Origin of the sequence: Rhizobium sp. J15, from assembly GCF_002531825.1 — a bacterium.
GTDB lineage: Bacteria > Pseudomonadota > Alphaproteobacteria > Rhizobiales > Rhizobiaceae > Rhizobium.
In genome coordinates, this window is sequence record NZ_NWSX01000018.1 from 1 (window position 1) to 55,055 (window position 55,055).

General features: G+C 62.1%; 59 protein-coding genes. 23 read left to right on the plus strand and 36 right to left on the minus strand.

The window, feature by feature from the left end; genetic code table 11:
• The 9 genes from CO670_RS17035 to CO670_RS17080 all read right to left on the minus strand — a co-directional run.
• Positions 1-364 (minus strand): hypothetical protein (locus tag CO670_RS17035; protein WP_141502326.1); only part of this gene is annotated, 364 nt, incomplete at its 3' end.
• Positions 365-605: 241 nt separating this feature from the next.
• Positions 606-860 (minus strand): hypothetical protein, encoded by a 255-nt coding sequence (locus CO670_RS17045; RefSeq protein ID WP_097591321.1) that lies wholly within the window; start codon positions 858-860, stop codon positions 606-608.
• A gap of 291 nt (positions 861-1,151) precedes the next feature.
• The gene (locus CO670_RS17050) at positions 1,152-2,771 is read right to left on the minus strand and encodes a hypothetical protein (RefSeq protein ID WP_097591322.1); all 1,620 of its coding nucleotides are present in this window, start codon (positions 2,769-2,771) and stop codon (positions 1,152-1,154) included.
• A gap of 136 nt (positions 2,772-2,907) precedes the next feature.
• Entirely contained in the window at positions 2,908-5,211 is a 2,304-nt protein-coding gene (locus CO670_RS17055) for a hypothetical protein (protein ID WP_097591323.1), read from the minus strand.
• 219 nt (positions 5,212-5,430) lie between these two features.
• Entirely contained in the window at positions 5,431-7,752 is a 2,322-nt protein-coding gene (locus tag CO670_RS17060; protein ID WP_097591324.1) for a hypothetical protein, read from the minus strand.
• A 9-nt stretch (positions 7,753-7,761) separates the two neighbouring features.
• On the minus strand, positions 7,762-8,289 hold the full coding sequence (locus CO670_RS17065; protein WP_097591325.1) for a hypothetical protein: 528 nt from the start codon (positions 8,287-8,289) through the stop codon (positions 7,762-7,764).
• Entirely contained in the window at positions 8,282-8,749 is a 468-nt protein-coding gene (locus tag CO670_RS17070) for a hypothetical protein (RefSeq protein WP_097591326.1), read from the minus strand. Before CO670_RS17070 ends, CO670_RS17065 begins: the two co-directional genes overlap by 8 nt.
• Complete coding sequence (locus tag CO670_RS17075) at positions 8,739-10,820, minus strand: hypothetical protein (protein ID WP_097591327.1); 2,082 nt, start codon at positions 10,818-10,820, stop codon at positions 8,739-8,741. Before CO670_RS17075 ends, CO670_RS17070 begins: the two co-directional genes overlap by 11 nt.
• The gene (locus CO670_RS17080) at positions 10,813-11,439 is read right to left on the minus strand and encodes a hypothetical protein (protein ID WP_097591328.1); all 627 of its coding nucleotides are present in this window, start codon (positions 11,437-11,439) and stop codon (positions 10,813-10,815) included. The genes CO670_RS17075 and CO670_RS17080 overlap by 8 nt, the downstream gene beginning before the upstream one ends.
• Positions 11,440-11,793: 354 nt before the next feature.
• Between CO670_RS17080 and CO670_RS17085 the strand changes: the two genes are divergently transcribed.
• The 6 genes from CO670_RS17085 (at position 11,794) to CO670_RS17110 (ending at position 15,549) form a co-directional block, all read left to right on the plus strand.
• On the plus strand, positions 11,794-12,630 hold the full coding sequence (locus CO670_RS17085) for an alpha/beta hydrolase (protein ID WP_097591329.1): 837 nt from the start codon (positions 11,794-11,796) through the stop codon (positions 12,628-12,630).
• 322 nt (positions 12,631-12,952) lie between these two features.
• On the plus strand, positions 12,953-13,975 hold the full coding sequence (locus CO670_RS32570; RefSeq protein WP_141502320.1) for an ATP-binding protein: 1,023 nt from the start codon (positions 12,953-12,955) through the stop codon (positions 13,973-13,975).
• A complete protein-coding gene (locus CO670_RS17095; RefSeq protein ID WP_210202687.1) occupies positions 13,972-14,325 on the plus strand; it encodes an STAS-like domain-containing protein in 354 nt (117 codons plus the stop codon). The genes CO670_RS32570 and CO670_RS17095 overlap by 4 nt, the downstream gene beginning before the upstream one ends.
• Positions 14,312-14,797, plus strand: a complete 486-nt coding sequence (locus CO670_RS17100; protein ID WP_097591331.1) for a hypothetical protein — start codon at positions 14,312-14,314, stop codon at positions 14,795-14,797. The genes CO670_RS17095 and CO670_RS17100 overlap by 14 nt, the downstream gene beginning before the upstream one ends.
• 59 nt (positions 14,798-14,856) lie before the next feature.
• Positions 14,857-15,147, plus strand: a complete 291-nt coding sequence (locus CO670_RS17105) for a hypothetical protein (RefSeq protein ID WP_097591332.1) — start codon at positions 14,857-14,859, stop codon at positions 15,145-15,147.
• Between the two features lie 186 nt (positions 15,148-15,333).
• Positions 15,334-15,549, plus strand: coding sequence for a hypothetical protein (locus CO670_RS17110; RefSeq protein WP_088673560.1), 216 nt, complete (start codon positions 15,334-15,336; stop codon positions 15,547-15,549).
• A 78-nt stretch (positions 15,550-15,627) separates the two neighbouring features.
• Here the strand turns inward: CO670_RS17110 and CO670_RS17115 are convergent, their stop codons facing one another.
• The 8 genes from CO670_RS17115 to CO670_RS17150 form a co-directional block, all read right to left on the minus strand.
• A complete protein-coding gene (locus tag CO670_RS17115) occupies positions 15,628-17,247 on the minus strand; it encodes a hypothetical protein (RefSeq protein ID WP_097591415.1) in 1,620 nt (539 codons plus the stop codon).
• Positions 17,248-17,809: 562 nt separating this feature from the next.
• Positions 17,810-18,238 carry a hypothetical protein gene (locus CO670_RS17120; RefSeq protein ID WP_097591333.1) on the minus strand — a complete coding sequence of 143 codons (429 nt, stop codon included), beginning with the start codon at positions 18,236-18,238 and terminating at the stop codon, positions 17,810-17,812.
• A 6-nt stretch (positions 18,239-18,244) separates the two neighbouring features.
• Positions 18,245-18,649, minus strand: coding sequence for a Bbp16 family capsid cement protein (locus CO670_RS17125; RefSeq protein WP_097591334.1), 405 nt, complete (start codon positions 18,647-18,649; stop codon positions 18,245-18,247).
• Between the two features lie 81 nt (positions 18,650-18,730).
• Positions 18,731-19,750 (minus strand): major capsid protein, encoded by a 1,020-nt coding sequence (locus tag CO670_RS17130; RefSeq protein WP_097591335.1) that lies wholly within the window; start codon positions 19,748-19,750, stop codon positions 18,731-18,733.
• Between the two features lie 6 nt (positions 19,751-19,756).
• A complete protein-coding gene (locus CO670_RS17135) occupies positions 19,757-20,473 on the minus strand; it encodes a hypothetical protein (protein WP_245425851.1) in 717 nt (238 codons plus the stop codon).
• Positions 20,457-20,798 (minus strand): hypothetical protein, encoded by a 342-nt coding sequence (locus tag CO670_RS17140; protein ID WP_097591337.1) that lies wholly within the window; start codon positions 20,796-20,798, stop codon positions 20,457-20,459. Before CO670_RS17140 ends, CO670_RS17135 begins: the two co-directional genes overlap by 17 nt.
• Positions 20,798-22,486: a portal protein gene (locus CO670_RS17145; RefSeq protein WP_097591338.1), complete on the minus strand. Its 1,689-nt coding sequence runs from the start codon at positions 22,484-22,486 to the stop codon at positions 20,798-20,800. Before CO670_RS17145 ends, CO670_RS17140 begins: the two co-directional genes overlap by 1 nt.
• 296 nt (positions 22,487-22,782) lie before the next feature.
• The gene (locus tag CO670_RS17150; protein WP_088687745.1) at positions 22,783-22,995 is read right to left on the minus strand and encodes a hypothetical protein; all 213 of its coding nucleotides are present in this window, start codon (positions 22,993-22,995) and stop codon (positions 22,783-22,785) included.
• Between the two features lie 693 nt (positions 22,996-23,688).
• Here CO670_RS17150 and CO670_RS17155 point away from each other — a divergent pair.
• Positions 23,689-23,958, plus strand: coding sequence for a hypothetical protein (locus CO670_RS17155; RefSeq protein ID WP_097591339.1), 270 nt, complete (start codon positions 23,689-23,691; stop codon positions 23,956-23,958).
• Between the two features lie 258 nt (positions 23,959-24,216).
• On the opposite strand, the gene CO670_RS17160 is transcribed toward CO670_RS17155, so the two are convergent.
• The 4 genes from CO670_RS17160 to CO670_RS17180 all read right to left on the minus strand — a co-directional run bounded on the left by CO670_RS17160 (position 24,217) and on the right by CO670_RS17180 (position 28,955).
• Positions 24,217-26,049, minus strand: a complete 1,833-nt coding sequence (locus tag CO670_RS17160) for an AAA family ATPase (RefSeq protein ID WP_097591340.1) — start codon at positions 26,047-26,049, stop codon at positions 24,217-24,219.
• Positions 26,050-26,173: 124 nt separating this feature from the next.
• Positions 26,174-26,431, minus strand: a complete 258-nt coding sequence (locus tag CO670_RS17165; RefSeq protein WP_097591341.1) for a hypothetical protein — start codon at positions 26,429-26,431, stop codon at positions 26,174-26,176.
• Positions 26,432-26,929: 498 nt separating this feature from the next.
• Positions 26,930-28,420 (minus strand): terminase, encoded by a 1,491-nt coding sequence (locus CO670_RS32980; protein ID WP_245425854.1) that lies wholly within the window; start codon positions 28,418-28,420, stop codon positions 26,930-26,932.
• A gap of 1 nt (position 28,421) precedes the next feature.
• Entirely contained in the window at positions 28,422-28,955 is a 534-nt protein-coding gene (locus CO670_RS17180) for a terminase small subunit (protein WP_097591343.1), read from the minus strand.
• Between the two features lie 173 nt (positions 28,956-29,128).
• On the opposite strand from CO670_RS17180, the gene CO670_RS17185 reads away from it, so the two are divergent.
• Positions 29,129-30,262, plus strand: coding sequence for an acyltransferase (locus CO670_RS17185; RefSeq protein WP_097591344.1), 1,134 nt, complete (start codon positions 29,129-29,131; stop codon positions 30,260-30,262).
• A 213-nt stretch (positions 30,263-30,475) separates the two neighbouring features.
• Positions 30,476-31,504: an acyltransferase gene (locus CO670_RS17190; protein ID WP_097591345.1), complete on the plus strand. Its 1,029-nt coding sequence runs from the start codon at positions 30,476-30,478 to the stop codon at positions 31,502-31,504.
• Positions 31,505-31,599: 95 nt separating this feature from the next.
• Here CO670_RS17190 and CO670_RS32985 read toward each other — a convergent pair whose 3' ends face one another.
• Positions 31,600-32,580, minus strand: a complete 981-nt coding sequence (locus tag CO670_RS32985) for a hypothetical protein (RefSeq protein WP_176538960.1) — start codon at positions 32,578-32,580, stop codon at positions 31,600-31,602.
• A 205-nt stretch (positions 32,581-32,785) separates the two neighbouring features.
• Here CO670_RS32985 and CO670_RS17205 point away from each other — a divergent pair, with 205 nt between their 5' ends.
• The gene (locus CO670_RS17205; protein WP_097591347.1) at positions 32,786-33,283 is read left to right on the plus strand and encodes a BA14K family protein; all 498 of its coding nucleotides are present in this window, start codon (positions 32,786-32,788) and stop codon (positions 33,281-33,283) included.
• 143 nt (positions 33,284-33,426) lie between these two features.
• Here the strand turns inward: CO670_RS17205 and CO670_RS17210 are convergent, their stop codons facing one another.
• The 4 genes from CO670_RS17210 to CO670_RS17225 form a co-directional block, all read right to left on the minus strand.
• Positions 33,427-34,356, minus strand: coding sequence for a DUF3313 domain-containing protein (locus CO670_RS17210; protein WP_245425856.1), 930 nt, complete (start codon positions 34,354-34,356; stop codon positions 33,427-33,429).
• Between the two features lie 42 nt (positions 34,357-34,398).
• On the minus strand, positions 34,399-35,745 hold the full coding sequence (locus tag CO670_RS17215; protein ID WP_176538968.1) for a HAMP domain-containing sensor histidine kinase: 1,347 nt from the start codon (positions 35,743-35,745) through the stop codon (positions 34,399-34,401).
• Positions 35,745-36,416: a response regulator transcription factor gene (locus CO670_RS17220; RefSeq protein WP_097591349.1), complete on the minus strand. Its 672-nt coding sequence runs from the start codon at positions 36,414-36,416 to the stop codon at positions 35,745-35,747. Before CO670_RS17220 ends, CO670_RS17215 begins: the two co-directional genes overlap by 1 nt.
• 541 nt (positions 36,417-36,957) lie before the next feature.
• The gene (locus tag CO670_RS17225) at positions 36,958-37,479 is read right to left on the minus strand and encodes a helix-turn-helix domain-containing protein (protein ID WP_097591350.1); all 522 of its coding nucleotides are present in this window, start codon (positions 37,477-37,479) and stop codon (positions 36,958-36,960) included.
• Positions 37,480-37,568: 89 nt separating this feature from the next.
• On the opposite strand from CO670_RS17225, the gene CO670_RS17230 reads away from it, so the two are divergent.
• From CO670_RS17230 to CO670_RS17240, 3 genes are all read left to right on the plus strand, one after another.
• Complete coding sequence (locus CO670_RS17230; protein ID WP_097591417.1) at positions 37,569-38,210, plus strand: dihydrofolate reductase family protein; 642 nt, start codon at positions 37,569-37,571, stop codon at positions 38,208-38,210.
• Positions 38,211-38,397: 187 nt separating this feature from the next.
• Positions 38,398-38,601 carry a hypothetical protein gene (locus CO670_RS17235; RefSeq protein WP_097591418.1) on the plus strand — a complete coding sequence of 68 codons (204 nt, stop codon included), beginning with the start codon at positions 38,398-38,400 and terminating at the stop codon, positions 38,599-38,601.
• 271 nt (positions 38,602-38,872) lie between these two features.
• Complete coding sequence (locus tag CO670_RS17240; RefSeq protein WP_097591351.1) at positions 38,873-39,685, plus strand: hypothetical protein; 813 nt, start codon at positions 38,873-38,875, stop codon at positions 39,683-39,685.
• A 36-nt stretch (positions 39,686-39,721) separates the two neighbouring features.
• Here CO670_RS17240 and CO670_RS17245 read toward each other — a convergent pair whose 3' ends face one another.
• Entirely contained in the window at positions 39,722-40,054 is a 333-nt protein-coding gene (locus tag CO670_RS17245; RefSeq protein ID WP_176538962.1) for a helix-turn-helix domain-containing protein, read from the minus strand.
• A 91-nt stretch (positions 40,055-40,145) separates the two neighbouring features.
• Here CO670_RS17245 and CO670_RS17250 point away from each other — a divergent pair, with 91 nt between their 5' ends.
• Positions 40,146-41,006, plus strand: a complete 861-nt coding sequence (locus CO670_RS17250; RefSeq protein WP_097591352.1) for an NAD(P)H-binding protein — start codon at positions 40,146-40,148, stop codon at positions 41,004-41,006.
• 95 nt (positions 41,007-41,101) lie between these two features.
• Here CO670_RS17250 and CO670_RS17255 read toward each other — a convergent pair whose 3' ends face one another.
• Positions 41,102-41,479: a helix-turn-helix domain-containing protein gene (locus tag CO670_RS17255; RefSeq protein WP_097591353.1), complete on the minus strand. Its 378-nt coding sequence runs from the start codon at positions 41,477-41,479 to the stop codon at positions 41,102-41,104.
• Positions 41,480-41,634: 155 nt separating this feature from the next.
• Between CO670_RS17255 and CO670_RS17260 the strand changes: the two genes are divergently transcribed.
• A complete protein-coding gene (locus CO670_RS17260; protein WP_097591354.1) occupies positions 41,635-42,474 on the plus strand; it encodes an SDR family oxidoreductase in 840 nt (279 codons plus the stop codon).
• Positions 42,475-42,676: 202 nt separating this feature from the next.
• Here the strand turns inward: CO670_RS17260 and CO670_RS17265 are convergent, their stop codons facing one another.
• The gene (locus tag CO670_RS17265) at positions 42,677-42,928 is read right to left on the minus strand and encodes a hypothetical protein (RefSeq protein WP_097591355.1); all 252 of its coding nucleotides are present in this window, start codon (positions 42,926-42,928) and stop codon (positions 42,677-42,679) included.
• A gap of 171 nt (positions 42,929-43,099) precedes the next feature.
• Here CO670_RS17265 and CO670_RS17270 point away from each other — a divergent pair, with 171 nt between their 5' ends.
• Positions 43,100-43,633 carry an AAA family ATPase gene (locus CO670_RS17270; RefSeq protein ID WP_097591356.1) on the plus strand — a complete coding sequence of 178 codons (534 nt, stop codon included), beginning with the start codon at positions 43,100-43,102 and terminating at the stop codon, positions 43,631-43,633.
• Positions 43,634-43,928: 295 nt separating this feature from the next.
• Here CO670_RS17270 and CO670_RS17275 read toward each other — a convergent pair whose 3' ends face one another.
• Positions 43,929-44,396: an Lrp/AsnC family transcriptional regulator gene (locus CO670_RS17275; RefSeq protein WP_097591357.1), complete on the minus strand. Its 468-nt coding sequence runs from the start codon at positions 44,394-44,396 to the stop codon at positions 43,929-43,931.
• Between the two features lie 124 nt (positions 44,397-44,520).
• Between CO670_RS17275 and CO670_RS17280 the strand changes: the two genes are divergently transcribed.
• Positions 44,521-45,735: an argininosuccinate synthase gene (locus CO670_RS17280; RefSeq protein ID WP_097591358.1), complete on the plus strand. Its 1,215-nt coding sequence runs from the start codon at positions 44,521-44,523 to the stop codon at positions 45,733-45,735.
• Between the two features lie 202 nt (positions 45,736-45,937).
• On the opposite strand, the gene CO670_RS17285 is transcribed toward CO670_RS17280, so the two are convergent.
• Positions 45,938-46,465 carry an alpha/beta hydrolase gene (locus tag CO670_RS17285; RefSeq protein WP_097591359.1) on the minus strand — a complete coding sequence of 176 codons (528 nt, stop codon included), beginning with the start codon at positions 46,463-46,465 and terminating at the stop codon, positions 45,938-45,940.
• Positions 46,466-46,569: 104 nt separating this feature from the next.
• On the opposite strand from CO670_RS17285, the gene CO670_RS17290 reads away from it, so the two are divergent.
• Complete coding sequence (locus CO670_RS17290) at positions 46,570-47,055, plus strand: Lrp/AsnC family transcriptional regulator (RefSeq protein ID WP_097591360.1); 486 nt, start codon at positions 46,570-46,572, stop codon at positions 47,053-47,055.
• 253 nt (positions 47,056-47,308) lie between these two features.
• Positions 47,309-47,482: a hypothetical protein gene (locus tag CO670_RS32990; RefSeq protein ID WP_176538963.1), complete on the plus strand. Its 174-nt coding sequence runs from the start codon at positions 47,309-47,311 to the stop codon at positions 47,480-47,482.
• A gap of 81 nt (positions 47,483-47,563) precedes the next feature.
• On the opposite strand, the gene CO670_RS17295 is transcribed toward CO670_RS32990, so the two are convergent.
• The gene (locus tag CO670_RS17295) at positions 47,564-48,940 is read right to left on the minus strand and encodes a TIGR02594 family protein (protein WP_097591361.1); all 1,377 of its coding nucleotides are present in this window, start codon (positions 48,938-48,940) and stop codon (positions 47,564-47,566) included.
• A 245-nt stretch (positions 48,941-49,185) separates the two neighbouring features.
• Positions 49,186-49,782: a hypothetical protein gene (locus CO670_RS17300; RefSeq protein WP_097591362.1), complete on the minus strand. Its 597-nt coding sequence runs from the start codon at positions 49,780-49,782 to the stop codon at positions 49,186-49,188.
• Between the two features lie 272 nt (positions 49,783-50,054).
• On the opposite strand from CO670_RS17300, the gene CO670_RS17305 reads away from it, so the two are divergent.
• Positions 50,055-51,230, plus strand: coding sequence for an MFS transporter (locus CO670_RS17305; RefSeq protein ID WP_097591363.1), 1,176 nt, complete (start codon positions 50,055-50,057; stop codon positions 51,228-51,230).
• A gap of 17 nt (positions 51,231-51,247) precedes the next feature.
• On the opposite strand, the gene CO670_RS17310 is transcribed toward CO670_RS17305, so the two are convergent.
• Complete coding sequence (locus CO670_RS17310) at positions 51,248-51,631, minus strand: VOC family protein (protein WP_097591364.1); 384 nt, start codon at positions 51,629-51,631, stop codon at positions 51,248-51,250.
• 349 nt (positions 51,632-51,980) lie between these two features.
• On the opposite strand from CO670_RS17310, the gene CO670_RS17315 reads away from it, so the two are divergent.
• On the plus strand, positions 51,981-52,751 hold the full coding sequence (locus CO670_RS17315; protein WP_097591365.1) for a phosphodiester glycosidase family protein: 771 nt from the start codon (positions 51,981-51,983) through the stop codon (positions 52,749-52,751).
• Between the two features lie 239 nt (positions 52,752-52,990).
• A complete protein-coding gene (locus tag CO670_RS17320; RefSeq protein ID WP_097591366.1) occupies positions 52,991-53,536 on the plus strand; it encodes a DUF2087 domain-containing protein in 546 nt (181 codons plus the stop codon).
• 12 nt (positions 53,537-53,548) lie between these two features.
• On the opposite strand, the gene CO670_RS32995 is transcribed toward CO670_RS17320, so the two are convergent.
• Positions 53,549-53,707 carry a hypothetical protein gene (locus CO670_RS32995; protein WP_176538964.1) on the minus strand — a complete coding sequence of 53 codons (159 nt, stop codon included), beginning with the start codon at positions 53,705-53,707 and terminating at the stop codon, positions 53,549-53,551.
• 136 nt (positions 53,708-53,843) lie between these two features.
• On the opposite strand from CO670_RS32995, the gene CO670_RS17325 reads away from it, so the two are divergent.
• Complete coding sequence (locus tag CO670_RS17325) at positions 53,844-54,227, plus strand: VOC family protein (RefSeq protein WP_097591367.1); 384 nt, start codon at positions 53,844-53,846, stop codon at positions 54,225-54,227.
• Positions 54,228-54,237: 10 nt separating this feature from the next.
• Here the strand turns inward: CO670_RS17325 and CO670_RS17330 are convergent, their stop codons facing one another.
• Positions 54,238-54,768, minus strand: a complete 531-nt coding sequence (locus CO670_RS17330; protein WP_097591368.1) for a dihydrofolate reductase family protein — start codon at positions 54,766-54,768, stop codon at positions 54,238-54,240.
• Between the last annotated feature and the right edge of the window lie 287 nt (positions 54,769-55,055).

A 55,055-nucleotide genomic window follows, 5' to 3' on the forward strand; every position in this document is an offset into this window, starting at 1 on the left:
GCCGGATGCGCTGCAAATTAATCGCCCGACGCTCTAGCGCCATGCTGTGAATGTCAGGTGGAACGTCGACTACAACGAGATGAAGCCCAAACCACGGATTGACGATCTGAACGAGATAGATCGACGCCCACCAGATGCCAAAGGGAACGACGATCAGCCAGCGGCCGACCCGTGTCGCGCTCCAGCGGTCGGCAGCCTCGGCAACAGCGATATCGCGCGCCGCCTCGATGCCTTTTATCGCCTGCTCGGCTGCAAGGCGCTTCTCATCTGTCTCGGCATCGAGCTTCGCCTTCCAGGCGGACAACAGCGGCGCTGTAAAGGCCTCCATGACGCCACCAAAAAGAAATTTGGCCAACCAATTCATCGCGCCCACCCGAACCGGTTGGCAAGGTAATACCAAACTTCGGCAGAAAGACCGATAAAAGCGCCGGCGGAGATTTCGACCATCATCGCAAAATCTGGGTCGCTCGAAATCAGGCCGCCGACCTCCGGCGAGAGGATACCCTTCACCACCAACACAGCAGCGAAATAACGCAGGGCAATGCGAATGATGACGCTTGTGATGTCAAATGCCTCCTTGGAGCCGGCAAGAATTGAAGTCCGAATTACGGAGCGAGGTGTGCGGAAGCACCCGATACGACGATCTTGAAGGTGGCGCCAACTGCCAGCACGATGACTGGGGTAAGAACAGCCCAAATGGCTTTTCCGATCCTGTTCGTCAGCTTCTCGACACTACCCTCGATCCGCACCAAGGCGGCATTGATGTGGGGCTGTTGCGCCTCCAGATTGACGACGCGCTCCTTCAACCCACTCACCCTTTCCTGGAGCTTTTCGATCTCCGCTCTAACTTGCTCATCCATGAATTTTACTCGGCCTGATTTTGCTCTATGTCGATATAGAGGCCTATGATTACGCGAAGAGGCGCTTGGGATCCGACGACCTAGATCGGCCCCGTCTTGTTTCTGATGGCGCCTCTTTTCCGCGGAGCTCTTCAGCCGAAGTGGAGATGGGCTCCATGACCTCGACCTCCTGGGGTGATTGCAGCTTTAAAGTTCCATTTATACAGAGTGAGAAGCGACTGCAGGGGGTAGATTTGGACGTCGAGATGCTCATCGAGAACCTGTAGTAGACTCCCACAATGTGGGTTGTAGTCATCCACCAGCCCTAGGTACAATATAGTCATGCCACCCCTCAGTAGTCAGAGCGCAATCCCCGGTGCCGACAGCAATATCAAAACGCACCCATAACAAGCCGGCGGCTGTTGTTCGCACTCCCCCTCCAATCTGGAGCCTGGTGTTGCTTATGACATTGATATAGAGGTTAGCGTTACCATTTGCGCCCAGAGACTCCTCGGTATCACAACGGAGGCTAACGGCTGAGCCGTTGCTCGCCTGCGCTTGCAAGAACACACGAGCATCTACGGAAACGCCATCGGGAAGGCCAACCGCGTTGTAGGTAGGGAGGTTGAACACCGAGGATGAGCTAACCTCAGCGACGACCGCTAGGAACTTCACCCGGCTCCCATACTGCTTGAACCCAACAATCTGCGAACTGGCATTCGTCAAAAAAGACCCAATCCGGCTATTCGGCAGAATCTCCCAGCCCGCTGGCACCGTCACGCCCGACGAAACATTCGAAAGCGACGCGATGAAGTCGCCCACCGTGATGTTGGTAAGCTTGCGCAGCACATAGATATGATAGGTCTTGCTTGCCGCGGCCGCGCCAGTGTCGAGGAAGCCGCCGTTCGAACCTTCGGACCAGGCGGCGTTCAGCCTCTTGGTCAGGATCCCGGCAAAGGAGATGTATTTCCCGCCGAAGCGCGCATCGCCGACGCTGATATCGAGGCTGGTGAGCGGCACGCCGGCATTCGGGTTCGGAACCAGCCCGCGAACGAAATCGGGCATGACGAGCTTGGCTGCGATGGCGTCCTTGTCGGCCTGCAGATCGGAGATCTTCGCGGCCGTCACGGTCCCGTCGGTCGGCACCCAGCCGGCGCCGCCATAGACGCGCATGGCCTGGTCCGCGCTGTTGAAATAGAGATCGCCCACCTGCAGCGCCGATCCGTCAGCCCTGAGAATGGGGTTGACCGCGGAAGCGCCGAGATAGACATCCGCGAAATTTCTGACGTCGTCGATATTGGCCGCAACGGTCTCGACATCCCCCGCAACGCCGGCAACCGCGACGGTCTGCGCCGAGATTGCGGCAACGGCGGCCACCTCGGCCGCAACCGTCGCAACGGTCGCGATCTCAGCCGCGACATCGGCCGCCGGCGGGATGCTCTGCGCCACACCCGCCAGTTCCGTCACCGCCTCGATGATCGAGGCCAGCCGCAACACGCCGTTGATCAGCTCGGCGATCTCCGTCGGCGTCGAGGTCGGGGAGACGACGATCGCCCGGTCCAGCCGCTCGCTCAGCTGCAGGTCGCGCTGTGCGGCGACATCGAGCGCGGTTTCGATCGTCTTTGCCGAAAACGGCCCCTGGTTCTCAAGTTCCGTTTCCTGGGTAAAGGGCACGTTGAGCAGCAGGGTGATCGTTTCTGCGGCAGTCGGAGCGCCGCCCGCCGCGGTATCGATCGAGCCGCCCTCGGGATTGCCGACGCCGGAGACGCTGTAATCCGCGTCGAGCGTCAGTATCTCCTCATCGCCATTGGCGCGCCGCTTGATGACGAGCAGATGCCGCTCGTCGGCGATGAAGAAATCATAGTCGAAGACTGTGGTCACCGCATTGCCGGGATAGGGACCGGACCGGCTGTTCGTGCTTGAAATCGTCATGTGCCGTCACTCGCTTGGTTTCAAGAAGACCATAAGCGCCGATGGTTGTTTCCCCATCTGGCCGGGGTGGATATTCGGAGAGAAATGTCAGCGCCCGCTGGCGGACTCTGGTGCGAGAGTCCGCGCGCAACAAACTTCAGTGGCGTCTGGCATCCTGGCGCGCTTTCCTCCTACGGCGCCGTCTCTTTCCGCTGACCGGGGTAGCCTTGGCGTCCTTGTCCGCGACCTTGGCGGCGCGTCCTGCCGACCTGTTGGGGCCGACGGATTTCTGATCGTCAGACGTTTTGCTCGCGCTGCGTCGTTGCTTTCCGCCAACAGGCGCTACCTCAGCGTCCTTATCCGCACCCTTGCCGGTGCGCCGTGTCTGCTTACTGACATCGACGGACTTCCTATTTTCAGATGTCTTATTTGCCCTTTGGCGCCTCTCCTCAGTGACAGAAGCGGCCTCCGTTTTCTCATCCCTCGCCTCAGCGGCACGCCGCGCCTGCTTATTGGGGTAGGCGGATTTTTTACCTTCGGGTGCTTCGCTCGGACCGCGCCGTGACGGTCGATTGGCCGGAGCGGTTTCAGCCTTCTCATCCGCACCCTCGACGGCACGGCGCGCCTGTTCATCCGTGTCGATGGCCTTGCCATCGCCAGATGCTTCCTTGATGAAACGTTGCGACTTGCCGTTGGTAGGGGTCGCTCGGGTATATTCCTCCACACCCTCGACGGCGCGTCGCGCCCTATCATCGATATTGGCGGATTCGGCATTTTTCTCAGCCTCCCTCGCGAAGTCGGCTGCCTGCTTCGGCGTCGCATCGCTGGGATCGAACCGCATGTTGTCCATGAAGAACGCATCGTGTTCGGAGCCTGCGATTTTCTCGGCATAGGTCGCAGTTGGAATTCTTAGATCACCGCCATCGGCAAGCGCCGTATCGAGATCCCAACGCGTCACCCCATTGAGATCGCCGACAAACTGGTATGAATCGACCCCTTTTGTCTGAAAATATCGGGCAAATTCGTTAGCTGGCACGTAGAGGTTCTCGGCAGGGCCATTCGCCGTCGCGTGCTGGACGAACCGCCGGAATTTCGCAGGCCAGCGTGTTCGCAAAAGAGAAGACTGTGCCTGAGCGGAGATGTCCTGGAATGTTTGCCGGAGTGCCGTTCCCGCAGCAGCGATAGTGCGTTTGTTGCCGATTTTAAGGGCAGCCTTGCCGGCCTTGACGGAAGCCATCGCTATCGTTTGCGCAAAAGCTGCCTTCGCTATCTCGTTCCAATCGATTTTTTGACCTGCTGCTCGCCGAGCGGCATACTCACCCGCCGCGCCGAGAAGTACCTCTTGGGTACGCTGTGCAAGCACATTGACAAACGGATTACGCGCAAGAACGCGCTCACCCAGCCCGCCGGAGACGACATTGAACGCAGCAATGACGGCACCGCGAACCGCGCCGCGATCGGCGGCTTCTTTGATCAGATCGGGGTTTGAAATCAGACGTTGAATATCTTCGGGCTTGTGGAGATCGAACCCCTTTTCTTTGTAAAACTCAGCGGGAAATAAATAGCGTTCGTTCGCGTAGGACGCAGCGCCGAGCATCCTTAGGCCGGCAGCGGGACTTCGGGTCGCGGCAGTCGTAAGCCCTGCGGCGGCTAGTACCGGCAGCTGTTCACCTGTTGTTTCGAGTGACCACGAAAAGCCGCCAAGTGGATTGTCCCAGAAAGCCGATGCAAAATTCACGAATGTATCGCGGGCGCTTGCATCCTTAACGAGTGCCTTGGATTCAAACTCCTGGGCGATGTGAGATTTCGGAATAGTCTCCAATCGATCGCGAGACGCTTGCATCAAAGCAGCAAATTCCGCCGCGCTTACATTGTCATCAGTGCCGATCAGATCGGCATATCGTGCATCGATCCAACGCGTGAAGCCGAAAACATATTCAGAACCATCCCATGCGCGATGTTCATTACCTGCGGGATCGATGTAGGTCGAACGGCTTTCCTCAACCAACTGGTCAAACGTCTTCAGGCGGTCAGCAGCGCGGCCGCTCGTCTGCTCAAACCTATGTTGATAGTAACCTGTTTTAAGACGCTCGAACGAACGCTGCCCTGTCGCAAAAGTGCCGCGTGAGAATCCCTCCCACCATGACAAATTGGATAAATCGTCACGAGCCACGCCCGCATTCTCTGGGTCTCGCAGCCAGTCCGCCAAGCGCGGCGCTTTTGCAAGGAGCGCCCTGTTGCGCTCCTCCTCGATTTTTTGCTGAAAGACATTACGATACTGCTTTACCAATGGTTGCGGCGGCACCGGTCCCCCGGTCACCTTGGCAAACTCATCGGCGAGCTTCAGATCGCTTGCCGCCTCGTCCGGTTCGTCCTTAGAGGAATTAAGAATGAGGTTTGCAGCAGCGATATCCGCCTGCTCTTGACTTCTGCGCACTTCATTTTCTGCCGGCGTTTCCAAGGGCTTATCTCCATGAATGGTTGGAAACGCAAGTTTAGGATCTAGACAGTTGCCGTCGTGAAAGAGAAGAGGTCATCAATTTGCAAGTGGAATAATTGCCTGCAACCGCCTCGGCTCCTCTATTTCATTGTCTTCCGCGAGACCGCGTTGCCACCCGATACGTCCATGACGCGGTCGGGACGACCAATGGCATGAAAGCGATATGGCACCGCCATGACGTTATTTATTGGGAGCGGCGGGTCTCGGCGTGGCACTGCCGCTGGGCTGCGCAGACGTCGTTCGCTGGCTATCGGCTGCGATGTCCTTGTAGTAGGCCTTCACCTGAGCTTCCGTCGGCCGTTCGCCCATCTTGCGCGCGAGATCAAGCTCAAGCGCTTGTCGCGAATTCACTGGAAGATCCGCCCAATCGAGCACTTCGATCACCGAATTTTCCGGCTGCGTTATCACCTCGAACGCCGGGATGACCCTTTCGTTATCCCACCAAAGAAATCTCGGCTCGCGCAGTACGAGCGGCAGCAGCAACTCGTTGCGCATCGACGAAATATCGAGTTCGCTCGGCGACTTTCCGTTGTTCACCTTCTTGAACGCCGCCATTTCAGCCGCGAGCGCGTTCTGAAACCGCGCGATCTGCTGGATCGCCGCCTGCTGCTCGGCGCCGTGTTTGCCATTTGCGGTAATCCCAACCGCTTCGAGCTGCGTTTCCGATTCCGCGAAGGCTTTAGCGAGCTGCAAACCCTCGCGTTTCACCTCCGCCTGCCTAGTCAGCGTAGCAACCTGAAGGTCCGCCACTTGTGAGAATGCCCCACCCAGCCGGCCGCGGTAATCGCTGAGATCGACCTCGGCAAACCCATCCGGATCCATCGCCGCATATCTGCGCATATCATAAAGCAGCACCTCGTCCACCTGCCCCGCGCGTCCCTTCGCGGCCGTCTGCATGTAGTTCCACGCCGCCGAGACCGCCTCCATGCCGGCCACCTGGCGGATCTCCCGCGGCACGTCGTCGGGCGTCTTGCCTTCGTCGATCGCCCGCCAGAGTTCGGCCTTGGCCTGCTTTATCCGCGCGTCCTCGGCCCTTGCCTGCGTCTCCAGCGTTGTCTGGATGCGCCGTTGCGTGAGCTGGCGGACCTTCTCGTCGCGGATATCGGCAAGGCTCTTGTCGATATCGTCGGCGGAGGGGCCGAGCGCACGCGGCGAAACCTTGTTGCCGCGCGGCGCCACCGTGCCGCCGCGCGTCGAAAACGGCGCGGCCTGCTCGGGATCGTCGGTGATCGGGAAATACATGCCGTATCGGGCGGCATTGTCGTGGACGTAGTCGAACACTTGCCTCGGCGCAGCGCCGGATTTCAGCGGCCGTCCGTTCCAACCGAGATCGACGGCATTCGCCGCCCCCTTCGCGCTGCCGATGATCTCAAGCCCGTCGCGAATGGCGGGCGGCGCATCCTCGATCATCGCCGCAAGGTTCATCGCAAAGCTCTCGCCCAGCCTGTCGACGGCCTCCGCGCCGCCACCGGCAGCCCGCGCGGCAAGCGCCTGGCGAAACCGTGTCGGCCCGGCATCAGCCACCGTGCGGCCGGTTGACTCTCCGGCATCCACGAGATCGCCGGCGGCATCGGCCGCCAGTGTGGAAACCTGCCTGCCCCTGGTCAGGATCGCGCCCGCCTCGCGCTTGGAGTGTTCGTTGCTGATCTCGCCTTCGAGCGCTTCCGTCAGCATGTCGCTGTCGGCGCCGGTCATCTGCCCGGCATGGTCGTTCCGGTAATGGTCGGCGGCGATCGGATCGTCCTCGGCCAGCCGCAACGTGATATCCCTGTGGACGCCGGAGACGAACGCGCTGCCCCGCGCCATCATGGTATCGCCGCTCCAGCCTTCAAGCCGCCCCTGCTCCTGCAGTTCCAGAAGGCCGGCCGCGACGTTCTTCGTCACCAGATCGGGCCGGGTGAAATTCACCACCGCGTCCCTGGCGAAACTATCGACGCGCTGGGCGGCATTCTGCTGAAACCAGACTTTGCGCTGCTGGCCGGAATAGACGACGGCGCTCTGCAGCGAAGCATTGATCCTGGCATCGGCTGCACGGCCATAGAGCTCCGCCGCCTCGCCCGTCAGGTCGGCGCCGATTTCCTTGCGCTTTTCCATCAGCCGCCGCTCGTAATCGGCCCGGCCGTCGACTGCCGCCTGGCCGGTCAGCGTCATGAACCCGCCCTCGCCGTATCGGGCGTTGCGATCCCAGGCCGCAAGCTGGGTCTCGCGGTCCTTGGCGCGCATGACATTGTCGAGTGCCTTGGGATCAGGTGCCTTCTGTTCGGCCGCGCCGGCCCCTTTCACCGTACCTTGCTGTTTCTCGCGTTCTGCTTCGGCGGCAGCTGCTTTGGCGGCTTTAACGTTGGAGATCGACGTCTCCAGTTTCTCCATTCCCTCTGACAGCTTCACCATGCCTCTGCCGATGGCCGCGCCGAAGTTTTCGGCGTCAGCCTTGACGTCGAGCTTGCTCTGAAAGATCGGCCGCGTCGCGACATTACTCTGATATTCGGGAACGGTGACCATGGCTCGGCCTCATTTCTTGTTGGTGGCTGTCGTGGCGGTGGTGGGGTAGCGCTTCTCGTAATATTTGCCGGCCCCGGTCAGGATCGTGCCGGCAGCCTCGATATAGCTGCCCTTGGCTATCGCATCCCCCTTCATCCGCTCCAGCGTGCCGCCCGCCCGCTGGTTGACCGCATCGACACGGAAGTCATAGGCCTCGCGATAAGCATTGGTGCGGATCGTCAGGGCGTCCAGCTCGCCGAGAGTCGCGGTATCCACCAGCGTGTCGAGCGGCGAGCCGAAGCTGATGTCGAGGCCGTTCGCCGCCATCGCGGCCGTCTGCGCGCCCATGATCCGCGCCACCTCCTGCCGCTTGCGCTGCTCCTCCTGCGCCCCGCGCTCCAGCGCATCCTGGGCGCGCCGCTCGGAAAGCTCGGCGTTCATCTCGGCGACCTGCTGATTGTATTTGCCGGCCGCTTTCGCAGCCTGCCCCTGCTGCACGCTGCCGGCGGCGCCGACCAGTGTCGAGCCGAGCGTCAGGGCAAGACCGATATCACACATCGCTGGACCTCAATTCGAATGGGCGGAATTCATGACCCCGCAGGCTGATAGGATCGAAGATCGAAAAACCCAGCCAACGCAGCCAGCGCAGCGAGACGCGGTTGTCGACGTCGACGAGGTTTCTCAGAATGGGATAGTGCCGCAACAGTTGGTCCCTCCACTCGATCGAGCCTCGAAGGAAACCGGCGGCATGGCGCTCGATGGCGTCGGTTCCGAGCAGCCACGGCGCCCCGACGCCGGCGAGGATGCTGATGGCGCCGACGCCGAAGATCGCTTCAGCCCGCCCGTCGATGAAAACCGTCCAGGCGGCCGATGATTTGCGCAGCGAATAGCTGAGCGCCTCCACCGGCGTCATGCCGGAGGCTTTCCACACCTCGTCGCGGTCCGCCCTGCGCATGCGCCGGGCGACCGTGCGCAGGTCGAGGGAGCGGAAGGGCACGACGCGGATCTCACCGGCCAAGACTGATATCCGGCATGATGGCGAGAATGGTCATCGGCAGCGGATCGAACTGCTTGATCCACATGTTGCCGCCGGTATCCCAGTCCCATTGCGGCGTCAGCGAGATATCGCCGGTGATCGGCTCGATCGGATCGTCCCAATCCTCGGTCGAGCGCTGCTTGTATTCCACCAGATGCTCGTCGCCGCGCGCGCCATCGCGCGGGCCGATGAAGATGCCGCGCGTCTGCTCCACCCGCAGCGTCACGTTGCTGACCGATTTCTGCCGTCCCTGCACGGTGCCGAGCCCGGCGACATTGCCGAGATCGATATCGAGCGTCTGCAGCGCCGAAACGATCGGCAGGCCGACATGCACCTTGGAGGCGGCGACATCGAGCGTCACCGCGCCACCGCTTACGGTGAGGTTGCGCACGACATTGCCGTCCGCAAGCGCCACCACCTTCTGCCCTTCGAGATGGGAAAGACCGCCGATCACGCTGGCCGGCGCGCCGCTATAGGTCAGGCCGCAATCGACGAAGAAGGCGTCGCTGACCGATTGAAACACACGGCTGTGCAGCCGCTCGATATAGCGCCGGGCCTGGCCGCCGATCGTGCGTTTGACGAGGAAGTAAGGCACATCCTCGTTGCCCTCGGCAATCACGGTGACATCCTCGAAGACGGCGTCATTGTCAGGCCCGCTTTCATGGCGCGTCCAGGCCCAGACGTCATGCTCCTTGAGGTAGGTAAGCGAAACCAGCGCGCCGTTGTCGAGCACCACCCAGGCGATCGAATAAGGCGCCTGGGCATAGGCCCAGGCCTTGATCCGCCGGTTCTCGAAGAGGTGGCGAGCCAGGATCGTCAGGTCTTTGCCGACGAAGCCGTCCTCGGCATAGACATAGCTGAAGTCGCGGATGACGCCGCCCCGCTCCTGCGCAAAGAGCACCGTATTGCCGACGACGATCGGCTGCACCCGGGCCGCCCCGCGATAGCCCTGGTTGTCGATCTTGATCGAAGAGGGAGAAATCGCGTCCGACTGCGAGCCGCCGCTGACGATCCATTCGGCGCCTGACGTCAAAAGCATCAGCCCGCGCAGCGCCAGCATCGAGCGGATCTCGTTCACCTGCCGGGCGCGAATGCGAAAGGTCACGGCATCGCTTGCCTTGGAGGGCGAAGAATAGCCGAAATTCTCGTAATTGGCCGATTGCGACAGCCAGACCGCCTGCGGATCGTTCTTCGTCGAGGCGAAGCCTAGCCGCTGCTCGATGAAGGTCGCGCAGCGCGGATAGTTGCCGGCGCTGTTGAAAGGGTTGCGCGCCTTCTGCGGCGTGTCCGCAAGATCGGCCGCGATATTGTCGTCATCGAAGAAGAGCCCCGCCGTGCCGCCGATATAGCCGTAGACGCCGTTGTCGCTCTTGTAGACGATATAGCGCGAGACGCCCGCGACCGCCGACCAGCTGACGCGGTTCTTGCGGCCGCTCACCGTCAGGTCGTTGTTGACGAAAACCGCCGTCGAAGGAAGGCTTTCCTCGCCGCTTTCACTATCGATGGCCGAGACGCAATAGCCGTTCGTCGTGCCTCCAGACCCGACGATCGCCGCCGCGCTCACACCTGTCGGTGCGGCGATCTTCGGCGCGAAGGTCACGAGCGAGAGTGTCCAGTTGTTGTCGGCGAGACGCGCCAGTTTGCGTACCGGATAGTCGGGATGGCAGATATACATCACGTCAGCCTCCTGCACGAACACCAGCTCGTCCAGCGCGGTATGCACATAGGGCGTCGTCACCTCGTAAGGTGTTGCCCCCGATAGAACGAGCCCGCCGTCCCGAAACACCCGGAAGTAGAGATGGCCGAATTCCAGCACGTAGGATTGCTCGGTGTTGAACTGGAAAGGGATCAGCCGCGCCTCGTTGGCGCTCGCCTTCACCTCGCGGATGAAGGCGAGCCCGGCGCGGTTCGATGCCCCGCCATGCGGATTGATGAAGAGGTTGAGCGCCGTCTTCAGCCCGCTGCCGTATTTCACCTGGTCGACACGCGCCCAGAGCGCCGGCGACAGTTCGCCGCCGCCGAAGGACGGCTGGTAGGCGCGCAAATCAGCCATTCGCCCGCCCTCCCGTCAGCCCGTCCTGGTCATCGGTGCCGTCCCAGCCCTCGTTGGCGTCCGCCGTCTGGGCCAGCGCCTGCGTACTGTTGGCAAGCTGAAACGCATCGGCGCGCACCTGCGGATCGCGCGTCAGCGGCATGGCGAGCCTGACGGCGAGATGCCAGGAGAGCGCATCGACGAAGAGCGGCGTATATTTCGTCGGATCGGTCAGCCGCTCGGTGAAATTGAGATAGGCCGGCGAGATATTGCAATAGATCACACCGCCCTCGGCATCATAGGCGTGCCCGCCCGCGGTGGACGCGCCCCCGGAAAAGACGCCGCCCACCGAAGTCTCGCCCGTCACGTCGAGCGCCGAACGAATGCCGCGGATCGCCAGGCAGTCCACCGGCCGGTCATAGGCATAGGCCCACTCCCCCGGCCGATCATTTACGATTTCGGCCAGCGAACGCGTCCTGCCGGCAAAGCGCCAGGGATAGGCCTGCAGCAGCGCATCGCGCGCCGGCGCAAAGAAACGGTTGCAGGCCCGCGCCTCCACCGTCGGCTCACTCAGCGCATTGATGCTGTCCTTGCCGATCGAAGCGAGCGCCAGATTGCAGATGGAAATAATGGATGTCATGTCGGTCAGCCCCTTGGGTTGGCTGACGTTAGTGCGCAGATGGTTGGCGCCATAAATACGCTCAAGGCCAAGAGAGCCTCATCCTGAGGTGCCCCGCAAGGGGCCTCGAAGGACGAGGCGGGCGCGCGGCAAGACCCCACCCCAAGAACGCCCTGACTGTGACCTCCGTAGCTTTACTTATCTGCGCGGTCGCTTATGGAAATCTGTCATATCAATTCGGTAGAAAGCCGGATTAGATACGCACATCAGCATCCGGCGCAATCTTTCGCCCGCGCCCATGATCTTTGCCCGATTGCGCCGGCGACGGCGCGGACTTCCGCCTGCATCAATCCAACCACCCAAGGGAGCCATGCCATGAGCACAGTCACCACCAAGGACGGCGTCGAGATCTTCTACAAGGATTGGGGGTCAAAGAGCGCCCAGCCGATCATGTTCCATCACGGCTGGCCGCTGAGCTCCGACGATTGGGACGCCCAGATGCTGTTCTTCCTGCACAAGGGCTATCGCGTCGTCGCCCATGACCGCCGCGGCCACGGCCGCTCCACCCAGGTCGGCGACGGCCACGATATGGATCATTACGCGGCGGATGCTGCCGCCGTCGTCGAGCATCTCGATCTGCGCAACGCCATCCATGTCGGCCATTCCACCGGCGGCGGCGAGGCGACGCATTATGTCGCCCGTCATGGCCAGCCCCAGGGCCGCGTCGCCAAGCTGGCGATCATCGGCGCCGTGCCGCCGCTCATGGTCAAGACCGAAGCCAATCCGGGCGGCCTGCCGATCGAAGTCTTCGACGGCCTGCGCAGCCAGCTCGCCGCCGATCGCGCGCAATTCTACCGCGATCTCCCGGCCGGCCCCTTCTACGGCTTCAACCGTCCCGGCGCGAAAGTGTCGGAACCGGTGATCGACAATTGGTGGCGCCAGGGCATGATGGGCGGCGCCAAGGCTCATTACGACGGCATCAAGGCCTTTTCGGAAACCGATTTTACCGAGGACCTGAAGATCATCACCGTGCCGACCTTCGTCATGCACGGCGACGACGATCAGATCGTCCCGATCGCCGATTCCGCCCTGCTCTCGTCCAAGCTCCTTCAGAACGCGACGCTGAAGGTCTACGAGAAATTCTCGCATGGCATGTGCACCATCAACGCCGAGGTCATCAACGCCGACCTGCTGGCCTTCATCAAGAGCTGATCATCGCAAAATCCGGGCGCCGGCAAGGCGCCCGGTCTAAATGAAGCTGCCATCATCCGAGTTACTTTTTGTGGCTGATTAAATCGTCATCTTGACTCGCTTTTCGATTGTGAGAACCTGCCACCCCGCAATGCCTTGAGCTAGGTTCGAATTGAAGAAACTATACTACAGTCGGCGACGCTGGCTCATAATAAGGGCCGCAAACGAGTATCGAAGACGAAATCGAAAGCGCCCACCGGACTTGCTTCAAGTTAAACCTGCGGAGCGGCACATTACGCGCGTGCAGATCTGGCAAGGAGGAGAACCTGAGTGGGCGCTATGTATGCGCGAACCAACGCGACCGCCCCAAAAGCTGTGCTTTAGGGAAAACCTCGATGAAAGTATGCGTTTCATGGAGGAGTTGCGAGTTGCATCATACGCCGCAATAAAATCTAAGCATAAGGTAATTGATCGTAGCAGAGGAATGCCTAGGGTCGGAGGGTATGCGGATTTTTCTTATCCTATATATATTTCGACCGCAGCCGCAGTTGTTCTCGCAGCTGAATTTGAACGTTTAAGCAAGGCATACTCAGAAATCACACCGACCGTTGACCTTGACCGTTGGAACGGTGATGTCTTTCGCAAACTCTACCAGATAGGCTTTTTTGAGATAGTAGGCATCACGCCAAAGCGGGATGATGTGGTGATTGAAGAGGGGGCCACTCGCACTATGCAAATCGTCAGCACCAAGAATGCCGACGATTTGGATCAAGTTGACGGCGCCCTGCAAAAGCTGGGTTCGTTTATCAATCCCGATGGAAATATCCCGGAAGGAATTATAATTGAACTTCTAACTGGCTTAAGCGAGGCAATGAGCAACGTCACGAACCATGCGTATCCTGCCGACTATGAGCCGGACTATCCTCATATTGGTCAGCTTTGGGTTGCAGCCACCGCCGATCGAGAAAATCAGTCTTTAACTGTTGTGGTATATGATCAAGGCATAACGATCCCTGTGACATATCCACGAATTGAACGTCTTGAGAGGGTGGTGAATTATTTAGCTCGTACTTTGAAGCAACGCCCGGAATTTGACTTCCAAAATGACGGAACATACATACGCGCAGCAATGAAACACGGCGGCTCACGAACAGACCAGCGGCACCGAGGCAAGGGACTCCCGCAGATGGTTGAGGTGATAGAGCGAACAGGCCGAGGCAAGTTAAGCGTATATAGTCGAGGCGGTTGGTGCGTTCGCGATTCCAATGGACGACTGAGGTCAGGCGCAGTACCATTCTCTATAGGTGGCACGTTGATTGAATGGACTGTGGAACTTAAACAAACATCGGCGGTTGTCAGCTCATGATCATAGATCTTGCGAGAGAATTTAGCCCCTATCCGTCCGGTCGCTTTTCCGGCGACGGCGCACATAATGGTACGCGCTTCCGAGATGAGTTTCTTGCGCCGGCGCTGAGCGCTGCAAAGTTGTCACACCAGAAAGTGACTGTCGATATTGATGGTGTTCGGTCATTTGGCTCGTCGTTTCTAGAAGAAGCGTTTGCCGGGCTCATAAGGCTTAGGAAATTTGACCGCGATGAGGTGCGAGAATTCCTCGAGGTTCGATGCACTAAGCCTCATCTAATGATCTTCCGCGATACAATAGCATCTTACATAACGAACGCCGTGCCAGAAGATCGCCAAATTGCTCACCACTGACTGGGGCGACAAGCTCATTTTCCTCGTGATCGGTGCAGTGGTCGCTTGGCTTCTGCAACAAATTCGCGTGGCTTGGGCAGAAGACATTGCGGTTGTTAACGAACACATCAAGGATATAGAAAAACTCTCTGAAGCGGGGCAAAATTACTGGCTCAAACATCCCGCCGATAAAAATGAAGACCAAGCTCTTGCTGCGCGCGTTCGAGCTGCGCATGCAGCAACGACCTTGCTTTATCCAGCAATGGCAAAAGCCTGCGGGAAGCGAAAGGACGAGTACGAGCGGCTATCAATTGAGTTATTTACTGAAGCTACCGGTGGAAACTTTGAGAGCGGCGGCCGAACACTCGACCCCTCCCGCGCCATAGCAATTCATGATCACGCCGTTAAGTTGATCCACCTTCTCAGAATTAGCCGTAGAGGTCTTCTATCGCTCCGGCGATTGGGAAAGTTGCACGGTTTTTACGATCAATGAGAATTGAGCGGAACGCTAGGCACCCACATCACGAACCCTAATTGGAGAGTGTCTAGCAAATGGTGGCGGCCGTCCGCCGCCAAAAGCCGCTTTTCCCGCAAGAGATCAGTCGATTGCCGGCCGCTTTCGCCATTTTCCATGAAACCGTTTCCGCCGGTTCGCGTTTCACGCCCATGAAAAGAGAACGTGAACCCTCATCAAAGGCTTATCGGCAGGATCGTTTCGAAAATACCGAGCGAGCCGCCAAGGAAACCATCGAGGCGGAGCAGCGGGCCCGCCGGGAGAAGACGCGAAGGCTGAAAGAACTGCGCCTGTCGCGCGAAGGCGGCAAGGCTCCCGAGGCGAAATAGATTCCCACGCTCTGCGGCCGCGAGATCGACGCGCCGGCGTTCCGCCGGTCCGTCTCGATCGCTCGCGTCCTTCATTTCAAGCGTTTTCACTGTTGCGAGATTCGGGCCTTCGTCCATCTTGCAGAAGAAACGTCGCGAAATTATCTTTCTCAACAGCGATTCACCGACATCGAAAAGGGCCAGCCGATGTCAGACAAGCTGTTCAGCACACGCGACGAACCGCTCGCCTCCGCGGATCTCGACGTTTGCCGGCGCGTTCATGAAGCTCTCTGCATCGAGCTTGATATCGACAGGGGGAGCGAGAAAGCCGAAAAGATCGGCGCCCTCATCATCGAGCTTTATCGCCAGGGCGTCCACGACGAACATCAGCTTCGGCTGATGGCCGGCGGGCGGCATGCCTAGAGCATGATGCCGAAAAGTGAAGCGGTTTTCGGACGACATCATGCTCTAACTCTTTAATGTAGAACAGCGCCTCCTGACTCACGCCGGATAGAATTTCATCTTCTCCGACTGAGGGATGCGGCTCACGGTCCTGAGGATGGTGTAGAGCAGCGGATGAACGTGCGTTGTGGTGCCGGTGCCGGAGTCAAGGTTCATGGCCTTGCCATAGAGGGTGGCGTTGTCCTGCACGTTCGTCGCGAAGATCTCCAGCACCTTGTAGTTCGATGTGCCGTCGCCGTTGACGACCTCGCTGAGGACGGTCCGCCCGGCCCAGAGACCCGGCTGATATTCGAAGATGACCACAGCGCCGCGGGGTATCCCCGACGGCATCTTGATCGTGTCCCAGGTCGTCACCCCGTCCTGATTTCCCGGATGGCCGATCACCTTGCCGAGCGGAAACATCTCGGATGCCGGTGCCTTGGATGGATCTGCATCGGTCGTGAAGGCACCGAACACGTCGATAACCCTTGCATAGCGGGAGGACGCCTTGATGGCGTCGTTGACGGCCTTGAGGGTGCCGCTCACACCGTTCCAGAGAATGGGGACGCTGTAGGCAGCCGCCGTTCGGCCGCCATCCGTTGACGTCATGGTCGGCCAGAGGGTCAAACCGACCACGTGCGTACCGGCGCCATATCTGGTCTTCACGCGGTCGATGAGGCCGAACTTGAAATTCGCCCAGGTGCTTGCCGTGGCATTGTTGTCGTTGCGTCCCGACTGGTCGAAGACGAAGGTCCAGGGATTGAGGCCGCCATTATAGGTGTTCTTGACGATGTCGATCAGTCCCCAGCGCAGCGTCGCGATCGTGCTGCCCGAGCCCGTCAGCTCCAGCTGCGATTTCGCGCCCGGCACGCCCATGATGAGCGGCATGGTTTCGCCCCAGACCGGATCGGGCACGTCGAGCCAACGGCGCCAGACGCCCATATTGCCGCGCGCATCCGCCGATGCGGCGATCTCCTGGCGCTCGACGAGGCTGTCGGAAAGCACGAGCGGCACCGGCCGTCCATCCCATCCCTTGGCGAAGATCAGCGCCGGGCCATAGGCCAGCGGCTGCGAGTTGCTGACATTGCCCACCGTATTGTAGAAACCGTCGGGGTCCCGGTCCGGCGTGCTCGGCGCATCGGCGGCCGCCAGCGCCCGCACGGATGCCAGGTCGCCCGCCGCCCAATATTTCTCGCCGCGATGACGCTGAACGCGGTAGCCGCCGATATAAGTGTTGCCGACCGTGCCGTGCCAGACCGTGCGGATGCCAAAGATAGACCGCCTCGGCAAAGCTGCCGGCAGCATCACCTGCCCCCAGACGATGCCGGTCGCCGCCGTCGCCGTCGCAGCGGCAAGCCCGCCGAACAGCACCGGATATTCGCTGCCGTCCGGATGCAGGAAGAACACTTCGTCGATCAGCATATCCGCGTTCGGATTGATGGTCTCCTGCGGCGAGTTGTTGCCCTGCTGGACACCGAAGCCGACGAAGGGGATCAGGAAGCTGTTCGTGGGGTAGTCGGGAGACCCGAAGTAAAGTTCCGAAGCCTGATAATTGAGGCCAGCCGCATAAGTCTGCGTAAAGCCGCCCGGCCACTCCACCCGGGTCGCCGCCGGCATGTAGCGGTTCGTATCGGCGATCCAGGGCGGATGCCCGCTGCCGTTGACCGGGACGACCGGCATCCCGTTATAGAGCGTGCGCCCGTCGGGAATGATCACCACGCCGATGACAACCTGCTCGTTGTAGATGACTTCGCTGCCGGAGAGCACGCTGACGCCGAGCACCCGCCGGCCCTCGGTAAACAGCACGCCGCTCTCGGCCTCACGAATACCCACCACGCGCTGCCCATTGTGCAGCACCGTTCCATCGGGAACGATATGCACGCCGACCACACGCTGCTCATTGAAAATCTCGGCCATGGGAATGTTTCTTCTTTGGAGTGCGGAAGGAAGAGCAACGCGCCCTCCCGGATTGTTGACGAATTTCGCCCGACGCGTGCCCCTCATCCGCCTGCCGGCACCTTCTCCCCGCGCGCGGGGCGAAGGAGGATCGTCGCGACCTCTCCGTCCCGCGTACGCTTTCGCAGGGCACGTCCCCTCGCCCCGTTTACGGGGAGAGGGTTAGGGTGAGGGGCAGTCATCGGCACGAACCGGACAGCCCTAGACAAGCCAGAGAATGACGAAAGAGAAGTAGACGGCTGTAGCTACAGTCAGAGGGAGAGCTTGCGCCCTCCCCGTCAGTATTTCACCCGGCAGGCACGACCCAATCGGGCTGCTGCAGACCAAGAGCCTCCTGCAGACCATTCCCCGACACGGCAGCCTCTGTCGGCGCATTGCCGCTCGACCCCGCTGCCCGCCGCTCCACCTCCGCCGAGATCACGCCGTCCGCCTCCTTGACATTCGGCGCCGGCTCGCCGGAGATCGCCTTCGCCAGCGCCTTGCGTTCGGCCACGCTCAGGCCCTGCCAGTCCTCAGGGATTTCGGCCGCGCCGTCACCCTCACCGCTTTTCGGCCTGACGATCCAGGCGCCGCCTGCCCCCTGCGGGGCAAGCCTTGCCCATTTCGGCCGCCTTTCCTCGTCGTTCCAGAGCGCGTCGGACACGACGAAGGCGGCGCCGATGTCGCGCAGCTCCCCGTCGAAATAGCCCCTTTCATTTGCGATCACCGTCACCATGGCCGGTTACTCCGAAGCCGCGACCACGCCGGCGGTGATCTTGCCTGATGTCGGCGCCGTTCCCGTCACATCGTAGAACAGGCGGAAGAAGCGCTCGTCGGCGTCGCGCGGGATCACGTCGATGTTGAGCCGCTTGCCGAGCGCGAGGTCGGCGAGCGCAAGTGCGCCGGTGGTGCCGACCTGCTTCGGCGTGGCGAAGGCCTCGTTGTCGTCGACCTGCACCTTCACCTCGAGTGAGGTCAGGTTGTTGAACGCCTCGACCACCTGGATCGAAAACGGGATCTTCTTGCCCTTGCCGATGTTGCGCACCGTGCCGGTGGCGATCGGGCCGAGATTGATCACATTGGTGCTGGCCGCATCGGCGGTCACTGCCTGCGCGTCGGAAAGCAGGCTCTGCTTGTCGAAAATCATCTGAAATGCCTCTCGGATCTCTATGTCTTGGGAGGTTTGCCCGCCGCCATCGGCGACGGGCCTGAGCCGATCAGGCCGCCGTTACACCGCGGCCGGCACTGCCGCCTCGGTGTTGAGGATGGCGTCGGTCTCGCGGATCGGAATGCCGCGATAGGCCCGGACTTCCTTGCCCTCGACGGTCATGTGCGTCAGGCCGGTATAGTTCGGGTTGGCCGCCAGCAGGCTTCGGTCGCTCGACTGCACGTCGAGGATTTCGAGCACGTCGCGGTTCATGTAGATCGCGATGCGGCTGGCGACGCCGTCGCGGCGGCGCGACTGCAGGCGGTAATAGGCCTTGCGCATCAGCGCCCAGAGATCGACGCTGCCGGCGAGCATGTTGGAGACGTCGATATTGGCGACGCGGGCGTTGTAGCGCCAGTCCTTCACGAACATGCCGACATGCCAGCACCAGTAGTCTTCCTTGCGGAAATAGGGCTGGCCGCTTTCGTCGAGCACGCGCTGCTCGCCCTTGTCCTCGTGGCTGACGCCGGCCTTGGTGCCCTTGGGATAGATCAGCGAGCTTGCGTGGTCGCCCCAGGTGACGAACCAGATCGAGGTATTGTCGCTGCCCGTGCCGCCGCCGTTCACGACCTGGTTGGCGATCGTGCCGCGCGTGTCGGAATAGCTGCTGTAGCGGGCGGACAAGCCCTTGAACTTCTCCGGCGTCGTCTCGGTATTGTGGTAGAAGATGCCGGTCGCCACCTCCTGGTTCATCGCCTCCATGAAGGGTGCGGCCGAAGTCAGCCGCTCCTTGGCCGGGTCGGGCGCGAGTTTCAGGAGGCGCACGTCGACGCCGGACATGGCCTCGACGAAGCCGGTGGTGTCGTCGACCTGCTGCATGGTCGCCTTGGACTGCGGAACGCCCTGGTAGAGGCGGCCCCAGGCGACGGACGGCAGGCCGGTGCGGATCATGTGGCGGTGGGAGGCGCCCATGTTGCATTCGGTCGCGACCGCGTCGTCCAGAATGGGGTTCTGCTGGGACAACAGTTCGACAACCGAGCCCTCCGTCGAGCCCTTATGCATGTCGATCAGTTGAGGGAAGCTATTGCCGATTGTTGCCATGTCTCTTTAGCCTTTCGGTGCATCGTTCGGAAACAGAACATGCGCTGGATCGACGGGTCTGCCCGCTCCTCCGGCGCCGCCGGTGGCCGGGTCGTCTTCCTTGATCAACGCTCCGGCCTTCGCAAAAATACGAATAAGCTCCGGATGGTTGCCGCCACCACTCGCCTCCAGATATTCGCGCAGGGCGGGCGTTCCCATCGTGTTGACGAAGCGGCGGCTGTCGCGCACGGTCCCGTCCCACTTGCGCCCGCCGATCTCGGCATCGGCCTTCGCGTCGTCGGCCCATTTCGAAACCGTCTCACCCCAGACCTTGCCGCGCGTCTCGGCGCGCGCCGCCTGGATGGCGATGAAGCGGTCGGCAAGTTTCTGCGCCTCGCTGTTGGTCAGCCCCAGCTCGCGGAAATCGGGGCCGAGCGCTGCGAGCAGCTCCTCGTCCACGGCGATGCCGTCGGGCATGGTAAGCGTATACTTGCCGTCCTCCGGCACCGTGTCGGCCTCGTCGGGCGCGGTCTCGCCGCCCTCCTCGACCTTCCCAAGCGCCGCCGCCTCATCGGATTTGACCGGATTGGCCTGACGGTCATGAGCCGGCTCATGGATTCCCTCCTCGCCCTGCGGCGCATCATCGGGGAAGAGAATATTCTCGGGCTCCGCGCCGCCGCTGCCGGCGCCTTCGGCGCTCCAGGCAATGGTTGGCTGGCCGATGCGCTCATGCGTCGACATCATCGTCTTCACTCCTCATGTTGGTGGCGACCTCGCGGTCGATGGCTTTGATGGTGGCGATCTCGAGCAGCAGGCTGGGGTAGAAGCGCTGGTCGACCTCGTCGAGCATGGCGATCAGCTTGCGCCCCGCCCCTTGCAGGCCGAGCGTGTAATGCGTCGCGCTCACCGCCTCGCCGGCAAAGGCCTCGCGATAGATCGCGCATTGCTCCAGCATCCAGAACAGCACGCGCTTGCCCGAAGGCAGCGAGAAAACCTCGCGGAAGGCGGCGGCAAGCGCTTCGCGCTCATGGCGCTCGGCAGGATTGAGATGTTCGTCGAGCCCGCCCATCAGCCGAGCCCCAGCTGCTGCAGAAGGGCCGCCCCGTTCGGGTTCTCACCGGCGCTTGCAAGCACGGCAGCCGCATCCGCGCCGGATTTCGCCGCCGGCGCCATTTTGGCGGCCATCTCGGCATTTTCGGCCATCTGCTGCTTCTGGGCCCGCGCATCGCGCAGTTGCGCCACCTCGTCGTCGGGCACGACAACCGAGGGCGGCACGCCGAGATAGTCGAAATAGAGATCGACCGCCTCGTCGGCATCGACCTTGTCGAGCACCTCGGGTTTGACGGCCGAAACCTGGCCGAGGAAGGCGAAGCCGCGCTCGATGCTGCCGGTCGCCACCGCCTTCTGCGCCTGGGCGAGGATCGAGATATATTCGATCTTCAGCTCCTGGTTCTGCAATTCCCTGGGCGGCGGCGGCAGCTCGCGCCGCCGGTTGAGGATCTGGTAGGTCCGGTCGATCGTCGGCTCCAGCTGCGCGCCGTAGATATTCTCCAGCACCGGCCCGAGCGCGAGCAGCTTCTCTTCCTTGCGTTCGGCGATCTCGAACTGGTTGCGCGGCTGGATGCCCTCCATCTGCGACAGCATCAGGAAGAGATCGGCATAAAAGGCCTGGCGGATGCGCTCCTGCGTCTCGCGAATGTCGCTCGCAAGCTCGGAAAGCCTGAGCTGGATCTCCATCGCCGGCCGGAAGCCGCGCCCGTTCGGATCGTCGACATAGGTGATCTTGCCCGGCAGCAGCGAAGCCGGATTGTTGCGCATCGAGGTCGGCCCGGTCATCGGCGGGCGCACCAGCTTATCGATCGCCTCCAGCTTGCGCTGCTGTTCCAGCTGCAGCATGGAAATATCGCCGAGCGCGATCTGGCCGGGCGAAGTCGCATAATTGTCGTCGCCGGCAATCTCCCAGGCCGGGCCGATCAGCGGGTTCTCGTCGAAACCGCTTTCCTCCAGCAGCCGCTTGTCGCCCGTCTGCTCCTCCCAATAGTTGGAAAGGAACGGCTTGTTGCGTCTGTCGATCCTGTCGGGATCGCGCGAAAGCCGGGGCTCGACCGCATGGCAGATCGTCAGCATCTCGTCATAGCGGCCATTGTCGTAGAAATTCTTCACCGTCTGGCTGACATTGTCGTAGCCGAAGCGCGAAACGATGCGCTGCACCGACCAGCGGAACCGCCGGTAAAGCGTCGTCACCCTGCCGTTCTCGTCGCGCGAGATCCAGAAGCTGCCATGCAGCAATTGCTGCAGCCGCACCACCTTGTCGCTGTCTTCGGAAAGAATGCCGACCGACTGCCCAAACTGCCCGAGATCGCCGTAGCCGGTGTGAAAGGCATTGTAGATGTTGGAGGATTGGAACACCTCCCGCAACCGCTGCTCGACGGCCGCCAGATATTCTTTGACCGGCGCGAAGTCCTTGAGATCCGGATCATAGGTCGTCAGCCGGAACCACGGCCGCGCCGGCGAGGTGATGCCGGAATGCATGCCGGATTTCAGCGTCCGGTGCGCGAAGGTGCCGGTGCTGTCGATGATCTTGGCGCGGCTCACCGCACCCTCGTCCTTCTCGATCAGCCTCAGCCGCGTCGGCTCGATATAGTCCGAAAGCTGCCGCCACACATTCTCCCACGGCTGCCGAATCCGCTTCAGCTCCTCCATCCGCCGCCGGTGATAGGTGATCTGGCTCTCATGATCAGGTGCGTTGTCGCTCATGCTTATGTCATCTCCATCCGCGCAGCGAAGCTGCGTTGGTGCCATCCGTGCGGCCAAGTCCGCGTTGGTGTTCATCCGCGCGGCAAAACCGCGTTGGGCACGTCCCCTCTCCCCGTCAGAACGGGGAGAGGGTTAGGGTGAGGGGCATCCGCCCGCCACAAACCGAACAACTATCAGCTGCCCCTGGAGCATCTGCCGACGGCACCGCAGATCCTCGGCACAATGCCGAGGATGACGCCAAAGGAGAACGCGGAGGCCCGCGCAAACCTTGCGCACGAGCGCCGATCCGCCCCGCCTCACTGCCCAAGCAGCGTCTTCTTCTCGGTCGGCGCCGTCGTCGTGACGCCCCCCGGCGACGTCAGGATCGTATCGGGCCGTGACCGCACCCGATCCTCGGTCCGCCGCGCCACCGCGGTGCGAACCGCAGCCCCATCCGGCTGCTTCAACTGCGCCGGCTCCGGCGGAAGCGCCGGCGGATCAGGCTGGGAAGGCTTGGAAAACAGGCACATGGGAGATCATCCATCTAGCTCACGGGAAATATCGCCCCGAAAGAGGGAAGAGCGCGGCAAGGCCGGAAGGCAGCAAGGGAGAGTGCGTGTCCGCCCCTGCCCTGCACACTGCTCTTCCCTCCACCCGGGAGGGCTAAATCCATGTCTACGTCCCAGATGGTTGCCGCGACGAACACCCTCGCGACGAGCTAACAGCCACCGCCAGAGCCACGTCATCTGCCTTTCGCTCGCCGCTCAAGGCGTTCGTCGTTGATGCTCCTCACCCTCCTCATCTGCCCTAACGGGCATCTTCTCCCCGCTGGGGCGAAGAGGGAGCAAGCCGCACCGCCGTCGTCCGCAAGCCAATGCATAAAGGCAACCGAGCGGCTGCCGCGATTCCGCTTCTCCCCAGCGGGGAGAAGATGCCGGCAGGCAGATGAGGGGGCCACACGGCACACCACCCATTGCTCTTCGCTTCCTACGCAACAGAAGCGAACGGCAACAATCTCGCCCATCCTTAAGAACTGAGAGGCACCGAGCCGCCGCCCTCCCTCCGACCGTCCTGAGGTGCCCCGCAGGGGCCTCGAAGGACGAGGCCGGCCACCACCTCTCCTCCGGCAACCCCGATGGCAAGGCGGTTCATCGGCCAGATCCTTGTTTCTCAGGCATTATCGCGCTATATGAATGGCTTAGAGAGTTCCGCGGCTTGGAAAGATGTCGATTGTTGCAGTAAAGGTTCTGTCGACTGTCAACGCCCCTTATGGGACGACGCTTTCGGCTGAGCAGTTGGCGTCCAAGATCTCCGATCCTGCCAGCGCCGAAGCTTTCGATCCTTCGGCATTCTCCTTCTACTCGGAGGTGGACGAGGATCTTCAGAATTCGTTTCTGAACGAAATGCACATCGATCAGAAGATCGCTTCCGACGTGGCACGGAAATTCTCCGCACTTGCCGGTTACACGCTGCCTTTGGCACGGGCGTCCTAATTGATCAACGACACGGCCAGCCGATGGGGCGAGCTGTTCGATCAGGCCGCAACATCATAGATCTGGGTGCTGCTGGGCCTCAAAGAACGAGATCGGCCACCAACGTGCAAGGTCCGCTTCGCGCCAAAAGCAGTCATCATCTTAAAGTGCAGACCCTTGGAAACGAGTATCCGGCAACCGCCATCATCCTGAATGCCAGAATGCGCGATTTCTCCAAACTTTCTGTTGACCCTTATTGCCGTTGTTATTTGCGCGATTTCACGCAGGCTTGGTCGCGGTTTCCTCGATCTTGAACGCGCCGTTGATCGCCTTGAAGAGCTTTTCCGCCGAAGCCGTGGTGCCCTTGGGCAAGTCGGAGAGCTTCGACCAGCTGTCAAACTGCTTGAGCATCTCGGTCAGCACCAACTTCTTGTCGAGCGTCCTTCCATGGCGAGTTTTCAAAACCGTCTCGACCCGCTTCGAGATGAGCGTCGTTCCGTCGACGGGCAAGTCTTCGGTTCGAATTGCCACCCCGTAGGCTCTGTTTACGCACTCCCTAAAGAAGTCGTCAGGGAACAGGTCCTCTATGGCGACATCCGTCTTCTTGATGCCTGCGGCCTCGCGTAACGTGAGGACCCGGAACTCGTAGCCATCTGAGGCGGCCAGTTCCTTGAGGTCCATCTCCGAAATCTTCTTCTTCGCCACGAGGCCGGCTTCGTCGCTATCAAGCAATACGCCAGCGTCCCATCTCTGACCGATCGCGAAAGCCGCATACATCGGCGCTCTCGTCGATGTCGCGGCCGGCCATAGATAGACTTGATCGGACAGGCTAGTTTTGCCGCCGTTCCGCAGGAGTCCCGAAAGCTTGTTCAGGATGAGCGCGTCCGTTCCTCCCTCGACGATCAGAACCCTCCGGCTTCCAAGCATTCCGGACAAGTCCGGTGTCAACCCCAAGGACGCCTCGATCACGGCCATGGGGGCGGCCTGACTACTCACGACGCCATGGTTGACCGCGACATGGTTGTCCTTCGTCTCGATGATCCTGACGCGCTCGGGATTTGCCTGATCGACCATGGACGCCAGGTGCGTCGTGTAAAGGATGGTGTTCTTCTCCGAAAGATTATCGAAAACGCGCAGCAGGTCGCGTTGGCCGCTATAATGGAGATGCACGCCAGGCTCCTCGAGGAGAAGGATGCAGTTTTCGAACTCGCCGTCGCTGGCGTGTGTAAATTTCCAAGCGAACGAGACGTACCACCTGAACCCGGTCGATCTTCGGTAGAGGCGGACGGGGAAACCGATAGCCTCGTCCTCGGCGAAGATGTTCAATGTCGGACCATCGATGTCGATGTCGAACTTGACCTTCTTCTGGGTCCAAAGGCGTTGGAACTGCTGCGTGAGGTAAGCGGAGGCAGCCCGCTTATCGAACTGACGAATTGTTCGACCGTCCGCCGTCTCCCCTTTCTCGACAAAGTCATCGATGTCGATCTGGGCCAGATCGAGCACGATGAGAATGGTCTGGTCCTCTATGGACAACTGATGTCGGTTCTCACGCCCCGCGCGGTCCCACCTTTGTCTGAGCTGGTCAAGCTCGACCTGGTTTCCCGAGAAGTTGTAGTCCTGGATCAAAACGAATTTTGGCAGGTTCGCCCGACCCCACGCGCTCACCTTCTTAGGATCAAGCCCCTGCTTCTCGGCTTCATGAATGTAGCAGCCTGTGCCATAACCGTAGTGTCGGGACGCATAGAGGTTCAGGGACTCTGGCAATTTGACCGCGGCGGGGGTCACTGTCGCCTCGGCACCATCCGCCGCATCTATCGTGGTCCGCGCCGACTTGAAAAGGGAAGCTATCTCTTCTGAGCCGAGGACGAAGTACGCTTGGCAAACAATCTTGCCGCGCGCATCCTTCCTGCCCTTCCAGTCATCGACGGGCCAGTCTTCTGCATCGTCGTACGTTGCCCCATCCACGTAGGGATTTAGGCAGTAAAGAGCTTCGAACAGGTTGCTCTTACCCGCTTCGTTCTGCCCCACGAACGCGGTGACGTCCGTCGTGTTGATCCAACCGGAGTCCAGGACATTACGGTAATTCGTGACCTTGAATTTAGTCAACCTCATGATGGCCTCGCCGAAAAATAGTGGGACGGCAATCTATTATCATGTCAGACCGATTCCAACAGCTTGAAGCTGAAAGATCAATGGACGACACGGTCAGTAAAACAGACGGCTCGGGAGCGGCGCTTTATCCCACGCATACAGTATTGGTCGGAAATGATTTCGTGCGGGACTTCAAATCGGTTTGAGTTTTGAAAATCGCAACAGGCAAAACGGTCTGGCGGCTCGAGGTAGAGACTATAAGGCACAACCCTTGGCGGGCCATCCCCTCGTTGTCGCGGATCATGCCGATGCAGGCCTCCGAACAGTACTGCTTGGCTGCTTCCAAAAGAATGAACTCGACACGCGAGCCGCCAAACACACCCTTGGACGCGGCATCAAGCATAATTTCATTCTCTTTCTTGCGGAAACGCTATGCAACACCCCCGCACGTCGCACGCTAACTTCAAGACGCGAACACGACTGATTTTCGCTCATTCCTATGGTTCTCCGCTAGTATAGTCCCGACATACCAGCTTAGCGGGAGTTTTGCGCTCCAGTCTGGGCTTGATGCATAGGAAATGTGCGCCGGCCGGACCCCGCGTTCATGTTTAATCGGATGAAGCAGTCACCTTAACTATCCATCTTCGTGGATCGGCCGTCACGAACGTTTCGCTAGCTGATGTCCGCAATGGGCCGAAAGCAGACGTGGTGGCAGTTGCTACCTAGTACTGCTCATCTGCCGTGACAGCAGATGGGGAGCGACGATAGGAGCGAACGCTGAGCATAAGCGAACGGCATATACTCTCGATCTCAAAAGAGATGAGAAGAGCCAAGCCCCCCTCTCCGCCCTCATCCTGAGGCGCCCCGCAGGGGCCTCGAAGGACGAGGCCGGCCCCCCCCCTCACCCCAGCGGACTATACTCCACCTCCACATCCACCCCATTCCCGCTCCGCACGCCCCTCTCCCGCCTCACCACCGGCTCCGCAAAGGTCAGCGCCAGCGCATCCCCCCGGTTCGGCGAAGGCAGGCCCCGCGCCTTCATGTCCTCCTTGCTCTCCAGCTGGATCTTCCCATCCAGCCGCGCCACCGTCTCCGGCCCGACGAGATCCTGGTAGAGCGCCTCATCCTGCGGATCGATCGCCCCGCCCGCCTTGATCCAGCGTTTCTGCATGCCCCACATCTCGGCGCGCTTGTTGAGAAAACCGGCATCGAGCGGCTTGCCCGAAAACCAGATCAGCCGCCAGGAGCGGCCCATCACCTCGCCGGCACTGACGATGCCGGTGCCGTAGCCAGCGTCGACGAACACCGCGTCGGCCTGGTGCTCCTCCTCCAGCCGGGCGATCAGCGCCGCCACCTCGACATCGTTGTCGTTTCTCGCAAGCGAGGCGAGGCTCTTCGAATAGAGCCCCTGGCGCAGCATGATCTCCAGCGTGTCGTCGCCGGTCCAGGCCGGATCGACGCCGAGGATGACGGGCGCGAAGGCATATTGCTCGCGGCGGAGATGGCGCGCACGCGCCTGGTCGACATCGTCTGCTGATATGAACTGCATGGCTGACTGGCTCGGAAACTGTCCGCGAACGCGGATCTTGAAGAAATCGCTGTCTTCGCCGTGATCCTCCTGCCACTGGCGGATCTTGGCCTTGTTGGTGCCCTCCACCGTGCGGCTGTCGATCTGGCGTGTCACCCAGCGGTGACGATAGCGGCGAAAACACTCGCGAAAGCGGCCGGAATTGCGCGTCGGATTGCCGAAGACGATCCAGATGATCACCGTGTTCTCGTCGGTCAGCGCGCCCTCGGCCACCTCCCACACCTTATCGTGGATCTTCGAAGCCTCGTCGAATTCCAGCACGATGATCTTGCCCTGATTATGCAGCCCGGCGAAGGCCTCGGTATTGTTGACCGACCAGGGCACGAAATCCTGCCGCCACTTGTCCGAGGCCGCCTTGTCCCGGGCGCGGATCGAGGTCGCCTGCACGTCGAACCAATGCGCTGTTATGGAGGAGCGGAACCATTTGCCGATCTCCGGCGCCGTCTTGGTGCGCATCTGCGTATCGGTATTCGCCGTCGTCACCAGCATCGCCTCGTTCCAGCAGGACATCGCCCAATTGGAGAGCATGCCCATGCAGGCCGATTTGCCGATGCCGTGGCCTGATGCCACCGCGATCTGCAGCGGCTGAAACCGCGTGGCGGGATCGGCGAGGTGATCGCGAACGGCCGAAAAAATATCCCGCTGCCAGGCCCGCGGCCCGGCATGCCCCTCGAGCGCCCCCACACCCCAGTCCCAGGCGCTGAGGCTCCAGGCGAGCGGATCGAACTGGCAATCGCTCGCCAACTCGATAATTCCCTCGTTCGGATCGGCCTTGCGCCCCACCCTTCCAGCATCACCCGCCATCTCAGCCCTCCGCCCCGCCATCGCCTGATTTGCGCGCCTTGGCGCGCGCCAGCCTCTCGCTCAGCGCCTCCAGCCCCTTGATCTCCAGCCGATCGTGATAGAGCGCGTGGTGGCGCGCCAGCATGTCGAGCGCCTTCAGCCGGTCGGCCCGCTTGATCTTCGCCACATGCACCACGTCGCCCTTGGCCTTGGCCGAGGTATTGAACTCCAGCCCGGCAACCGCCGCCGCCGTCCTGTCGTCCCACTCCGAGGGCGCCTTCAGCGCCCCCTCCTCGTCGAACACATCGCGCACATCGCCGAAAGCAATGTCGGCGATCGCCGCAAGCACCCGCTCGGCGCTGATCTCCAGCCGCTCCATCTGCGCAGCCAGCGCTTTGTCGATCGCGCCGCGAACCACCTCGTTCGCCATCAACCGCCAGCTATTCTTGCGTGCTAAATTTTCACTATAGCCCGCCCGCACCGCCGCCTGCGTCGCGTTCAGGTCTTTCAGATATTCCGCCACGAACAGCCGCTGCTTCGCCGTCAGTCTCGCCATGGATGATCACGCCCCCGATGAGGCGCAATCATAGAAACCGGATGGTTGGGAACAAAAATCGAGCGCGGCCACATCGGCTCGTTGCAGATAATTGTCGAATACTGTCGCAAAGTTGTTGATGCGACACCGCAAATCTTGCTATCCCCTCTGCCATAAACGAAAGGGTTGCAAATATGAGTCCTTCTCGTGCGGGCGGTCGTATCGAATGCCTCGATGGCTTGCGTGGTCTCGCCGCCCTCTGGGTCCTGATCGGACACGCCCATATTCTCACCGGCTTCAAGCTGCCGCTGATCGGCGATCCCGAACTGGGCGTGGATCTCTTCATCATGCTCTCGGGCTTCCTGATGGTCTTCCACTATCAGCGCCGACGCGGCAGGGAACCATGGGAGGCAACGAGCACGTGGACCACCTTCTGGATTCGCCGCTATTTCCGGATTGCGCCCCTCTATTACGTGATGCTCGTCGCCGCATTGACGCTCGGCCCGCTCATCTACGAAGCCCGAATGGTGATCGACGCCTATAACGGCGTGCAGCCGCAGCTTGCGAGCCGATATCTCGACAGCAGCCTGTCGAATTATCTCGCGCATTTTTCCTTCCTGTTCGGCCTCAGCCGCGCCTATTCCTTCAGGACGGCGCTTCCCGATTGGAGCATCGGGCTCGAAATGCAGTTCTACGCGGCGCTGCCGTTTATCATGATCATCGTCGGCCGCGTCGGCTGGATCAAGGGCATCACCGGCGTTGCGGCGCTCGGCGCCCTGACAACGTATGTGTGCCACAAGGTCGGATACACGTTTCTGATGCCGACATTCCTGCCGCTCAAGATGCATGTCTTCGCAGCCGGCATGCTGCTCGCAGGCGCCCTATGGACGAATGAGAAGCGCGCCTATCTGTTCGCGGGCTTTGCCGGTTATCTCGTCATCGCCCCGATCGGCGGCGAGATGGACTGGCTCCATCAGATCACCAGGCTCGTCCTGGTCCTGACCTTCTTCGCGCTCATTCATACGGAGCGCCTGCCGGCGGCCGCGGCCCGGATAGCCGCACCCGTCAGCAGCTGGCTCGGCAACCGCTTCTTCCATAATCTCGGCGAGCTTTCCTTCGGCGCCTATCTCATCCACCTGCTGATCATGCAGCCGGTCGTCGCCTATCTCATTGGCGCCGTCGATGTGACCAACCCCGTTCGCTGGGCTCTCACGCTGCTGATCACGATGCCGGTCGTCTATGCGCTCGCCTGGCTCGGCTATACCTTCATCGAAATGCCCGGCCAGAACATCGGCAAGGCGCTCACCAAACCGCGAGCCCGAGCTTAAAAGCCGCGTCGGCCGCGGCCCGCTTCCCCGTCGCGGCCTGGAAAATGCCCCTCGAAGCCGGCACTACGCCAACGGCTGGATTCGGCCCTGCCACGCCGCGCACCTTGGCCTGCGCTCGATTCCCGCATCGCCTCAACAACAACCGGAAATACCTTGCACCTGCCTTTGCTTCATCTTATCAATTCGGGACAAGATGAAGTATAGAGGCAGCTTATGCGTGAGCCTCAACTGGATGGATTGCGGGCGATAGCACTTCTATCGGTGTTCTATTCTCATTTCTGGGAGGAGAACTCTGACCTGGGCCATATCGGCGTCCGTTTCTTCTTTGTCCTGAGCGGCTTCCTCATCACCAACATTCTGCTCGCGGCCAAAGAGCGGGACGACCGCGCGACGGCTATCATCGCATTCTTCATCCGAAGAGCCGCCAGGATCTGGCCGCCCTACTATCTGCTGCTCGCATTTTGCGGCTTGGCGGCCGGCGCCTTGCAGCTGCGGATGATGCACCAGTCCCTGCCCTGGCACGCCTTGTTCCTCTCCAACATCTGGTATGCCTCGCACGGACCGGAACCTTGGGCGCTGCGGCATCTCTGGACGCTTGCCGTGGAGGAGCAATTCTACCTGATCTGGCCCTTCGTGGTCCTGGCGTTGCCGGCCCGGTATTTCCTGAAACTCTGCGGTGCGCTGATTTTAGCCGTGGTGCCTTACAGGATAATCGCCCTTGCCATGGGCGAGGTCGAGCTCGGCCTCGCCCTTCCCTTCGATTCCGTCGACGCACTGGCGGCCGGCGCCGCCTTATCCTTCCTGTCGGCGAAGGGATGGAGCGCGCCCCGCTGGCTCGTCTCCTTGTCGATGCCGATCGGTCTGGCAGGGCTGGTGACGCTCACCGCCTTCGAAACCGGAGATTTCTTCGAATGGATTGTCATCGAGACCGCGCTGCTTCTGCCGCTGACCCTCATCGTGGCCCTCGCCTCGAAGGGCCGGTGCCTCGCCATCCTGGCAAACAGACTATTGAGCGGCCTCGGCCGGATCAGCTACGGCGCCTATCTCTATCATCTGCCGGTCTGGGCCGTTCTCCTGGCCCTCAGCGAACGTTTCGCCGTGATAGACGTCTCACGCGGCCCCTTGACGACGGCCATCGCCGGATCGCTGTCGATCCTCATCGCCCTGGCATCGTGGCTGAGCTTGGAGCGCCCCGTAATGGCCTGGTCGAAGAAGCTGACGAGCCGCATGGCCCCGGCATGAACCAGGAGAGCCATGGCCATCCCGGCAGCCCCGGAAAACGCCATCGCCCCTCGTCATCCAAGGGGCGATGAACTCAGCAAAACCAGACGATAGGATCAGGGGCTCGTCGTCTCGCCGCTCGTGGCAGCCGTTTCGGTCGCATCCACGCCATCCGTGGCTTCAGTCGTTTCCGAAGTCTCGGTCGGCGTCGTTTCCACAGTCGTCGCAGGGTCTGTCGTCTCGGTACCATCAGCCGTCTCGCCGGTCGGAGTCTCGGTCGCCGGAGTCTCCGTGACAGGCGTCTCGGTCGTCGGGGTCTCCGCCACCGGTTCCTCCGTCACCGGAGCCGCTGCCGCCAGCGCGTCCCTCATCTGGTCGATCGTGCCGACGGCCGTGCCGATGCCGAGCGTGTCCTTCGCCCAGCCGAGAGCTTCGGGGCTGAGCGTGCCGGTCTTGGTCGCCGAAGCCAGCGCTGCCATCAGGGCGGCATCGCCGAGAACGGGATCGTCAGCCGGCGGCGCGACGCCATTGGCGAGTTCGTACTGGGCGTAGGCGGTGGCATAGGCCGAGAGCGCCGCCATCTTGGGATCTGCGGTATTCATCAGCGCGTGATAGTTGCGCTTCAGCGAATTCAGCTTGGCAAGCTCCGCCGCAGGCTTCTTCGAAGGCTTGGTCGCCGGCGCCGTGGCAAGGGTCGTCTTCTTGGCTGCGCCCTTGGTGCTGACGGTCTGCTTGGCCGATTTCGTCTTGCCGGTATTGCCGGTCTGGGCGAATTTGCCCGAGCTTTTCGCACTGCCGCTGTTGGTCTTGCCGCTGGAGCTGCTCTTTCCGCCGCTGCTCTTGCTGCTGCCGCCGCCATGGCTGCCGCTGTTGCCGCTGCCGCCGCCATGGCTGCCTCCGCCGCCGCCGTTACCGCCGCCTCCGCCTCCGCCACCGCCGCCGCCACCGTTACCACCACCACCGCCGCCGTTACCACCACCGCCACCATTGCCGCCCTTGGCGAAAGCGGGCGAGAGATCGGTGAAGATGATGTTGAGGGGCGCCAGCGCCACAGTCGTGGAGAGACAGAGAACGCCGAGAATTCTGGAGAGCCGCATGGTAGTCCTTCCGATGGGCAGAAAATGCCGTTACACCGGAATTATTGAAGCAGCCGCCCTATAAAGATCTCATTGAGCATCTTCTTTCAATTTGAACTTTCCGTCGAATATTCCGCCATGCAGTGCCTCATTGTTCCCAAAATGAAACTAAATCCCTTCCGCTGCGTTATCCCCTCGATACATCCGTTTGCCCAAGGTGAGTGACATGAAAAGATTCGCCATCATTGCCCTGTCGATAGCGACGGCCTTCTCCGGAATGCCGGCATCGGCAGGCCCTGCCTTTGTGCCGAGTCCGGTACAACAGGCGGCGCAGCCGGCGCCCGGAGGCAGCGATGCCCGGATCATGCAGGTCGGCTGCAATAACTTCACGAACTGCCCAGGCCAGTTCAACAACGGCCGCAGGTGGTATCCGAGACGCCACTATTATCGTGACCGCAGCTACTATCGCGACCGCGATTATTACAGGGACGATCGTTACGGCCGCTATAACCGTCGCTATCGCCATCACGATAATACCGGCGCCATCATCGGCGGCCTGGCAGCCGGCGCCCTCATCGGCGGCATCATCGCCTCGCAGCCCCGCGCCTACAGCTCGCGCGGCTATAGCTCGCATGCCGAATATTGCTACGCCCGCTACCGGTCGTACCGCGCCTACGACAACACCTACCAGCCGAACTACGGCCCACGCCGCCAGTGCCGGTAATCCAGTCCCTGGCAACGCAGCAAGCCCCGCATGAAGGTGCGGGGCTTTTTGCTGTCGAACCGAATGCAAGAGACGGACGGAGCAAGACATCCCTGCTCCGTCCGTCCCGTCAGCCCAGCCTCGGGGTGGGGCTGAGCATTCCGTCAATAGGCGGCCGGCTTCGGCTTCTTCTCCGTCCATTGCGGCGGCGCGCCGTATTTGGCGGCGACGGCGCCGGCCAGCCCGGGCTCGCGGCCGAAGGCATCGCAGGCGACGTATTTCGGCTTGCCGCCGAGCCAGGATTTCATCCGCTGGCGCGAGGGAAGCGAGAGATCCAGCCCCTTCGGCTCCTTGCCCGCAATCAGCATGCGCGAGAATTCGCCGCTGAACTTGGAAGCCAGGCCGTAGGCATCGCCCACCTCGGAAACGCGCGGATTGTTCTGCAGCGAGTTCGCCCCGCGCGCCCAGACCATCGCCGCCCGCTGCGCGCCCGACTTGTCGACCGCCTCGGCTTCCACCGCCAGTCCGCCGAGCCCGACCGGCAGGCGCGGCACGCCGACCGGCAGGGCAAGGCCCGTGCCGACGGTGACGACCGTGGAAACGCCGGCCATCGTCTTGTTGGTCGGCACGATGTCGGTGACCATCGAGCGGATCGTCAGATCAGCGCTCTCCCCCGCCGCCACCATTTGATATCTGTCGCTCAGGGAGATGCAGAGCGCCCGGTCGAGCGCATTGGCGACCATCGCCCGGTCATCCGGCGATTTGATGCGGCTCGCCGCAGCGAAGCCGAAGCGTGTCGGCTCGATCGCCACCGTCTTGATCGGGGCGAGACTGAGGCCATCGACATAGACGCGCGATTTCGAAAGCTTGCCCTTCGGCGCGCCGAGATTGGAATAGGTGGAGAGCGTCCCGCTCTCCTTCAGCGGTACCGAGCTGCACCCGGCCGCAGCCGCGGCGAGCGCCAGCGGCAATGCGAGAGACACCGCTTTCGAAGCCTTTGAAAAAGATGAAATAAAAGGATTGCTGCGCACTCTCTCTGGCCTCCGTCGCCGATAATGTGCGGGGAAAGTGGCGGTGAAGAATTGCCGCAGCATTACATCGTTTCCGGCAGCATCAGCCGCCGCAAACAACCGGCGTCATCCGAGTTGGATCGCCACCTCGGTGCCGGCCGCAGCGCTTTCGATGCGGACCTCGCCGCCATGGTTCAAGGCGATCTGCTTGACGAGGCTGAGGCCGAGCCCGGCTCCCGTGCTCTTCGGCGTGACGCGGTAGAAGGGTTCGAACACCAGCTCCCGGTGCTCGGCCGGAATGCCCGGCCCTTCGTCGGCCACGCCGATCCGCCCGCCGCCGAAAGCCGACACGGAGACCGTGATCATGCCCCTGTTGCCGCCGTGGTCGATGGCGTTGCGCACCAGATTGCTGACGGCCCGCGGCAGCGCCGAAGGGCTGCCCTTGCGTTTCAGGCTCTCGATCTCACTCTGGAACGAGATCTGGTAGCCGGCGCCGATGGCGAGCGGCGCAAGATCGGCCACCACGCTGCGGGCGATCTCGACGAGATCAACGGTCTCCTGGAGATCGCTCGCCTGGTCGTTGCGCTCGAAATCGAGCAGCTGTTCGGCCGTCTCGGCCAGGCGCGCGACATCGTCGAGCAGCCGCCTGCGGTCCTGCCCCTCCGCCGTCCCGTCGATCCGGGTCTGCATGATCGCGATCGGCGTCCTGAGCTCATGCGCCGCATCGATCAGGAAGTGCTGCCGCTTGCGGAATTCGTTTTCCAGCCGGCCGAGCGCCTCGTTGAAGGCGATCACCAGCGGCGCGACCTCCCTCGGAATGCCGTCCAGCGGCAGGCGCGCATCGTAGCGGCGCGGCTCGATCTCCGAGGCTTTGCGGGCAACCTCGCTGACGCTGGCAAGGCCCCGCCCGACGATCCTCGGAACGGCGAGAAAGACCGCGGGCAAGGCAATGGCGAGCAGCGGCACATAGATCGGATAGACGGCGCCCATCAGCGTAATCACCGGCCAGCCCTTGTCGGCGACGCCGCCGAACAGAACCCTGAGTTCGCCGATCGCGGTCTCCACGCTTTCCACCGAAGCGATCTCGTCCGTGCCCACCGATCCCCTGATATCGGCCCCTTCGAACAGATAGGTCAGACGCGCAAGCTCGGCATAGACTGGAGGAACGGTGCCGTAGGAGACGAAAGACCCGTTCGTCGTCGCCGCGACATACCAGAGCCCGTCATATTGCCGCTTGAGCGCCTCGAGCTCCGGCGTATCCTTTATCTCAAGCCGTCCTTCGGCATCGAGCGCCGCGGCCGGAGCCAGCGCCGCGGTAATATGATCCTCCAGCGCAACATTCGGAGAGAGGATCGTCGCGCCATAGAAGCAGAGCCCGATAGTGACGGCCGTCACCACGCCGACGAAGACCAGGCTGAGCTGCCAGCTGAGCCGCCACCAGAGCGACGGATTGGTGTTTTCTGCCCCGCCCATCATTCTTCCTTCATGAGATAGCCGACGCCGCGGATATTGTGGATCGAGACCTCGGCACCCGCATCGGAAAGCCGCTTGCGCAGCCGCGATATATGGGCGTCGAGGGCGTTCGACTGGATTTCTTCTTCGTAGTTGTAAACGGCCGCCTCCAGCGTCGAGCGCAGCACCGTCTTCTCCTTGCGCCTGGCAAGTGCGGCCAGCACCAGAAGCTCGCGCCGCGGCAGGTCGAGCGGTGTGTCGCCGACGGTGACGCTCAAATGCAGGGGGTCGATCACCATCCGCCCGGCGGTGATCTTCAGCTCGGAAAGGCTCGGCGGCCGCCGCAGCACGGCCCTGAGCCGCGCCATCAGCTCCTCCACGAGGAACGGCTTGCCGAGATAATCGTCGGCGCCGAGATCGAGCCCTTCCACCCGCTCCTTCGGCTCGTTCAGCGCCGTCAGCACGATGATCGGCGTATCCTTGCCCGTGCGCCTCAGCTCCGGAATGAAGCGCAGCCCCTCGCCGTCGGGCAGGCGCCGGTCGAGCAGGATCGCGTCATAGGGGTTCTGCCGCGTCAGCTCCACGGCATCGGCAAGATGCGCCGTGTGATCGGTCACGATCCCATGCTTGCCGAGCGCAGCAGTCAGCGCCTCGGCCAGCTCCTTCTCATCCTCAATCAGCAGAATCCGCATCGCCCAACCAACCCTTGCGCCCCTGTTTCGGCCGCAAGGGTTGCAGCAACATTGCGGAACTTGAAAGGCAGCCGGTCATGCTCCCGCAATTGTTCCATCGGAGGATCGGGCACCACAATTTAGGACCTCGACATGATCCATTTCAAATCCATCCTCCGCCTCCTGGAGACCTACCTCCTCTCCGCCTTCATCCTCGCCAGCCTGCTGGCCGGGCCGCTGATTATTCTGTTCGTGCGGTAGCAACCCAAGGAAACGACAGCTGAACGTTGATCGTAATTGTCTTTTCCGGCCGGCGAAGGTGGAAGTAACGGCATGCCGAGCGGCCCCCTCATCCGACCCTCCGGGCCACCTCTCCCCGCTGGGGAGAAGGGGAAGTAAGGCCTGCGCACGGTGCCAAACGACGCGTTTGTTCAAAGGCACTCTATCTAATGGAGCGCTGGCAAAGCGGCATTCTCCCTTCTCCCCAGCGGGGAGAAGGTGGCCCAAAGGGTCGGATGAGGGGGCCACACGGCACACCTTCCACCATCGTCCCTCGCCTACTTCACACTACCCCCACCGCCATCTTCCCCCGCACCTCCAGAAACGCCGCCGTCAGCCGCGCCAGCACCGGCGAGGTCACCGTCCCGTTCGCCCCGCCGACCGGATCGACGATGTGGATCTGCCGGAGATCCTCCATGAACTCCTCCCAAAGCGGCTGGCCGCCTTCTTCCAGAAGCTGCGCGCGAATGCTGAGATCCTCCGTCACCGGCAGGTGACGCCTGCCCCAGGCGCCGATCATGGCGAAGACGGGCACGAGCTGGATCGCCGGCTCCGTCAGGCTGTAGATCGCCTTCTGGGTGTGGCTCGGATCGTCCCGCTTGCTGATGAAGCCGAGCGAGAGCAGCCGCTTCAGCCGCGCCGCCAGAATGTTGGAAGCGATGCCCTCCTGCGAATTGTTGAGCAGGTCGCGGAAATGCCGGCGGTTGCCAAACATGATGTCGCGGATGATGATCAGGCTCCACCGGTCGCCCAGCACTTCCATCGTCAGGTTGATCGGGCAGCCGGACCGCAATTCCATACTCACGAGGTATCTCCTGTAAAAACCAGTTGCATTATAGGATCGCTTATGCGAGAAAACAACTAGTTTCAAATTGCAATCACATGGAGGAGAGCATGTCCAAGGTGCGCGTTGCGGGGTTTTCCGTTTCCGTGGATGGGTTCGGCGCCGGGCCGGAGCAAAGCCTGAATGATCCGCTCGGAAAGCGCGGGCCGGAAATGTTCCAATGGTTCTTTCACACCCGTACCTTCCGCGCCATGATGGGTAAGGACGATGGCTCGACCGGCGTCGATGAGGATTATGCGTCGGGCGCCATGGCCAATTTCGGCGCCTTCATCCTCGGGCGCAACATGTTCGGCCCGATCCGCGGCGAGTGGCCGGACGATGCCTGGAAGGGCTGGTGGGGCGCCAACCCGCCTTACCACGCGCCGACCTATATCCTGACCCATTACCCGCGCGAGCCGATCGTCATGGAGGGCGGCACCACCTTCCATTTCGTCACCTCAGGCATTCATGAGGCCCTCGACAAGGCAAGGGCGGCTGCCGGCGGCAAGGACGTCAAGATCGGCGGCGGCGTTGCAACCGTGCGCCAATATCTTCAGGCCGGCCTGATTGACGAGCTGCACTTCGCCCTCTCCCCCGTCGTGCTCGGCCAGGGCGAAGCGATGTTTGCGGGCATCGACCTCCCCGCCCTCGGCTTCAGCGTCCGCCAGCATGTGGCGAGCGAAAAAGCCACCCATATCGTGCTGGCGAAATAATCCCGTCGGGCCAGGGACGGGAAGCCCGCCGCGCCCCTTGCGCGAACTGTACAGAATCGAACCGTTCGAGCGCGCCTGTGGTCTTCTGGCGCAATCGGCGTAAGATGGCGAAGTCGGCCCATCAGATCATTCGGCGGGACCGCTTGAGAGTTCATACGTGCTCTTGCCGTTACCGGAGGGCATGAAATTGCTGCAATCACTCATTTCTCTCAATGACAGCGAGATCAATCTCGTCACTGACGCCGTTCAGCAATGGTGCAGCGAAAACAAGCATGACATCGACAGCGTCGAAGGCCGCCGCGCCATCACCATCGCCGTCGATCTCGTCCAGACCAACACCGCTCCCGAGCAGCTTCTGGCCGAACTGTCACGGCAGATGGACCAGCGGTAAAACCATCCGCGTCAGCAAGCTTCACCCGGAGACCCGCAGCGGCGTCAAAGCCACCTGCTGAGGTCATCCGCATGGGTCTCCGCTGCCCACGAGAGTCTCATCCCGCTCTCCGCCTTTTGGTCATTTCCCGCATAGCGATTAGCCTCGAAAGAGGCTGCGCTTGATGGCATTTGCGACACAACTCCGCAAACACGCAACAACTGCCACCCATCTTGCACATCCCCACACCCTCACCTAAGGCAATGCAACCTCCCTATCGCAAGGCCGCCCGGTGCTCCGCATTACCCTCCACGCTCTGATCGTCATCATCCTCACGCTGCTCACCCAGATCGGCGGCGTCGCTTATCTCCTCGCGCTGGCCGCCGCCCGCGCCATCGGCACGCGGCGCTTGCCCGCCAGGCTCGCGCTCTTCCTGCTGCTCTATGCCGGCGCCACCCTGGCCGCAAACTTCGCCGCGCCGGTCTTCGGCCGCGTTCCCCTCTCCTGCTTTGCCGGCGCTACGGACCGGCTCGTGGTCCGCTCGCCGATCTACTGCGCGCTCAACCGCAACTACGTCACCCCCGCCGTCCGCGATCTCGCCCAGGCCCTCGCCGCCCATATGGACCAGGCGTTCCCCGGCACCGTCACCATCGCGCTCGATGCGAATTTCCCGTTCATACAAGGCTTCCCGCTGCTGCCGCATCTCTCCCATGCCGACGGCAAGAAGCTCGACTTTGCCTTTTACTACAAGGATGCGGACGGTCGTTTCCTCAACGGCGCCACCCGCTCCCCGATCGGCTATTTTGCCTTCGAAGAGCCCGCCCCCGGCGATGAACTGCCCTGCGCCGGCCGCCACGACTGGCTCACCACCCGCTGGGATTTCGATGCGCTGCAGCCGCTCTTCCCAGCCTATCGCCTGGAGGAGCAGCGCACCGCAGCCGCCCTCGCCTGGCTGACGAGCGAAGGCGTGACGCGCTTCAACCTGCAGAAGATCTTCATCGAGCCGCACCTGAAAAACGATCTCGGCATCACCGATGCCCATGTCCGCTTCCAAGGCTGCCGCGCCGCTCGCCACGACGATCATATCCATATCCAGGTCGAGTGAGCCCGCCCGCCGCGTCGAGCAGACGGCGACGGGCGCTCAAAGCCGCACCAGCCTGTCGTCCGGAATGGATTTTCCCCAGGCGTTCATCGCATTCAGCACGTCGCTCAGCGATCTTCCCAGGTCCGTCAGCTCATAGACCACGCGCGGCGGCGTCTCGGCATAGGCCGTGCGCGTCACCAGCCCATGCGCTTCGAACCTGCGCAATCGGTGCGTCAGCGTATGGGCGCTGATCCCCGCCAGTGTTTCCCGCAGCTCGGTAAACCGTCTCGGTCCGTGCAGCAACTCGCGCACGAGCAGCGTTGCCCACGGGCCGTCGAGCAGCAGCAGGAAGCGCTCGACACCGCATTCCGGCAATTTATTTTCGCTCATGCCGATTTTCCTCCAATAGTGCATTTGACGTAACTGACCTCATTATTGCACCAACATTAATGCAATGTCTGCACTAATGAAAGGAAATGACATGTCTTACGTCATCCATGGCGCCGCCGGCGCACAGGGCGGGCCGCTCTTCAGGCGCTTGCTGGCCTCGGGCAAACCCGCTGTAGGCGCGGTGCGCAACACCGCGACGCTCGAAGGAAAGCCCGCCGTCGCGGTCGATAACGCCTCCGTCGAATCCCTGGTTTCCGCCTATCGCCATGCCGACGGCCTGTTCGTTCACCTGCCGGTGACAGCCGAGCCCGAGCGCGTGCGGCAGGCGAAAAGCATCGTCGAAGCCATCAACCTTGCCAGACCCGGTCGCGTGGTGATCTCGACCAGCGGATCGATCATCGACAGCCCCGGATCGGTCTTGCAGGCGCCTGACGACAGCGCCATCGCGATCCTGACCCGCGGCGTTCGCGAAAGCGGCGTTTCCCATGCGATTGTCGCGCCGCGGCTTTATCTGGAAAATCTCCTGCTTCCGCCGATATTCGAGGCGGTGAAAGCCGAAGGCATATTGCGCTACCCGCTAGGCGCCGATTTTGCCGTGTCGTGGAGTTCCCATCTGGATGTCGCCGAAGTCGCTGAACGGTTGCTTGTCGATCATTCGGTGAGCGGCCTCGTGGGCGTCGGGCAACGTCCCGGCCTCGATGGCGCGGCGCTGGCGCGGGGCTTCTCCCGCCATCTCAGCCGCCCGGTCGCCTTCGAAGCGCTGTCGCCCGAAAGCTTCGGGGACCTCCTCACTCCGCTGTTCGGGGCCGGCGCTGCCGCCGCCGTCGCCGGCCTCTATCGGGCTCTTGCCCAGGCGCCGGACAACGTCATTGCCGAAGAGACGAGCGCGCAGCGCCGCCTCGCAATGACGCCGCGCAGCGTTGAGCAGTGGCTGGCCGATATACTGAGCTGATCGGAAGGGCATGATGCCGGAAATGACCGCCATCAGGCGCCGGCATCACGCCCAAAATCCCGGACGAACTCTCCGCTTGTCCCGCCCGTTCATGCTTAATCCGCATAGGCCTCGTCATAGGCGCGCTGCGCCGCGAAGATCGCCCCCATGTTCTTTTCCGCCCAGTGCGTCAGCGCCGAAACCGTGTCGGTCAGCGTGCGCCCGAGCGGCGTCAGCGCATATTCGACGGTGACCGGCACGGTGGGAAAGATAGTGCGCGAGATCAGCCCGTTACGCTCCAGCTTGCGCAGCGTCTGCGCCAGAACCTTCTGCGATATGCCTTTGATATCGCGGCGGATATGGTTGAAGCGCACCGGCCCGCTCTTCAGCCGGTCGAGAATGAGCAGCGCCCATTTGTCCGCCAGCCGATCCAGCACCAGCCGGGTCGGGCAGCGGTCCTCAAAAACGTCATAGGCCTGTTCGATCGCTGTCATCTGCTCTCCCTTTTCCCGGCCGCCGGTTTGGCCCGGGGAACCGTAGGTTTCCCCGACGAAACCAGGTTACGAAAAAGTGCTCTCTTTTCTAATCCTGATTTGCCTGTATCTATCCTATCGTTAGATAGTTTCCAATAGATACCAAGGAGAGTGGCATGAGCAATAAGATTCTCGTTCTCGGCGCGACGGGCACCGTCGGCAGGCATGTGGTGGAAGGGCTTCTCGCCAAGGGCGAGGCCGTCAAGGCCGCCTCCCGCTCGGGCAAGCCGGTCGCCGGCGCCGAAGGCGTCGTCTTCGATTATGCCAGGCCCGAAACCTTTGGCCCGGCCTTCGAAGGCGTCGATCGCGCCCATGTGCTGCTGGCGTCGGGCTATGTCGATGCCAAGGGCATGCTCCTGCCGGTCATCGAGGCGGCAGCTGCCCGCAAGGTGAAGGTCGTCTTCCAGAGCGTGATCGGCGTCGATGCCGATGATTCCATTCCCTATCGCCAGGTCGAGATCGCGCTCGAAAAGTCAGGCACGCCTTACGTCATCCTGCGCCCGAACTGGTTCTCCGATAATTTCCACACCTTCTGGAAGCCGGGCATCGACCACGGCCAGATCGCGCTTCCGGCCGCCGACGGCAAGTCGAGCTTCATCGATGCCCGCGACATCGCCGCCAGCGCCGTCGCCGCCTTGACCTCCTCCGCCTTCGACCGCAAGGCCTTCAACCTCACCGGCCCGGAAGCCCTGTCCTATGAAGAGGCTGCCGCCATCCTCTCCGAGGCCACCGGCAAGCCGATCGCCTATAACGCCATCACCGACGAGGCCTTCATCACCATCCTGACCGGCGCCGGCGTGCCGGCCGATTACGCGAGCTTCCTCGCCTCGATCTTCTATCCCGTCCGCCAGGGCTGGACCGCCGTCACCACCGGCGACGTCGAAACCCTGACCGGTAAGCCCCCGCGCTCGCTGAAGACCTACGCCGCCGATTACGCCGCGGCGCTGAAGGCCTGAGCCTTGGCGGCTGATCGCCATCGTCTCCGGCCGCGGCCAAAGGCGATCAGCCATCCCCTCGTCGTGCTCGGGCTTGTCCCGAGCATCTGCCTCCGGAGCAGCAGACCCTCGGCACAAGGCAGGGATGACGGCGCGAGCGGTTCGCCGCTCCCCATCTTCTATTGGATTGGAAACCAACCACGGCCGGCAGCCCCCGGCCGCATCACCACCGGACGAGCGCCTTGCCCCGCCGCGCGCGAAGGAGCCAGATCCGGCCAGCTCTCCAGCCCCAGACTGCCAGGGCGCACAAGCTGCTGGACGTGTAGCTGATCACCAGGATGAGGATGCATGCGGCCGCCACCAGAATGCCGATTTCGTCATCGACGTCGAAAGCCGCCTCAGCAACCGCCCTGAAGAAAGATCCGGAATCGCGACGAGACCGTCGTTTCCCAGTCTTCGCATCTTGGTCGCCCATCGCCCCTCCGCTGCATCAGCTTATCGAGAGGTAGGAACGCGACGAAGCGCTTGCAACGGCGGCCGCGGGACGAAAACGCAATATCGACGCCACTTGCATCGGCAAGACATGTCGGATTGGAATAGGAACGACCAAGCCCTGCCCTGACAGAGACCCGACCGACCACGCCAGATGTTCCGCCCCAACGAAATCCTCATCCTGACGGGAACGCCCGGCTCAGGCAAAACGACCGCCGCGAGCCGCATCGCGCGGCTGCCCGGCAGCCCCAAGGTCCATCTGCATTCGGACGACTTCTGGAGCTTCATCAAGACGGGCTCCATCCCGCCGTGGCAACCCGAGGCCCAGGCCCAGAACGCAACGGTGATGGACGTGCTGGGAGCCGCCGCGGCCCGCTATGCCAAAGGCGGCTACTTCGTCCTGCTGGACGGCATCATCGGCCCCTGGTTCCTGGATGCCTTCCGCACGATCGAAGCCCCCCTGCACTACATCGTCCTCCGCCCCGACCTCGACGAAGCCATCAAACGCTGCCGCGAACGCGGCGGCGATACGCTCACCGACCCCGCTCCGATTTCCGACCTGCACCGCCAATTCGCAAACCTCGGCACATTGGAACCCCACGCGCTGCCGGTCACCGGCCTGAGCCCCGACGAGACCTGCGACACGATCGCCAAGGCAATGGAAAGCGGCCGCTTCCGGCTGAAGTAGCCCCCGCGCGCCACCCAGCCATCCGCCGTGGCAAACGCAGTTATCGCCGCCACCAACCACCCGCCCCAGTCCTTCGAGGCTCCGGCCTATGGCCTGCGCACCTCAGCATGAGGGCCGATCGGCGTGCCGCACGGCAAAGGAGTCAAGTTGCGCCGCAATGCCTTCCGGCGAGCCAGGCACCGCCCTCTCCCCAGCCTCATCCTAAGGTGCCCGCAGGGGCCTCGAAGGACGAGGCTGCCACCGACCTCGGCAAACTCCGACACCACCCGCACTTGCTCGCTGGCCAAGGCGGCATCTATCGCAACGGCAGCTCGTAGCTCCGCTTCAGCGTCTCCATCGGCACATCGGTCTTGACGCTGAGCACGCTCGGAATACGGGTCAGGTGATCCGCCTGAAAGCGCCAATAGCTGTGCAGATCGGCGGTGACGATCCTCAGAACCGCATCGCACTCCCCTGTGGTTAGGTAGCATTCCATCACTTCCGGAAAGCGCCTGACGGCTTCGGCAAAGCGCAGCGTGACTTCGGCATCCTGCGTCTTGAACCACACCCGGGCAAAAACCGTCAGCCCGGCCCCGACTTTTTCAGGGTCGAGCACGGCGACATAGCGATCGATGATCCCCGCTTCTTCCAGCAGCCGCACGCGGCGCAGGCATGGCGAGGGTGAAAGCCCAACCTCCTTTGCCAGTTCGACATTGGAGATACGCCCGTCGCGCTGAAGGACGCGCAGTATATGGCGATCGATGGGATCGAGAGTGATTGGCATTTAATAGCTCTGCAGAATCCTAAGGCGGCATTATATGCCAAAGTTTCGCAATTTCTGGGATAATTCGCAAGCTCATTGCGACTGGCTTGATCTATCGTTCCACGTATTCCTGTGGAGAGAACAAATGGCAAGAAAGAAAGCAAAAATCGTCCTCGCCTACTCGGGCGGACTGGATACGTCGATCATCCTCAAATGGCTGCAGGAGACCTATGGCTGCGAAGTCGTCACCTTTACCGCCGATCTCGGCCAGGACGAGGAACTCGAGCCGGCGCGGGCGAAGGCCGAAATGCTTGGCGTCAAAGACATCCGTATCGTCGATCTGCGCGAGGAATTCGTCCAAGATTTCGTGTTTCCCATGCTCAGGGCGAACGCTCTCTATGAGGGGCAATATCTCCTCGGCAGCTCCATCGCCCGGCCGCTGATTGCCAAGCATCTCGTCACCATAGCCCGGGAAGTCGGCGCGGATGCCATCGCCCACGGCGCGACCGGCAAGGGCAATGATCAAGTCCGTTTTGAGCTCGCCGTCAGTGCGCTCGATCCGTCGCTCGAAGTCGTCGCCCCATGGCGCCGGTGGGACATCCGCTCCCGCGCTCAGCTTCTGGAATATGCCGAGAGGCACCGGATCCCGGTGCCGAGCGACAAACGCGGCGAAGCGCCCTTTTCGATCGACGCCAATCTCCTGCACACCTCGACCGAAGGCAAGATCCTCGAAAATCCAGCCGAGATCGCGCCCGCTTACATCTATCAGCGCACGGTCGATCCCGTCGATGCCCCCGACACTCCCGAGACCATCACCATCGGCTTCGAAGGCGGCGACCCGGTTTCCGTGAACGGCAGGCTTATGACGCCGGCGGCCCTGCTGAGCGAACTCAATCGGCTCGGCGGACGGCACGGCGTCGGACGGCTCGATCTCGTCGAAAACCGCTTCATCGGCATGAAGTCGAGGGGTGTTTACGAAACACCGGGAGGCACGATCCTGCTTGCCGCCCATCGCGGCATCGAATCCATCACGCTCGATCGGGCCGCCGCCCATCTGAAAGACGAGATCATGCCCCGCTACGCCGAGTTGATCTATAACGGCTTCTGGTTCGCGCCCGAGCGGGAAATGCTGCAGACCCTGATAGACCGCAGCCAGGCCTTCGTCAGCGGCGAAGTGACGGTCAGGCTCTACAAAGGAAGCGCCACGGTCATCTCCCGCACCTCCCCCTCGTCGCTCTACTCCGCCGACCTCGTCACCTTCGAGGAAAGCTCGATCACCTACGACCACCGCGACGCCGAAGGCTTCATCCGGCTCAACGGCTTGCGGCTCAAAAACTGGGCAGCCCGCAACGGAGGGTGACCTTCCCCAAGCCCCGCCTTCCGGCGAGCCAAGCACCGCCCTCTCTCCAGCCTCATCCTGATGAGGTGCCCCGCAGGGGCCTCGAAGGACGGGGCTGACCACCCCGCCTTGGCAAAGCACGCGCCCTGCCCGCACAAGGCCTCACCCCCATTGGAGGCCACGGGACTATAAGATCAAATCGCCTCCCGCTCGATTTAAATCTTCATCCCGCAAAGGCCCGCAGCAATGCCAGCCCTTCGGGCCAATCGCCGAGCCCGCTCTGCCCGTTGACATGCCCCGCCGCACCGATGATTTTAAGGTCGCTTCCCCATTCAGCCGCCCTCGCCTCGGCATGGCCGAGCGACCCATAGGGATCGTCCGTGCTCGCCACGATCATCGACCGGAAACGGAAGCGCTCGCGCGGCGGGCCGGCAAAACCCGCCGCCTCCCCCGGAAAGGCCGCGGAGGACGGATCAGGCACGGCGACGAGGAACGCACCGCGGGCCGGTGCGACCGAAATCTTCTGCCAATGCGCGACCAGCAGGCAGGCAAGGCTGTGGGCGACGAGAACCGGCGGTTCCGCCGCGGAGCGCACCGCCCGGTCCAGCGCCGCGATCCAGTCGGAAAGCTTCGGCTCGTCCCAGCTTGCCGGCGAAAAGCGGGCGATGGAAGGATCGGCCTCCTCCCACAGGCTTTGCCAATGATTGCTTCCGGAATTGCCGATGCCCGGCAGATGAATGAATTTGCTCACGCTTCACCTCTTTGCTGCTTTCAGCGCATATTGTCCGTTTACAGCAGCCCGGAGAATTGGCATTCATCGGAAAAGAACAGCGAAAACCGATGGATTGAAGGCAGATGGCAAAACCGACCGATTACCGCGCCGGGCTCGATCCGACCGATATAGCCATGATCGAGATCCTGCAGGATGACGGCCGGATCAGCGTCTCGGAACTCGGCAGAAAGGTCGGCCTCTCCCAGCCGGCCGCCTCGGAGCGGCTGAAGCGGCTCGAGGAGCGCGGCATTCTCACCGGCTACAGGGCGGTCGTCGACCCCGCCTCCCTCGGCCTTGGCATGATGGCGGTCATCCGCCTGCGCACGACCCATGAACACATCAAACCCTGCCTGAAGCAGTTCGCCGAAATGCCCGAGATCATCGAGGTGCTGCGGCTGACGGGCGAGGATTGTTTTCACCTGAAGGTCATCGTGCCCTCGCCCGCCGGTCTGGAGGCCATCGTCGATTCCGTCGCCCGATACGGCTCGGTGACGACGGCCATCGTCCTGCGCAGCGAACGCCCGAAGCCGCTCGGCCGCGCATTGATCGCAAAACTTGGGGTGGCGTGACGCCTACAGCGTGTCGCGCAAAAGTGTGCGCGGTTTGGCGATAACGACACGCGTAAAAACAAAGATCTAAAGCTCGGGAAGCGAATCTGAAGGATCGCGACGTGCTTTAGTCCCCATTTAAAACGATCTTAAAAATCCCACCCCGAAAATTAATCGATTTTAATTTTATCATTAAAATTTTCTTGTTGCGCCGCAATAGAAACTGGATTTTAACTTTGTGCGGGTGCTCAGTTGGTTCGTTGGAGGAACTCGCATGACTGTGACATTTCCGCTTACCGAGAAGCGCGATGCAGACGCATTGCTGAAGCATTTGACGCTGCACAAGCTGACTTTCCCGGGCAACTGCGCCGTGTCGCTGAAGGCCCAGGTCGCCCACGTTTCCTCGCCGCACACCACCGCGCTCGGCGCTGCCCGCACCGCCTGGTAGGCATCATCCTTTCGCCGTGACGCCGGCGCGGCAGCCCGTCACGCCGGACTGCCGCAACCGGCACCCGCTCAGGCGATCCGCTCATCCCCTGCGGATGCCGAGCAGCTTGTAATGCGTGCTGCCCAGATCGCCGTCCTTCGGATAGTTCTGATAGCAGACGCTGTCGCTCTGATTGCCGCCGAGGATCTTCACCGTCGGCCCGCCCTCGTCGGCGACGAAGAAGCCCACATGCCCGTCCGAGCCGCTGATCGCGCCGCGGGCGAAGACGGCGATATCGCCTTCCCTCGGATTGTCGGTCACGTTCTCTCCCCAGTTCTTCCAGCTTCGCGCATCCTGCCGGTCGGTGCCGACCATGCCGGCCTGCTCGACGCAGAAATTGACGAAGGAGGAGCACCAGGCGACGCTGTCGTCCGTTCCCGACCAGTGGTTGGTGGATTTGTGATACATGACGATGCGCGGATTGTTGCCGCGGCCGGGCACCTCGGCGATGCCCCTTGCCAACTCCGCTTTGGCGACCGTGTAAGGCGTCGTGCCGATCGCCTCTTCGATCGGGAAGCCGCCGGACAGCACCTTCAGGAAGCTCGCATGCATGTAGCCGTCGACCGTGCCGTCGCCGTCGAGATCGACCTTGGCCCATTCGCCGTGGCGCTCCAGGATGGTGACCGGCGTGCCGAGCGGAAGCGCCCTTTCGACGGCGAAGCTCTCGCCCGGCCCCCGGCGCAGGTTGAGCCCGCCGGCGGCGCTGACCTCGGCGAGTTCCGAATGCCGCTCGACCGCGGCCGCCAGCTCCCGGGAGGCGCCGAGCATCAAGGCGCTGCCCTCCGCATCGGCGCGGAACTGGCCGAAATCCTTCCATCTCCCGCCGACCATGTTGCCGTCATAGCCGATCCCTCGATAGTTGAGCGGCGGATGGATCTGGTAGAGCGCCCATTGGTCGGTGGTGAGCATCGCCCGCGTGCCCGACCAGCCGGTCGCCGCCGCCAGCCAGATGAAATCCACATAGCCCGCATCGCGCACCGCCCGGCCGACCGCGCCGGACCCGTAGACGCCGACGCGGTACTTGCCGCTCAGCCGCCGCGATACGGTCTTGAAATAGGCTTTGATCGAGGCGATATCGGCCGCCTTGTAGTAATCGTGATCGACGGAGAAGTAGATCGCCGAATTTTCCGGCTGTCCATAGGTGTCGGCCAGGGCCAGAGCCCGCTCGCTGTCGCGCGCGCCGGACTCGGCATCAAGATCGCCTATATTGCCGCCGGCGCCGCCGCGCTGCTGAAAAACCACGGCCAGCGACAGCCCCGCCTCGAGAATATCGTCATATTCGGCCTTCTCGATCCGCTTCTGCGGCAGCCTGTTGGAATTGCTGTGATTATAGTAACGAATGACCGTCTCGACGCCGGATGCTTTCAGCTGATTGGCATATTGGCCCAATTCCCATGGGCTATCGATGACCTTATGCATATCGATCCCCTCAATTCTTTAAGAATACAGCCAGCCCCCGAAGTAAAATTACCATCTACACTTTAAAGCTGCAATAATCACTATGGAGTAACCTGTCATTGTTTGGCTGGCGTGGCGTTGCCGTAGGCGCGGCAAGGCCCGCTTGCGCTGAAGGCGGCGATCACAGTTCTGCCGGTGATCGTCAGCGGATACTTTCGATGAGGATGCGGGACGATACACCTGATCTCGGTGCGCCCTCTATGCGATCACGCGTGGCGAAGCTGATGCCACGTCTCGAATTCGGCCACGCCGCGGATGCCGTGGTCCATGACCGCTTCGTAAACCAGCGTGCTGGAAATCGTTCCCGCACCTTGGGAGCGCTCGGCCAGCACACTCTTGATCTCCAGGATCGCTTCCCGGTCCGCGTCGGTCAGACGCGGCAACAGGGTCTTCAGGTGAGCAATGTCGGGCTGCCGGTCGGGCTGATCGACCAGCCAGATGTCGATGGTCCACATCGTCTGATCCGGCATTTGAACGGAGAGCCAGAGATAAAGCCCGTCGGGATATTTCTCCGGCTCGCTGTTCCATCTGCCGCTATCGTTGCGGAAGCGCACCGCGACGACGCGTTCCGTCATCCGCATCAGCCGAGCGCCGATGGCCGTAGACGCCTCGAACGCTTCGGCGTTGATCTCAGGGCAAACCACCGTGATATCGATGTCGCGGCGGACCATGAGCCCCATCGCCGAGCTTCCAACCCGGATAGTCCGGCCGAGATCGCCGAGCAATGCGTCAAGCCGCAGCGCCTGAACAACCTCATCGGCCTCAGCCTGCAGCCTTCGCTGGACATCTAACAGATCGGACATGCTCTCTTCCTTTATACGAAGAGGCACCGGATACAACTTTAATCTGCACGGATGCTTGACGGCGGAAGCACGAGGCATCGGAGTGAGGCAGCCCGAGCTTGCAAATCCACGCCTTCAATAGGAACATTCGCAAAACCACGCCTTCATCCGTGACTCGCCAGGCGCGCGCCTGACAACGGCGGATTTCAAGACCAATCCCCATTTGGCCGGAATGCCCATTTATTCACCGGAAAGACGGATCAGATCAGCCTAAGCCGGAGCAAAGCCCTGACATGAAGCCGCATCACCGCATCTTCTTCATCCAGTTCGCCGTCGCCGTTTCGCTCGGTGCGCTGCTGTCGCGCCTGCCCGATCTGCAGGTCAAGTTCGGACTGAGCGAAGGCGAGCTCGGCGTCCTGCTCGTGGCGATGTCCTCAGGCGTGCTCTTCGGCCTGACCTTCTCGGTGCGGCTGGTCGAAAGGCTCGGCGCGCGCGGCACGGCCTTCCTCACCGTCTTCGGGGCGGCGCTGCTGTTTGCGGCCATTCCCTGGATGCCGTCGGCGCTTCTGGCCGCGCCGCTGTTCTTCGTGGCCGGCATTTTCACCGGCGCCTTCGAGATCAACGCCAATATCGAGACCGACCGCCACGAGGCGCTGCTCGGCTACCGCATCATGAGCCGGGCGCATGGCATGTGGAGCCTCGGCTTCTGCCTCACCGCCTTCGTCGCCGCCGGCATGCGCCAGGCCGGCGTCTCGATCGAGCTGCACAGCCTCATCGTGCTCGCCGCCGTTCTGATCTCGGGCACGGTTGTCTTCTCCGGCATCGCCAACGCGCCCCGGCGGCCGGACGCCCATCCGGGCGACGCCTCGCATGTCTCGCTTCCCACAATCGGTCTCATGCCGCTTTGCCTGATTGCCGCAGCCCCGCTTCTGGCCGAAGGCGCCAGCGTCGACTGGTCGACGATCTATATGCGCGACGTCTTTGCCACCGAACCCTTCGTCGGCGGGCTGAGCGTGACCTTGTTCTCGCTCGCCATCGCCATCGGCCGGCTCGGTATGGACCCGCTCGTCGACCGCTTCAATCCGCGCCCGGTCGCCATCGCCCTGCTCGCAATCACGACGATCGGCCTCGTCATGGTCGCCATGGCGCCCGATCCCGCCGTCGCGCTGATCGGCTTCTGCCTCACCGGCATCGGCTGCTCCTCGGTCTATCCGCTCGCCATCTCGGCCGCCGCCCGCCGGACGGATCGCCCGGCCTCGGTCAATGTCGCAGCGCTCGGCCAGACGACCTTCGTCGTCTTCTTCGCCGGCCCGCCTCTGCTCGGCTTCATCGCCGAACATTTCGGCATCCGCTTCTCCTACTGGGCGGTCGTCCCCCTCGTGCTCGCCGCCCTCCTGGTCACCAAGGCCCTCGCCGCCGCCCCCGCGCCCGCCTTGGGCGAGCCCGAACTCGGGCGGCCGAATGCGTGAGGGCGCGCGTGCAACCCTCACCCATTGAACACAATGGCAATCTTGTTCCCGGCCGGATCGCGCATATAGGCGGCGTACCAGTCCGGCCCGTATTGCGGGCGCGGGTCGGGCCCGCCTTCGTCCGTTCCGCCATTCGCCATGGCGGCATCGTAGAAAGCATGCACCTCGGCGCGCGATTTCGCCATGAAGCCGATCATCGCACCGTTTCCGGCGCTCGCCGGCGCGCCGTCGAACGGCTTGCAGACCCAGAGAACGAACCCTTCGCCGGTCCCGCCTTCGGAATAGGCCCGCCAGCCCGGAAACTCCTGATGCTGGCGCCAGCCGATCGTCGCCAGGGCGGCATCGTAAAAGGCATTCGAGCTGACGGAATCGATCGCGCCGACCGTTGCGTAAACACTCATGATTTTCCCTCTCCCAGTTGCAGCAAATTCAGACTTCATAGCCCGCATTCAAGAACATAACAAGAACATTTTGTCATTTTACAAACCCCTCCCCAACCCCAACCCCTCCCCACAAGGGGGAGGGGCTAACCCGGCCGCACCCGATCGTTCGGCTTCATCGTCTCATCCGCAAAGAGGTGAGTGTCCGCGACAGCGGGTGCCTCAAGTTAGTCCCTCCCCCTTGTGGGGAGGGGTTGGGGAGGGGTCTGAACTCACGCTCCACATCACCCAGTCATTGCCCCTGCCCCACTGACCGCATATTCCAGTCGCACGGATAACATCCACTGCCGATCGGAAAGAAAGCCCGCCGATGACCTCCTTCAAACACGCTCTCCTCGCCGCCCTCACGCTGCTGGCGGCGGCCGGCTCGGTGAAGGCGCAAGCCGAACCCTGCCAGCCGCAGAGCTTCGAAGGCGCCGACTACATCGTCTGCACGGTCGCGCCCGACAAGGCCGGCCTTCGCCTGTTCTGGAAGGGCGCCGATGGCGAGCCATACCGTTATTTCTCCAGCCTCGCCGAAGCCCTTCAGGCCGAGGGGCGCAGGCTGGTCTTTGCCGTCAATGCCGGCATGTACCGGCAGGATTTCTCGCCGCTCGGCCTCTACGTCGAAAACGGCAAGGAATTGAAACCCGCCAACACGGCAAAGACCGACGGCTCCGCCGGGCCGGTGCCGAATTTCTACAAGAAGCCGAACGGCGTCTTCTTCCTCGATGAGGCAGGCGCCAGGATCCTGCCGACCGCCGAATTCCTCAAGCGCCGCCCGGCCGCGCGTTTCGCCACCCAGTCCGGCCCGATGCTCGTCGTCTCGGGCAAGCTGAACCCGATCTTCATTCCCGGCTCCACCGACCGCACCCGCCGCAACGGCGTCGGCACCTGCGTCGGCGGCACGGTCCGCTTCGTAATCAGCGAGGACAGCGTGAATTTTTACGATTTCGCCCGGCTGTTCCGCGATCAGCTGCAATGCCGGGACGCGCTCTTTCTCGATGGCGGGCGCGGCGTCGGGCTCTACGACCCCGCACTCGGCCGCAACGACCGCTCCTGGCACGGCGGCTATGGCCCGATCCTCGGCCTTGTGGAATAGCCGCGTCGGCCGGCCGCTCGGCGGATCTCAGCCCCGGCGCAGATCTGAAACCTCGAGAGGTTGAAATGCCGGCGCCGCGGTGCTAATCGCAGTACCGGGTCTGCAGTTCACCCAGACATCGCCGTTCTCCGGAACACGCTAAACCTGACAGGTAAGACGATATGGACACCGATCCCGTGCCATGTCGGAAGGGCGATCACCGATAATCCATTTGGAGCGGCACGACCAAAGGATAGGTCATGTCCAGAAAGCTCATTCCGCTCACCGTTAGCGACACCTCCGCATTCGCCAAATCGCTGCGGGCGCAGCTTTCCGCGCATCAGGGGCTCCCCTCGCATCTGCATTTCCTCAACATGCTGGCAAGAGCCGCCGGCCACGGCAATTTTCAGAGCCTGCGCGCCAGGGCCGATGCCGGGAACGAAGACGCCTTGCCGGCGCCCGCCCCCGCTGCCGGGCGGGAGATCGACCGCAAGCTGATCGACCGGGTGCAACGCAGCTTCGACGATCAGTTTCGCCTGATCCGCTGGCCCTCCAGACGCATGGACCAGATAACGGCGCTCTGGCTTCTCTGGTCGCAAATTCCGGCGGCGCGCGACATGCCGGAAAAGGAAGTCAACGTGCTTCTCAGGGAAAGGCACCTGTTTGGAGATCACGCCCTGCTGCGGCGCGAGCTCTGCGAACTCGGGCTGATGAACAGAACGCGCGACGGAAGCGTCTACAGGCGCATCGAGCGGCCGATGCCGCCCAACGCGGCGGAAATCCTGCGTCAGCGCTCGCCCCGCTGACGGCTCGGCCGCTCATTCCTGTTTCGTCTCGTCGTCCGCGTCCTGCTTGCGGCGCGGCCGCAGATTGCCGAAACCCATGTAGTGGTCGGCATCGGAGGTGTTCCACCGGCCGGCGAGATAGATGATGGTTACGGCGGCGGCGATGATGAGCAAGGCATAGATCATGTCCATGCCTGCAATCTAGCGCGCCCCGCGCGGCCGGACAGCTGTGCTCCGGCCGCCGGCTTGCATTCTATGCTTGGACGATTTTCCAATCGGGGCCGGGTTTGGTAAACTCTCCCTTTCGTCCAAACCTTGCGAGGCAGCCATGGCCGACGAGACAGTCAATGTGCGCTACATGGTCGAAGACGTCGAGGCATCCATCGCGTGGTATGTCACCCATCTCGGCTTTTCCGTGATTTCGAAGCACGTGCCGGCCTTCGCCGATGTCAGGCGCGGAGCCCTGCGTCTGCTCCTCAGCGGTCCGGCGAGCTCGGCCGGCCGGCCGATGCCCGATGGCGAGCAGCCGGTGCCCGGCGGCTGGAACCGCATTCACCTGATCGTCGATGATCTCGCCGCCGAAGTGGCGCGCCTGCGGGCAAGCGGCGTCCGCTTCCGCAACGATGTGGTCACCGGGCCGGGCGGCGCGCAGATCCTGATCGTCGATCCCTCCGGCAATCTCGTCGAACTCTTCCAGCCCGCGCGGCAATAGCAGTGCAGCGTTAGGCCGGAGCGTAAGCCAGCCTGATCACATTCTCGTCCACCCGATCATGGCTGAGAAGCCGGAGCGGCGGCCGGGGCCCGGCGAAAAACGGCGTGCCATGACCGAGCACGACGGGATGCAGGTAGATGATATATTCGTCGATCAGGCCGAGTTCGGTGAGGCTCTTCGCCAACTGCGGCCCGGCAACTTCGATCTCCCCGTCCCGCTCGGCCTTCAAGGCCCGCATCGCGCTCTCGAGATCGCCTTGAACGAGAATGGCGTTCGGCCCGACCGAAGTCAGCGAGCGCGAAACGACCCATTTCGTCTGGCTCCGCCACGCCGCCGCAAACTCCCGCTCCGGCGCATCCCATTCCGGATGCTCGTCGTCCCAATAGCGCATGATCTCATACATCGTGCGGCCATAGACACTGCCCGCCTGCTGCCGGGTCGAGTCGATGAAGTGGCGAAAGAGCACCGGGCTCGGCCCAAACGCCATATGATCGACGTAGCCGTCCAGCGACTGGTTCATTCCGAACACGAGCTTAGCCATACCCACTTCCTTTCCCTGGAGGGCACATCCGTGCGGAGCTTGTCAGCTTATGCGATGGAACTAAGCTAGCGCGACTGCTTTTATATTGCAATTGGTTTTGAAGGCCGAGTGAATGAGCGCTTTGCTGCGAAGCCGCGGGCGTAAGAGTCGGCGGCAGCCGAAGCATCACGAGTTGGGCCACAGCGGACTTTAGCCCAAACGGCATAAAGCACGTCGGCGGATAGCTCCTGCCACCACGATCATCGGGATGAACGGCCACGGCAACAACGAGGTCTCAAGCAGGCGTG

Bases quoted from the DNA above. Each gene is read 5' to 3' on its own strand.
- CO670_RS17320 (WP_097591366.1), top strand. From the start codon at position 52,991: ATGTCCAGAAAGCTCATTCCGCTCACCGTTAGCGACACCTCCGCATTC.
- CO670_RS17295 (WP_097591361.1), bottom strand. From the start codon at position 48,940: ATGCATAAGGTCATCGATAGCCCATGGGAATTGGGCCAATATGCCAAT.
- CO670_RS17125 (WP_097591334.1), bottom strand. From the start codon at position 18,649: ATGATTTTCGACAAGCAGAGCCTGCTTTCCGACGCGCAGGCAGTGACC.
- CO670_RS17065 (WP_097591325.1), bottom strand. From the start codon at position 8,289: ATGTGTGATATCGGTCTTGCCCTGACGCTCGGCTCGACACTGGTCGGC.
- CO670_RS17250 (WP_097591352.1), top strand. From the start codon at position 40,146: ATGTCTTACGTCATCCATGGCGCCGCCGGCGCACAGGGCGGGCCGCTC.
- CO670_RS17270 (WP_097591356.1), top strand. From the start codon at position 43,100: ATGTTCCGCCCCAACGAAATCCTCATCCTGACGGGAACGCCCGGCTCA.
- CO670_RS32570 (WP_141502320.1), top strand. From the start codon at position 12,953: ATGCGCGAACCAACGCGACCGCCCCAAAAGCTGTGCTTTAGGGAAAAC.
- CO670_RS17115 (WP_097591415.1), bottom strand. From the start codon at position 17,247: ATGCCGGTCGTCCCGGTCAACGGCAGCGGGCATCCGCCCTGGATCGCC.
- CO670_RS17305 (WP_097591363.1), top strand. From the start codon at position 50,055: ATGAAGCCGCATCACCGCATCTTCTTCATCCAGTTCGCCGTCGCCGTT.
- CO670_RS17300 (WP_097591362.1), bottom strand. From the start codon at position 49,782: ATGTCCGATCTGTTAGATGTCCAGCGAAGGCTGCAGGCTGAGGCCGAT.
- CO670_RS17215 (WP_176538968.1), bottom strand. From the start codon at position 35,745: ATGGGCGGGGCAGAAAACACCAATCCGTCGCTCTGGTGGCGGCTCAGC.
- CO670_RS17130 (WP_097591335.1), bottom strand. From the start codon at position 19,750: ATGGCAACAATCGGCAATAGCTTCCCTCAACTGATCGACATGCATAAG.
- CO670_RS17165 (WP_097591341.1), bottom strand. From the start codon at position 26,431: ATGCTTGATGCCGCGTCCAAGGGTGTGTTTGGCGGCTCGCGTGTCGAG.
- CO670_RS32985 (WP_176538960.1), bottom strand. From the start codon at position 32,580: ATGCGGCTCTCCAGAATTCTCGGCGTTCTCTGTCTCTCCACGACTGTG.
- CO670_RS17310 (WP_097591364.1), bottom strand. From the start codon at position 51,631: ATGAGTGTTTACGCAACGGTCGGCGCGATCGATTCCGTCAGCTCGAAT.
- CO670_RS17045 (WP_097591321.1), bottom strand. From the start codon at position 860: ATGGATGAGCAAGTTAGAGCGGAGATCGAAAAGCTCCAGGAAAGGGTG.
- CO670_RS17060 (WP_097591324.1), bottom strand. From the start codon at position 7,752: ATGGTCACCGTTCCCGAATATCAGAGTAATGTCGCGACGCGGCCGATC.
- CO670_RS17265 (WP_097591355.1), bottom strand. From the start codon at position 42,928: ATGGGCGACCAAGATGCGAAGACTGGGAAACGACGGTCTCGTCGCGAT.
- CO670_RS17190 (WP_097591345.1), top strand. From the start codon at position 30,476: ATGCGTGAGCCTCAACTGGATGGATTGCGGGCGATAGCACTTCTATCG.
- CO670_RS17140 (WP_097591337.1), bottom strand. From the start codon at position 20,798: ATGGGCGGGCTCGACGAACATCTCAATCCTGCCGAGCGCCATGAGCGC.
- CO670_RS32980 (WP_245425854.1), bottom strand. From the start codon at position 28,420: ATGGCGGGTGATGCTGGAAGGGTGGGGCGCAAGGCCGATCCGAACGAG.
- CO670_RS17050 (WP_097591322.1), bottom strand. From the start codon at position 2,771: ATGACGATTTCAAGCACGAACAGCCGGTCCGGTCCCTATCCCGGCAAT.
- CO670_RS17150 (WP_088687745.1), bottom strand. From the start codon at position 22,995: ATGTGCCTGTTTTCCAAGCCTTCCCAGCCTGATCCGCCGGCGCTTCCG.
- CO670_RS17105 (WP_097591332.1), top strand. From the start codon at position 14,857: ATGGTGGCGGCCGTCCGCCGCCAAAAGCCGCTTTTCCCGCAAGAGATC.
- CO670_RS17185 (WP_097591344.1), top strand. From the start codon at position 29,129: ATGAGTCCTTCTCGTGCGGGCGGTCGTATCGAATGCCTCGATGGCTTG.
- CO670_RS17085 (WP_097591329.1), top strand. From the start codon at position 11,794: ATGAGCACAGTCACCACCAAGGACGGCGTCGAGATCTTCTACAAGGAT.
- CO670_RS32990 (WP_176538963.1), top strand. From the start codon at position 47,309: ATGACTGTGACATTTCCGCTTACCGAGAAGCGCGATGCAGACGCATTG.
- CO670_RS17330 (WP_097591368.1), bottom strand. From the start codon at position 54,768: ATGGCTAAGCTCGTGTTCGGAATGAACCAGTCGCTGGACGGCTACGTC.
- CO670_RS32995 (WP_176538964.1), bottom strand. From the start codon at position 53,707: ATGGACATGATCTATGCCTTGCTCATCATCGCCGCCGCCGTAACCATC.
- CO670_RS17075 (WP_097591327.1), bottom strand. From the start codon at position 10,820: ATGGCTGATTTGCGCGCCTACCAGCCGTCCTTCGGCGGCGGCGAACTG.
- CO670_RS17260 (WP_097591354.1), top strand. From the start codon at position 41,635: ATGAGCAATAAGATTCTCGTTCTCGGCGCGACGGGCACCGTCGGCAGG.
- CO670_RS17120 (WP_097591333.1), bottom strand. From the start codon at position 18,238: ATGGTGACGGTGATCGCAAATGAAAGGGGCTATTTCGACGGGGAGCTG.
- CO670_RS17145 (WP_097591338.1), bottom strand. From the start codon at position 22,486: ATGAGCGACAACGCACCTGATCATGAGAGCCAGATCACCTATCACCGG.
- CO670_RS17205 (WP_097591347.1), top strand. From the start codon at position 32,786: ATGAAAAGATTCGCCATCATTGCCCTGTCGATAGCGACGGCCTTCTCC.
- CO670_RS17135 (WP_245425851.1), bottom strand. From the start codon at position 20,473: ATGATGTCGACGCATGAGCGCATCGGCCAGCCAACCATTGCCTGGAGC.
- CO670_RS17110 (WP_088673560.1), top strand. From the start codon at position 15,334: ATGTCAGACAAGCTGTTCAGCACACGCGACGAACCGCTCGCCTCCGCG.
- CO670_RS17080 (WP_097591328.1), bottom strand. From the start codon at position 11,439: ATGACATCCATTATTTCCATCTGCAATCTGGCGCTCGCTTCGATCGGC.
- CO670_RS17180 (WP_097591343.1), bottom strand. From the start codon at position 28,955: ATGGCGAGACTGACGGCGAAGCAGCGGCTGTTCGTGGCGGAATATCTG.
- CO670_RS17280 (WP_097591358.1), top strand. From the start codon at position 44,521: ATGGCAAGAAAGAAAGCAAAAATCGTCCTCGCCTACTCGGGCGGACTG.
- CO670_RS17255 (WP_097591353.1), bottom strand. From the start codon at position 41,479: ATGACAGCGATCGAACAGGCCTATGACGTTTTTGAGGACCGCTGCCCG.
- CO670_RS17275 (WP_097591357.1), bottom strand. From the start codon at position 44,396: ATGCCAATCACTCTCGATCCCATCGATCGCCATATACTGCGCGTCCTT.
- CO670_RS17245 (WP_176538962.1), bottom strand. From the start codon at position 40,054: ATGAGCGAAAATAAATTGCCGGAATGCGGTGTCGAGCGCTTCCTGCTG.
- CO670_RS17230 (WP_097591417.1), top strand. From the start codon at position 37,569: ATGTCCAAGGTGCGCGTTGCGGGGTTTTCCGTTTCCGTGGATGGGTTC.
- CO670_RS17155 (WP_097591339.1), top strand. From the start codon at position 23,689: ATGTCGATTGTTGCAGTAAAGGTTCTGTCGACTGTCAACGCCCCTTAT.
- CO670_RS17095 (WP_210202687.1), top strand. From the start codon at position 13,972: ATGATCATAGATCTTGCGAGAGAATTTAGCCCCTATCCGTCCGGTCGC.
- CO670_RS17160 (WP_097591340.1), bottom strand. From the start codon at position 26,049: ATGAGGTTGACTAAATTCAAGGTCACGAATTACCGTAATGTCCTGGAC.
- CO670_RS17315 (WP_097591365.1), top strand. From the start codon at position 51,981: ATGACCTCCTTCAAACACGCTCTCCTCGCCGCCCTCACGCTGCTGGCG.
- CO670_RS17210 (WP_245425856.1), bottom strand. From the start codon at position 34,356: ATGCTGCGGCAATTCTTCACCGCCACTTTCCCCGCACATTATCGGCGA.
- CO670_RS17290 (WP_097591360.1), top strand. From the start codon at position 46,570: ATGGCAAAACCGACCGATTACCGCGCCGGGCTCGATCCGACCGATATA.
- CO670_RS17325 (WP_097591367.1), top strand. From the start codon at position 53,844: ATGGCCGACGAGACAGTCAATGTGCGCTACATGGTCGAAGACGTCGAG.
- CO670_RS17220 (WP_097591349.1), bottom strand. From the start codon at position 36,416: ATGCGGATTCTGCTGATTGAGGATGAGAAGGAGCTGGCCGAGGCGCTG.